Source organism: Fulvivirga marina (genome assembly GCF_016775155.1).
GTDB lineage: Bacteria > Bacteroidota > Bacteroidia > Cytophagales > Cyclobacteriaceae > Fulvivirga > Fulvivirga marina.
The window spans coordinates 1-56,564 of the sequence record NZ_JAEUGD010000001.1 but is presented as its reverse complement, the minus strand read 5'-3'; the positions used below and the strand labels follow the sequence as shown (position 1 = coordinate 56,564).

The following is a 56,564-nucleotide window of genomic DNA, read 5'->3' as shown; positions in this document are numbered from 1 at the left end:
AAGAATATGATCACAATCCTGGAAATCTATATTCCAGTCTGCAATATCCTCTGTAGTATCCAGCATTTCTGCTAAAGAAGCAACCTGCACCGAGTCCGTTACATTGGTTTTAAATACAAGTACATTATCAATCATTGATGTCCCCATCTTAGTCCGATTTTTTCCTGTTACCAATTATTGTTATACGATTACTATAGAGTTTTGATTTTAAATTTGTTTAAAACTTTATGATCTCGTTGCCAGAAAACGAACTTTTCTCTCATACAGCGACCACAAGGCCTGTAACCAAGTTCTACAGCTTCTCTTTCACTAACAAAAAACACCCTGTTCTCCATTTTCATACGCTTACCCGATGCGCAATCCAAGGTACCATAAATTTTTAATTTCCGGTTTCCGGCAAATCGAACTGTTCCTGCCAGTATCAACCTGATTACGGATACTCTATTTAGCATCATGAAATATTATACCCACGGTTACACGCTCTCCCCACTTTACACGACTTACACCATGTCTCATCGCAACCCTATAGTATCCACGATTGCCTTTTACAGGTCTATAGTTGGTAGTAAAAATCAAAACATCACCCCTACGTGGCTGCAACACTTCCACTTTTGACTGCGCTCGGGGTCGTTGTTCGGTCATCACAAACTCCCCTCCTCCAAAGTCTTCATTAGGCTGACTCAGAAATAGCACTACCTGAAACGGAAAGTAAATATCCCCATACAAATCCTGATGCAATGTATTATAGCCACCCTTTTCATACTTCAATATCAGTGGTGTAGGCCTTTGCTGTCCAGCTTGATGGCAATAGCCTAAAAGACCTCCATGGTCCTGCGGGTATTCAGTACCTGTTTGCATCTCCCGAACAAACTTATTGGCTGTAGGTACCAAGAAAGGGTATATTATAGTTCTGAGTTGGTTAACAATGTCAGGCAAAGGATACCTGAAATACCGATAGGTTCCCTCGCCAAAACGGTACTTACTCATATCTATAGTACTACGATAAAGGGGATCACAGGAATATAAGGCCTTTAGATTATTGCACTCTTCAGTGGTAAGCATATTCTCCAAATGAGAAAACCCTTTGTGGCACAGTTCTCCATCAATATGTAACCAGTCCTGAGCATTAACACGCTGCAATAAAGTGAAGGAAGTCTCCATCATACCACATGTTCCTCTCCAAATAGTTGAGCTGACTCCCACCCTATTATTGCCATCTTGCGTTCTTTCCCCCAACGATACTCCCCAATACCTCCTACTCTTTTTATCACCCTATGGCATGGAATGAGATAACCTACCGGATTACGCCCTATACTGGTTCCTACCGCTCTTTGTGCTGTTGGCTGTTTGATTTGATTGGCTATTTCTCCATACGATACAAGTGCCCCTTCTGGGATTTTAAGAAGAGCCTCCCACACTTTTAACTGGAAGTCAGTCCCCTTCAGGTGTAGTCTAACTTTATCAGCACTTTCAAGGTTTTTAGCAAAAAACTTTCTGACCGTCTCATGATCCTTATCCTCACCAACCACAAGCTTTGCCTTTGGCCATAAACTCTTAAGTTCCTCAACAACTTTCTCTTCCTGATCAAAAAAGAGCAAATTGCACACACCTTTCCCTGTAGAAGCTATCAGGTAGTTGCCAAACAGGCTTTCATTGACACTGTACTTAATAAAAAGGTTTCCTCCCTGATTTTTGTATTCTCCAGGTGTCATGCCTTCAATATTTACAAACAGATCGTGCAACCTGCCAGAACCGGAAAGCCCGGTTTGAAAAGTTGTTTCCTCCAGAGATTGCTTTTGAGAAAGTATACTTTTGGCATGCTCCAGACTAAGGTATTGTAAAAATTTCTTGGGAGACACCCCTGCCCATTTTTTAAAAAGTCTTTGAAAGTGATAGGGACTTAAGTGTACGCTCTCAGCAATTTGCTCCAGTGTAGGCTGCTGCTTAAAATTAACTTTAATGTAATTGATTGCCTGGGCTATACGCTGATAATCTGTCATATCTAATATTATTTACAGATACAAATCTAACCGCTGGATCAGCCGGAAAGAACCCGATAATTGCTATTAATTAAAAATCTTTATCACATCAAGCTTAAATGGTGGTTGCAGGACTGACATCATTCCCATCTTGCCCTTCATTATGTAAAAAGAGTGTACGTGTAGGGTATGCAATAGAAACACCTTTCTTTTCAAACTCTTCAAATATTCTATAATTGATAGCCTGCTGTCTATCCATGTATACATTATAGTCTGCACTCAACACATAGTATACTACCTCAAAATCAAGACTAGAATCGCCATACTTCTGAAAATGTGCTCTGTCAAACTCCACATCGGGCTGCTCCTGTATAGTGGACTTCAATAATTCAGGTATTTGTTTTAGCAATTGATATGAAGTCTGATATACCACGCCTATTTTAAATACCACTCTCCTCCTCTCCATTCTTTTATAGTTATGTATCCTGGATTTAGTCAAATCACTATTTGCAAATACCAACTGCTCACCACTAAGACTCTTCAATCGAGTTGTTTTCACCCCAATGTATTCAACTGTTCCAAGCTTATCATCTACAATAAGAAAATCTCCAACTTCAAATGGTCTATCAAAAAATATGACAAAATAATTAAACAAATCTCCCAGGATATTTTGCGCTGCCAATGCAATAGCGATACCTCCTACACCAAGGCCGGCAACAACAGCCGTAACGTCATACCCCATGTTATCAAAAAAGAAGAGCAGACCAACAATCCAGACCATAACATTGATGATAATCATCAACCCTCCAAGCTGCTTTACTTTCTCTTCACCATTCTCCTGTTTTCTAATGTATACCCGAAAAAGCCTGAGTATTGTAGCGGATACAAACCGAATAACCATGTAGGTAATCACCACTGTCATGGCAATAGTAATAACATTATCCAAGCGAACAGAAAGATTGAGGTATTTTAATGATGTATAAACAACTGTCGCATATAAAGCAGGCATCCCAAACATAGTAACTGTATCAATAATATAATCATCAATATCGGTACTTGTCTGTGCTGCCCAATACTGCAACTTCTTAAGCAATGTTCGCTTGAAAATTTTGACTATGATTAATCCTAACAAAATAGACCCGAGAACAATTGCATAATCCTGAAACGTGTTATTCATGTAGGTTTTTTCCCAAAATTCGCTCATTACTTCTGATATATTTATAAAACTTTTGCTTACTCAATAATATAATGCGTTAATGGCTAATTTGTTAAATCGTCTCGATATTTTAGCTGCTTTTCATATTGAGTCGATAAAATTATCGTATAAAAAAGCCCCACATCGGGGCGTAGCTAGTTCGCATCAATGTGGGGATTCCATCAGAATGATGAAGTACCATTCCTGATCCAAATCTGTTCACTCCATAAATAGTCTGGGGTCTACCGGTTTGCCATTTTCATGAACTTCATAGTGTAGGTGGGGCCCTGTAGACTGACCTGAATTACCTACATAGCCTATCACCTGCCCCTTTTTCACCTGATCCCCTACCTGCGATTCCATTTTCTGCAAATGAGTATACTGCGTTTGATAAATTTCTGAATGCCTGATCTGAATATAATTACCCCGATCTTTGACATTGGTAGATATAACCACCTCTCCATCTGCCGTAGCGTACACAGGTGTACCCTTTTTAGCCGTAAGGTCAATACCCGAATGCAGCTTCTCCTCTTTAAGCAAGGGATGCATTCTGATACCAAATTCGGAAGTTACCTTGAGTAGTTCTTCCTTATCCAAAGGAAAACCTGAGGGTCTAGTATCTGTTTCAATCACGGCTACTATAGGCGTAATAGATTCCTCCAGGGGCGCACGTAATTCTGCCCGGGTGTTCATGGCAACCAACCCGGCAGCCATTGGGATAGCACCTAAAAGGGCTATCCTCATCCAATTTTGAGTTTTCTGTTTTTTCATCATTGTAATCCTGTTTTTAAGTGGTGTAGCAAAATGTGTTGTTATTGGAGACTTGATGCTACTTTCAAGTGCGTTTGAAATAAGTAATGACTGATATTTAAGCGGGTCGACACATCGTGAGAGCACCGCCCGGTCCGCCAGATACTCTAAATTGAGACGGACAGATTTTTTATAGATATAAATAATAGGGTTGAACCAAAATAATATAGTAACAAGCTCAAGCATAATGACATCAATAAAGTGTCGCTTTTCAACATGTTCCAATTCATGATATAAGATCTCCTGAGGAACACTATCCCATTTCTTAGGTATGAAAACCCGGTTAAACAATGAGAACGGCTGATCAATATGAGGACTCCTGTATACCTTAAATTTTGCCAATTCGACCTCTTCGCATCCTTTAGCCAACCGCCCTACGCTAACAAATGACCAGATAAACCTTATCAAAAAGAACCCGCACACTATAAAGTAAAGCGTGGAGAGCCAGGGGATTTTGGTTGTGGTGGTCTGCTGCACACTCACTATTCTATTTTGAAGCGTATCAACGGTAATGAGGATCTCAGAAGCATATGACTCAAGAGCGCTCTCATTTTCAGCCCCAACACTGCCTTTTACATCCACAAAATGGCGAGTGAGCGGTACAAGCAGGCAAAAAATAAGTGCCCCAAACAGATACCATCTATTCAGGTTGAAAAAAGTAGTTCTCCGAAGTACCACAAAGTAGTATAGCCAAAAACCCAACAAGCCTGTACTCGCCAATATCAAATAAAATACCATAGCTTATGAGTTTTGCTTTTTTATCTCCTTATCAATCTCAGCTTTAATTGCTTCCAACTCTTCAACCGTCATGTCAGTATTTGAAAAGAAAGTAGCGAAACCTTGCCACGAGTTTCCAAAAAATCTGGTAAGCATACCTTTCAGCTTCGTTTTAAAATAGTCCTCTTTTCTAATCAATGGGTAATACTCATGAACCTTTCCGTAGGTATTATAGGCTATGAATTTTTTTTTCACCATTACCCTAAGCACGGTAGATACGGTAGGATATGCCGGTTTGGGTTCCGGCAAAGCATCAACTATGTCTTTAAGATAGCCTTTACCCATTTGCCAAAGCACTTGCATAATGGGCTCTTCTGCTTTAGTTAGTTCATTCATACTTCAAATCTATAATTATATTTATAGTTATAAACAAATTCTCCATCCTGATCTAAAACAATTGGCCAAAAGGATTTATAAAAACGGCGTGTTCATAAATGGCGGAAATGATTATGACACGCCGCTAAGGTCATTCAACTGTGTAAGACGGCTTCGCATCTCTGAACTTTGAGATGCAAAAGCAGGCTGTTTCCATTCTAAAGCAATGTCTGGAATCATAATGATCATGTCGCTTTTATTCTATTTATATAACGTCCACCCTAATAGATTTGGAGTAAAACAATTATTTCATGAAAATCAGAAGTATTCTTTTATTCACGATCGTGGTGATGAACGGCTCTTTGGCCCAGGTTCAACAACCAAATGCTGTAAAAGATAGGGCTCAAAAAACAAGTGCAATCGCTTCCATAAAACACACAATCCAAGCCGAGTATTTGACGCTGACAATGTCGATAGGTTTCAGACTAAAATATAGAACAGTTGTGTGTTTTAAGGCGAATGTCCAAAAGCAAGATCAAACTGACTAAAGCCGAAAACACAGTGTTGTCGACTTGGGTCGGCAAATACGAACAACTAATAACTAAACTTAAATAACTATAAGGTCATGTATAAAATATTAATGACAGTTACTATTATGCTCTTGGGCCTGATTGCCGGACTCTTTTACTCCTATTCCTGTTCGGTAAATACCGGCTTGGGCCGATTAACAGACTCTGATTACTTAAAGGCCATGCAGTCCATCAACAAGATTATACTAAACCCATGGTTCTTCATCATTTTTATAGGCACACTGTTTCTACTGCCGCTCGCCACCTGGCTCTCCTATGAAAGAGCAGGTACAGATCAGAGATTTTATTTGCTTTTGGCTGCTTCCATAGTATATGCAATTGGAGTGTTTGGAGTAACAGGCATGGGCAATGTCCCTCTTAATGAAGCTCTGGCCAGGTTCAACATCGAAACGGCCAGTCTTCAGGAAATCCATGTTCATAGAAGTGCCTTTGAAGTTCCTTGGAACAAGCTCAACCTCATCAGAACTTGTGCAAATCTACTTTCACTACTATTGGCACTTATGGCAGTAATCAAAAGCTGACTTGCAGTTACACAACGTTTTCTCGTTTCAACTGCCCTTTTAACTACTGGTCTTTTGCCAGTGATGTTGTAAGCTTGCTAAAGAAACTCGACATTATCAAACCTTGAATGATGCCAAATAATTCTACACAAAACAAACCTAGTGCTCAAATAACTTTCCTAACATTAAGCCGTTAGTTTTGCAGTACTAAATTCTCTTCCCCATTGGTGAATAAAGCTAAAAACAAAAAGTATACAGAAGGTAAGATACTCAACTCACTTACGCAGCTTGCACTACCCATTATTTTAGCAAACATTCTTCATACGGCATACCAGCTTATAGACACTTTTTGGCTTGGGCGACTGGGAGCCAATGCTGTTGCAGCTGTTAGCCTCAGCTTTCCCATTCTATTTCTGGTTTTATCATTAGGTGCAGGTTTAACACTTGCAGGTACTGTCATTGTATCACACCATAAAGGAGCTGAAGACCAGCGTCAGGTCAATTTCAGTTCTTCACAAACAGTACTGGTCATCTTCTTTATTTCTATTTTACTAGCCTTGCTAGGATACTTTTCTGCTCCTCCACTCATGAAACTTGTAGGTGCGAGCTCCGAAATATTAGCCGATTCAGTATCTTACTTTCAGGTTTCTTCTCTGGGTTTCGTTTTTCTTTTTATGTTTTTTGTTTTCCAATCGCTCATGCGTGGAATCGGAAATGTTGTGCTCCCAATGTATATAATCCTTGCTACTGTATTTCTGAACCTGATCTTGGATCCCTTATTTATATTCGGGTATGGCCCTATACCTGCCTTTGGTGTGGCTGGAGCTGCCATAGCCAGTATCATTACTCAAGGCTTGTCTGCAGCTACCGGTATTTTTATTCTCTGGAGAGGAAAAAAAGGCATTAAGATCAACTGGTCTGACATGAGTTTTAACCTAGCCTGGACGAAAAAATTGTTTGTAATGGGTATCCCTGCCAGTTTGGAGCAGTCTTCTCGGGCCGCGGGAATGACAGTAATGGTAATGCTCGTAACAAGCTTTGGTAGCGATGTAGTGGCTGCTTACGGAATAGGTGCAAGGATATTGAGCCTGGTAATTGTTCCTGCTCTTGGACTTGCCATAGCCACCACTACACTTGTTGGTCAGAATATTGGTGCCTCTAAAATCAAAAGAGCTGAGAAGATCAGCGATCTCAGCAGTAAAATAGCTTTTTTGGGTCTCACGGCTGTAGGTATGCTTTTGTTTCTATTTGCGGAAGACCTTACCGCATTCTTTGTGCCTAATGATCCGAAGGTAATTAAGGATGGAGCTCTGTTTATCAAAGTTATGGCTCCCAGTTTCGGGCTTTTAGGAGTGCAGCAGGTGCTAAATGGCACCTTTAATGGAGTGGGGTTTACACAAGCTTCTATGCTGATCTCTATTTTTAGCCTTTGGATCATTCGTTTCCCTCTGGCCTTTGTACTCTCCAATAAGACTAGCCTGGAGTTCGAGGGTATTTGGTGGGCCTTTCCTATTTCGAATCTTATTGCTGCAACTGTAGCATTTATTTATTACAAGATGGGCTATTGGAAGGTAAGGACGATTCGTAACAGGCACCAGAGCCCTGTCGGCTAATAGGCTACCGGATCAGCTATAGCGTTCGTCCAGACTAAAGTTTTCCGGATATTTACCATGCTTATCCCGGTAAAAGTCCATAACAATAGCCATGTCTTTTTCAATATCGCCCGAAGGCATAAAACACGCCCCAACACCAGTCACTCTGGTTTTGTAATCCATAAACGCAAGACATACAGGCACTTTAGCCTCTAAAGCGGCATAGTAAAAACCTGTCTTCCATAAAGAAACCCTTGAGCGGGTACCTTCAACAGTTACCAACAGAGAAAGGGGCTCTTTGGCCACTTTAAACAGCCCTGCCATTACCTGGGTCATACTCATTTTAACAGTTTTTCCCTTTTTAGGCGAACGGTCTATCCAGAGAGCACCAAGGTTTTCAATCATCTTTCCGAAGGGAAACCTGTTCAATTCCTTTTTGATAGTAAATCGGGGATTAAGGCCCAACTGATCCAATGCGCTAATGGCGTATACAAAATCCCAATTACTGGTATGCGGAGCCGCCACCATGATGCAATTATAAGCCTCTGGGGGAGTTGGCCGATATAGCTTCCAACCGCGGATTCTGAACAATATTTTAAAAATCCATTTAAGCATAGCGCTAAACTAATTCAAAGTTCTTCAGCTTCTAACCTTTTTCAAAACAATTTTATCAAACAACCTCATCTAAGCCCGTTCATATGTGGCTTTACTTGGTTCATTGTATGGATATAGATTATCTTGCACAAAATTTCGCATGGTAGTAATTCAATTTTATGGATGATAAGTCAGTAAATACCGCTGAACAGTTGAGACAGCAGCTTTACCGGATAGCACCGGAGGTATTTCGGGAAGGGAAGATAGACTGGGAGAAGCTTAAGGCTTCTCTGGGTGAGAAAACAACATATGATAACGAGCGATACACCCTCAATTGGGCTGGCAAAGGCGCTGCCATATCCCAAATTTATGAGCCCACAAAAAAAACTTTAACCCCCGTTAAAGGTGATTCCTTAAATTTTGATTCTTGTAACAACCTCTTCATTGAGGGAGAAAATCTGGAGGTGCTGAAATTGCTCGGTGAGCGCTACACCCAAAAAGTAAAGATGATCTATATTGACCCTCCTTATAATACAGGTAAAGACTCTTTTATTTATAAGGACAAGTTTTATGAATCAAAAAAAGAATATTTAAAACGAACGGCTTCTACAGAAAGGAGCAATACCTTTCAGCAAAATCAGCACATAGCAGTCAATGGAAACGAAAATGGACACTACCATTCCAACTGGCTAAATATGATCTATCCAAGATTATACCTCGGCAGAAACCTGCTTAAAGATGAAGGTGTCATTCTTATTCATATCGATGAAAATGAGATCAATAACCTGGAGCTTGTTTGTAACGAAATATTTGGAGAAGAAAATAAGCTGGGGACTATCATCTGGGATAAAGGCAACCCCAAAGGAGATGCGAAGAGGATCGCCTATCAGCACGAATATATCGTGGTATATGCCAGGAATAAAGCTGATTTTGTAAATAAAAGTAAGCTCAAGAGACCTAAAAAAAATGCTCAGAAAATATTAAATAAAGCGGCTTCATTATATAGTAAGCTTGGAAAATCAGGGGTTCCCGCCGACCTCAAAAATGTGGTGAAAAAGTATGGCATGTCCGAAAAGCTACTGCATGACTACAAAAGGAATATCACGCTGGAAGACATCAACAGAGATTTTTACCAGTGGGTACAGTCTCAGAAAAACTTTAGTGGTGGAGAAAAGGCTTATAACAAAATTGATGAGCATGGAAATGTGTACAGAACAGTTTCCATGGCATGGCCCAACAAAAAGAAAGCTCCGGACGAATACTTTACTCCACTCACCCATCCGATCACCAAAAAGAAATGTCCAATACCAGCGAGGGGCTGGCGATATCCTGAAAAAACGATGAAAAAGCTACTTAACGACAACATGGTAATCTTTGGCCCTGATCATAAAAAGCAACCCGAAAGAAAATATCTGCTTACCGAAAACATGTTTGAAAATGTCCCCTCCATCCTCTTTTTCGGTGGCAGCGATGACAAGTATCTCCGTGAGCTGGATATTCCCTTTGAAAACCCTAAACCTTACGAACTCGCCAAAGAACTCATCTCATATTTCACCACCAATAATCAGGATATCATTCTTGATTTCTTTGCTGGCTCCGGCACCACTGCCCATGCTGTACTGGATCTGAATGCCTACTCTCCTGGCCGGCAGTTTATTTGTGTGCAGCTACCTGAAGTGATCAAAAAAAAATCATCAGGCTTTGATCATATTGCAAGCCTCTCTCTCTCAAGGATTAAAAAATCATATCAGAGAATTGTTGAAAGCCTTCCCGATGACCTAAAAGAAGAGTTTGAGACCAAACAAGGTGTGAAAGTGTTTAAACTGACAGACTGTTAATGCTCCACTATTATCAAGGCAATGCGCTCTACGACTACATCATAACCAACAAGGTAGAACGTTATAATTTTGTAACCGGTAACATGTGGCAACTAGTATACGGTGATCACTGCAGTACCCCTAAATTACTTATAGTGGTTTCAGGAGTAGATGAAAAGGACTGGGGAGATTTTTCAGATCGTGAAATAAAAGCGTTCAGACAACTCAACCAGTTATCCAACTTGCATCAACTGCCCTGTTTCTTATTACAATTCAAAGCTTTTGGCGATACCTTTGATGAAATAAATCTCTGCAAATCGTCCCATCAGCTTAGCTTCACAAAGCTCACACCAAGGCAACTCAAAGATCTCTTTCGTGACCACGGACTCGCGGTAAATGATAAACGGGCGACCAAATACCTGAACGACAAAGTTAGTAGCGCATACCATAAATGGCAGCGCGATACACTTGGCTCAGATATTACTGTTTCGGATATAGACCTTTGGATACACAAAGACAATAAGCTCTTTGCCGTATGCGAGTTAAAACGCTCTAAAGTATCTCTGGAAAAATGGGAGCCTTATGAAGATGATTTTAAGAATTTCAGACTCATCCATAACCTCTCTTACCCCAATTACAAATTTTTCATTATATACAACCTGAGAACACCATCACCTTTTAAAGATGATATCTCTCTCCTTAAAGTTTTTGAAGTTGACTTTTCTCAAAGTCAGCCTATTCGTTACGTAGATACTTATCCGGTAGAGAGGTTGATTAGCCGTTAAGTTTACTCTGCATTAATGTAAGCCTTTCGAGACTTCATAAAAGTAATATCCACCGCTTATTTTATTAACGAACCACAACCAATATTTCAAACCTAATAAAATATGAAAAGGAAAATCAAACTTACAGATTTGAAAGTTAAAAGTTTTGTTACGAGCGAAAAGCAAAAATTGTCGGGGGAGAAACCTTTCCTGCATGCCAGTCATACCCATCAGCTTGTCCTCGTGCTTGCCCTATTGCTGAGCCCCTATTGATACTTTTTCAACCCCGCCTGCATGGTGTACCTAAAGTACCTATATTGAGTAATCTTTAAAGGAATAAGTTCAGATAAACAGTAATCAACAAGGTGAACTAAAAAATAGTATGCCATAACCCTATGAGCCGAATGAACAGCTATTCGGCTCATGATGTATAGACCGCCAAAAAAGTAGGACAAATTCAGGTAAGATGTTTCTGAACCGGATAGAAAAGGATACATCGAGGAACAAAACAAGAACATCCACACAGGTATATTACACCTAATTACAGATTAATAATCATCTACCTCGTAACCAACTGAAAAGCGCCCAAATGGACAGTTAAATGCACTTTTTGCCATTTTGGCATTTCCTTTAAAACCGTTAGAATCCTAAAAACTTGGCAAATCCTTGGCAATGATTTTGATATGTTTTTATCAGTATTCAATCATAAAACTAATAACAAAATCTGACTCCATGGCAACACTTGCATTACGACTAGACACCCGTAATAAAAAAACGAATCTCTTCCCTGTAGTAATCCGTCTTACACACAAGGGAGTACCTAAAAGGATTCCTGTCGGTCTGAGGCTGCGGGAATCCGAATGGGACAACAAAAACAAAAAGATTAAAAACTCCTATAACAATTCAACACGTACGAATAAACAGCTATATAACAAGCTCTCCATAGCCGAGGATGTTCTTACAAAATACAGTTTTCATCTCAAGGATATGACCGTTTACGATCTGGCAGAAGCTATTACAAAAGAAATCGCCATAGATACTGAAAAAAAGTCCCCTGACCCGATACTTGTTGGGCGAACCACGTTGTTAGACTATGGGAGCAAAGTCGAAATGATGTATAAAAAATCCCAACAATATTCTTGGGTGAAAATGTGCAGATATAGTGTTAATAAAATGTTAGAATATCATGGCAACAATCGGTTGCTGATTACTGACATTGATGAAATGTACATTCTTGGATTTGAAGCTGAATGCAAAAGTAAAAATATTCAAACCAGCACCATTGCTATAATCTTGCGTACTATCCGTCGTATATACAACCTCGCGGTTAAAGACAAGTCGACAGAAGTTACCCGTGAGCATTACCCATTCGGTCAGGGGGGGTACAGTATCAAAAAGGGCAGTTCGAAAAAGCGTGCGGTTAATGACAGCTATATGCAGATCATTAAAGACTTATCATATCCCCTGAAATCGAAGCTATGGCACGCCCGTAACTATTTACTTTTCATGTACTATTTACGAGGGATGAACTTTGCCGACCTATCCTATTTAACCCGTGATTGCCTTGAAGCAGGGCGATTGAGATATCAGCGGAGAAAGACAAGGCGAGGTACCAACGTAAAGGAATTTAATTTCAGTATTCCATCTGAAGCCCAGGTAATACTTGAGTACTATTTGCAGCAAAAAAGGGCGGGTAACCTTATATTCCCAGTTCTTGATGAAGTCATTAACCATCCGGACAGCGAAGTAATACATAAGAAGTATTTATACAGGCTTTCTGGCTTCAATAGATCACTGGGGAAAATAGGTAAGGATGCCGGACTCCCTATCAAATTAAGCAGCTATGTAATACGCCATACTTTTGCAATGGCTGGAAAAAATAAAGGAGTATCTAAAGCAATAATAGGTGATATGTTGGGTCATACGGATTATTCCACAACAGAAGCCTACTTTTCTGAATTTGAGCAGGAGGTAATGGACGAAGCTGCCAATGTGATATTTGGGTAGCAGATTTAGTTTACGACTATGACGGCGGATTGAATTTTCAGGAATTAATCCGCCTGTTAATTTTGTGCATATTTAAAACAGATCATTAAGCACCCTCACACCCTTTACTACTAATTATTATCAAAAGAAAAAACTGTTACGGTTAATGTTGGGCCTTAGCAGAAGAGCCTATTTTTCGTGTTTTGCAGTACAGCACTTATTTGAATCCTTATTCCCGAACTTATTGAAGGCAAATATTGCTGATGAAGCAAGGATCATGGTAACACCGGTAGTAAACTATCGGGCTTAATTTCAACCACAAAAATGCAAAAATGGTTAAACCTCCTGATAAGGTGAAAATTAAAGTCAATGATAGAAAACGCGCTCTGATCTTGTATATCTGTACTGTTATAACCAATAACGTGGTTGATCCTATCAGCCAGTATTCCCATGCCGGGGGTATTTGTGAAGCACCTCCGCATATGGTAATCATTGTACCCGCAGCAAACAAGCACAGTGAGCATTTAGGTAATAGGATTAACCCCAGAAGACTAAACACCTGGGATAATCTTACATAAACGGGGACAGAGGGTTGATTTTTCATACTGAATGGTGTTAAGAAAAAACAGTTCTTAAACTTCCTGTAACAGGAATCTGATATTAATAGTGGGGTTGCCGAGTAGTTTTGGAGGCATCACACGTCCGTGTACTGACCTGTTTACAGGTTCTACCTCTATATTCAGACGGTTGCCGAATATAGCTGTAACAGGAAGTTCAAAATCAAAGTCAACGAGTGGGTGTTTCACACATTCATCAACCTTCGCCGGGTCGCCCGGTTGTGCCATTGCACGTGAAGCAATAACCGTCTCTCCGTTTTTTAGCAAAACTTTAAAGCTCCCTGGTATGGAGAGGCGGTTAATGCCTTTTACACGTACATTTACCTTCTGATGGTCTATAATGAATGGTTGATTTACAGATAAATGACCTTTCATAATCTACACCTTTAGAGGTTTTGAATTTTACTTATTTACAGAGCTGTTATTGATGCAATACCACGTCATTTGTCATTAGCAATCGCATATTTACAGTAGGGTTGCCCATCAGTTTTGCAGGGAATTTTTCACCATGGGCATCCTTGTTAAGTGGCTCCACCAGGATTTCCAGTTTGGCACCTGCCACTTCCTCCAGATTAAGTTCGAAATCAAAATTTACAGCTCTATGCTGAACACAATTTTCACATTTCTCGGCTTCATTCGGCTGAAAGAAAGCCCTGCTGCGAAGTATCTTGTCATTCTTCATAAGATGTACCTTAAAACTGCCAGGGATTTTGATCCTGTCAAGGTTTTTGACGCGGATATTGACCCTGTCCGGTTTCAGGCTGAACTTGTCACTAAGTAAAGAGCTTCCTTTCATTGTCGGAAGCGCTTCGAGTGCAAGCCCCTCGAAAGCTGTTTCCTGATAATCTATATCCAGGTCGTTTAATGAATCTACCACATTAACCGTAGTCCTGTTTATTGGCATTGATGTAAATGGGGCAAGTGTAGTAAGAAACTCATCAGTGAAGTAGCTTCTACTAAAGTCCGACCGGATGGTCTTGAGTAGGCCGGATAAATTAGTAGCATTCATCTTCTTTTGCCATGTCCACCAAAGCCTGTCCAGATTGCAGTGGTAAAACCAGAAAATCGGGTCGAATGACGCTACGTACTGGTCAAGCATAGTATCCCCTATCGAAACATGTCCACCGTCATGGCCTGAAATGTTGGTGTTGTTCGGTGCATTATCAAAGGCGCGACCACCATGAAAGTCTTCCCAGTCAGTCCTACCCATAGCTCGGGACAGATCTTCCAGTACTTCATACTGTGCCAGGTTCGACGAAATCTGAGACCATGTGTACCGGGATGTCTTGTCCCCTTTTTTATACTGCGCATTTAAATCAACAGGGTATGTGTAACTATCAAACGGTGCCTGATTCAGAACATCAGGGATCGGTGTGTTGATGTCCCAATATGGCAGTGTTACATCTTCACATCCGTCAACATTACGAAGGGCATTTTCGAAATATAGCAGATAGGCCCGATGCCATGGATTGTAAGGTGGAATGTGGTGCATACACTTTGATTTTGGTAATCCATGCCACCCAGCAACCACAAAATATCCGTTTGGATCATTATGATCCATTGACATAATGGTACTAAATGCCTTTTTAAGCTTCTCCAGCTCCTCAGATGAGAGGCTGGCTACATTCTTGCGGATCCTCCCGGCCACCTTTTCTGCGGACTTGCGCAAGGCCATGCCAGATAAGGCAGATTCGGTAGTTTCTATTGTTCCCTTAGGGCACCCGGTCTGGATCCAGTTTAGAAAAGTTTGCACCCAACTTTGCTGCCATGGGTTGCCTGGAGGCATGTTGCCGGATGCTACCTGTCCGTAAATATTGGTTGCGTTGGATTTCACATATTCATAATTGTCCAATTGTACACCCTGAGGTGCCATATGGTCAATATCAGTCTGGTTAAACATTTTACTGATTTCCCCATACCATGTAGGATTCGTAATGGTTGTTTCGCTCATAGTGATTTATTTTAATAGTCAGGTGATTTATTATTGTTCCAGTGACCAGTTAATGGTCCTGTTATATTCCATAATCTCGGATGTTTTTCTGGCAATTTCCTGCCCCATAATATCTGATAAGAGATAAAAGGCAGCATCTATCCCGGAAGATACTCCTGCAGAACACAAAACATTCCCTTCACTCACATACCGTTGGCCTTTGGCTACAAAAGCATCGATATTCAGGGAATTAACTTTTTCCCTGAGATCTTCAATGGCCTGGTGGTGCGTTGTGATTGTATGCCCCTGTAGTTTTTGTCCCAGCGCAACGACCAATGGAAAAGCGCCGAGGCAAACCGAAACAATCTGATTCTTATCTGAATAGTTTGACTGTATCCATTTGATCATGGGGTCAGTGGCACTGATGTTTTTAATGTATGGCCCACCAGGAATGAAAATGATCTCAGCCTCGGGTATGGCATCATCAAAAGTAAAATCAGGTGTTATAGCTATTCCTCCCGCAGTTTTTACAGGCCCTTTAGCAGATGCAATTACATATTGCTGAAATGGTAGATCATCTGAATGTAAAGATTCCCGGCTTATGTAATTAGCCATGGCAAAAACGTCATGGGGACCTGTAAAATCCAGGGCTTCCACGCCTTCATAAATAATGTGATAAATATTTTCCCCATGTTTGTATCTGTTTTATAAAGCCTCTGTTCCTACAATATTGACCAGTTCCATCATACCCTGGTCTTCATGATCCAGGATATGACAGTGCAAAACAAATTTGCCATCAAAATCCTCATATCGAGATCTGGCAAAAACAGTATCGCCCTGCTGGATCAGGTAAGTATCACGCCAGACCGGGGGATCAAATATTATCTCCTGTCCATCGGCCTTTTTAACTCGGAATATTTCGAAGCTATTGACGTGTATGTGGAAGGGGTGATTCACAAACTGAGAGGTGATTTTCCATTCACTGGCGGAGTTCAGTTTTAAGACCCTCGGAGGATTGTCCATGCTGAACGGTCTTCCATTAACTGTAAAACACGTGGGAGTGCTGTTTACATCGATGTTGAACCATACTTCCTGTGCCAGACCTTCCAGTTCACTTTCCTTAATGGTTTTAAACGGACGGTATGCCGCCAACTCGTCACTGGTGGGTAATTTCATATCCTTACTTTCCGTGGAAATGATCACTATCGCCAGGATTTTCGGAGACTCATATTCGTCAAGCAAACTACTCTCCTTTTGAGTCTCCCTATCAATGAGGAACAGGGTGTCAGTTTTTGATACTTCATTGGCTTTTATTAGTATATCCGACCTGTAACCGGGCTGTAGCTCTACATAACCCTTTGTCTCCACTCTTCCGAGGCTTATTCCATCCAGCGCAATTTCATGTAACTGATGTCCATCGAGCTCAAGCTCTATTTTTTCCCGAACCCCGGCATGTATCAATCTCCAACGCTGCACTTCTCCCGATTTCATGCGAATAATTGGATAGGTTTGTCCATTGATCATGGTGCGCCATCCATGGCTATCAACCCCCTTATCCCAGATACCCGGCCCAAATGATGCATCAAAGTCTTCTACTCCAAATTGGCCGTCAGAGTCCTGGGTATAGGGGATTTGCTGAAATACAAATATCTTTTCGTCGGCTGCCTTTATTTCAGGTATCGTGTCCATTCCTCCCTCGACTATCAATGCGCCTCCCATGCCGGAGGAAACCTGCACTGCAGTGGAGCCGTGTACGTGACCGTGGTACCAAAAGGTACCCTGAGGGTGGTTTTCAGGAATCTGAATGTGATTCTGAAATTCACATGACGGCATAATATGCACCAGGACATTGTCGCTGCTATCTTTTGGGCTTACATGCAGGCCATGAGTGTGCAGGTTCGTAGTATTGAATGACTGAGGGTTCTTCTGTTCGCACGGATCATCGGAAGTATGGTGCATGCCACCGTAAGGATCGCAACTGACATGACCGAGCGGAGGCAGGTCGTTTTTCATTTTGACACGCAGGAGATCTCCTGGTTTGACTTTTAAAGTGGGCGGTACCAAAAGCCCTTCATAATTTCGCAGCCTCACGGTTAGCGTTTGATGGTCTTTGACATTCCATATCTCCTGATCACTATAGGCCACACGGAGTTCTGTATCTAATATTCCGTTTGTAGCGCTTCTTACTGGCGGGTTTTGAAGATCCTGATATACCGGGTTTGTAGTACTCGCTAGTTGTGTGCTCTTCTTATTTTTTTCAAAAGCAGTTTTTTGACCAGCAGACTTTCTCAGGAAGGACAGGATGTTTTCCTTCTCCGCTTTTAATAATGCAGCACCGTCTTTTGGCTTTTCATCCTTGTCACAGGACACAAGCGTCCCAATAAGTAGTACTGATGTTAAGATTATAAGTTTTTTTTTCATGTATGGTTAGTTATAGTTAACAGGTGTAAAATGATGCTACTAATCCGGCTTTTCCTGACCGTTGCTATGAGGAGCGGTACGTATCACCGAACCTGCTATGGCATCGACCTGGTCGATACCGTTTGGCCAGTACGGGATATAATATCCTAGGTAGTCATAGACCCAGCCTTCGGTGACCGTTCCATTGATACCTGTACCCTGATACCTTAAGGTAAAAGGATTACCATAAGTGATGTATCCCCTGAAATTAAGCCTGGCTTCTCCAAAATCGAAGTAACCATTCACCGTGCCTATCGGGCTTTGTTCAAATATCATTTTGCCCTGACCAAAAAGCAGATCGTCTGGTGTGGTGTTTTGGTTGGCATCATTCATGAAGCTTCGGTAAGTCCACGTTTTAACAGTGAGTATTTTATGTACTTCCATCATATCAACTACAGGTTAATAGGTGTTTTATCTCCGACTCAAAGTGTAATATTAGAAAGAGTTTAGTGCCGGATCCTTAATACCCAACCTTGGGTATTTTTGTCAATATCAGCGTGTATTGGTTGTATAGGGTGCTTTTTGAGCAACAATTTTTTGAGCAACAATTTTTTGAGTGCGTTTCCCCTTTAATCTACAATGGAATCAAAGGGGATATTATGAAGTTCGAGGTCACAGGTTAAAATGATAACCCAAAGACAGAAAGCCGCCAGCCTTTAGATCTGAGACAGTTAATTGGGATGTGGATTCATTGACTCCACCTTTACGTACTTGTTGACTTAGGCGGTTAACCTCCCCAATAATTAAACCTGTATCCAACGCCACTCGATGTTTGTTGCCATATGAAAAGCCTCCACCAATCAAAAACCTTGGTCTCATCTTATTAGTGATTGATACCCCAGGCCCAAATGCAAATTGTAAAGAAAGATTTTTGTTCTCTAACCTTTTCCCCCCTCTCAACAAGGCTGCCATTCCCATCTCAATCTTGCTTAGGTCTTCGTTGACCAGTTGATAGGTAATCGTACCATCAACTGCAGTTTCTGTGCTTATAGAATATGCTTCGTCAGATAACGTAGCCCCGTAAAATGCCATTCCCACGGTAAAAAAGGTTTTAGTTTTTCCCGGAAAGAGAATTTCAGAGCTATAAGATTGTAAGTTGTATTTTTTGTCTCGTGGTTCTATTGTGTATCTTAATTTAGCTTGTTCTCCGTTAAGTTGAAAAGGAGCAGACTTGTAAACAGAATTTCTCTTGCCAATCGTGTAGACAGTATTTTCTAACAAGTTGTTTATTTGCTCGGAATCATAAGCGCTTAACGTTTTGTCGATATGATCCACAATAGTTTCATAAATGGTTTTGACTTCATTAAGATGACTTTTTACCGCCTCATCGGACGAGATAATTCCTGCGTATTGTTCTGTAATCCGAGTAATTTCGATCCCTTCGTTGATTATAGCTACCCTTGAATTGGATAGTTCCTTGATGTGGTTTTGCATTGAATCCAATGCCTGGTATATTGTAAAATCAGGTTTACTAACATCTATACCGCTTTCATACAGCCGATAGAGGTGCAATCCGGTCTTAATTTGATTCAAACTTTTCTCACTCTCTGTTATTGAATTTACTAATGTAAGAAGTTTACCTTCAGTGTTTGAGAGTTGTTCGAAAGCCTTTATTTTTCTTAGATCAACATTATTCATTTTTTTAAAAGGCCCATCGGCGGGAGCATATGCCAAGAACGATTGTTTTGTTAGTTCAGCCAAGGGAGCTTCAACGGATGATTTCTTTATACCTTCAACTAAGTCTGGTAAAACGCTTAACAAAGGACTATTAAAAGAAGGTGGATCTATCGCTTTACTATATGACGTGTCTCCGTGATTAACACTTACCTCATATAAATTTAGGTTTATATTTTCCACTACAAACCGATACAGGCTACCCTCTGATAACCCATTCAAAGTACCAGGAACATCTAGTTCCATGTTGGCAAAGTCCAACTTTATTTCTTTTATTTTTTTTGAATTGTCCTGGGCTTTAGCCGAAAAGAAACAAATAGTTAATAGAGCAATTAGAAATGAAGGTTTCATGATTAATTAATTTTTAGGTGATTATTATTTAGATTGATTTGCCGCCAGTACTCAAGTTGCTGTTTAGCCTTTATATTCTTGTTTTTCTTGATAAGAACTACCCTGGATCGTTCCAATCATTCTGCAACTTGAGTACATGGTAAGTACTTAAAACCACATGGCTGTTTGATGATATAAAGGTAATCTGACGGTTCGTCGCATATAAGAGGAGAACTCCTGAAAGTTAAACAGGAAAAACCCTGAGAGTTGTTATAATTATCCTGTTTCTATTGCTAGCCCTAGTCAAAAGTTACTTTGTTGTTTACCTTGACCATATGTTTCACCAAACACTTTAATATCATGAGTAAAGAAAGCAACACAAGTACTGAAAAAATGAAATTTGCACCAATTGACTTGGCTACAGCCAACGAAATAATTAGCACCTACAATGCAATTAAGACTGAAATGGCCATGTCTTTCGGGAAAGTTCCCGATGGACTGTCGGAAAACGATCTCGGCACATTCCACAACGACATTAAGAATTTCAATGGCTTTCTATTTGAAAGAGATGAAATCTTAAAGATGCTCGATTCGGGCGTCTCTCATTTAATGGTTGTACTTGGTGCACACCCTAAAGTAGACAGTCAATATTCACAATTTGGTAAAGGATCATTCACAGTCGTAGTGGCCGGATGCGTTTCCGGCGCACCAATAGGATTAAAATCTGATGAATATATGGCAGTTGAGCCAGCCAGTGAATACCCTCCACGGGCAGTCGTCTCCAAACTTCAATCGGTAGAAGGCTTAAAAAGTAGAGATGGTGCAGTGGAAAAATTAGTGTTTAAGGTTAAAAAATAAATACTAAATTCATGTATCCAAGACATCATAAATAAAATATCCATTTGGAGCATCTTACTACCGGCGGTGGCAGGGTGCTTCTTTTACACCAGGCTTACAGTAAAATCCAGGCTGATACTACTTTTGGTTTTAGCAGCCTGTATTCCCCAATTGGCCCGGGCTTTTTTGGGGCGAATACCTGCTCTCAATATTTTCTACAATATTAATGTAGTAGTGGAGCTTTTTATTTTGTACTTTTTTTTCAGAAAAAGTTACAGTACAAACAGAAAGCAACAAATCTTCAAAATATTAGGTGCAGTTTGTCTGTTGTTGGGAGTAATCTCTATTAGTTATTGGGGCGTTGAAAGCAAGTTCCTTACCGAATGGCTCTGTATTAATAATCTTGTTTATACCTCCTGGATATTGTTGAGTGTATTGGACATTTATGAAAATGATGATCGTTTGCTACATACTCAAAGGTCATACTTACTCTTTCTACTGGGGTTATTTCTTTATACCTCATGTACTATGCTAATCTTTGGGTTGTGGCACTATATTATGGCTAACAGTGACAGTCTACTTAAAAATCTCTGGATTATACATGATGTATTCAACACCATTATGTATCTGGTTTTTCTTATTGGCTTTTACATTGACTATAGAAGGCAGACAAAACCCATACGACCATGAAAGAATTTCCTGTATCGGATATAGTTATAGCCATCACTGCTGGTTCCTTATTATTTTTTCTCCTGTGCGCCTTTATTGTAGCTTTTACACTTGTATTTGTAAGAAAGCGCCAACAACACAAGATTGAAAAACAACAAATTAAAGATCAATTCTCAAAGAACTTGCTGGAGGCACAGCTTGAAATACGTGAACAGACGCTAAAACACATCGGATATGAGTTGCACGACAATCTTGGACAGATAGCCAGTCTAATAAAGATTAACCTGAGTATCATAGACCTGAATGCTAGGGAAAAAGCCGAAGAAAAGCTGGATGAGACGAAAAACTTAATCAGAAAGCTAATATCAGATATTAAGGGTCTCAGTGTTTCATTGAACAGTGACCATGTAGTTAATACCGGATTGTTAGAGGGATTGAAAGACGAAATAGAGCGTATTAAAAGGCTTGGGCTACATAAGGTTATATTCGAGAATGACGCAAAAAAAGTAAGTCTTGATCCCAATAAAACCATTATACTTTTTCGCATGTCCCAGGAAATACTGAATAATACACTCAAACATAGTGACGCAACTTGTATATCCGTTGGGGTTGCTCTATCTGGTAATTTTCTTAAATTAACTTTTAAAGACGACGGTGTTGGTTTTAATATTGATAAAGCTCTCAAAAGTGGAGGATCAGGCCTCATGAACCTGAAGACACGGGCTAAATTGATACGTGCAGACCTTCAGATAACTAGCAGTGTCAACACAGGAACCGAAATAATAATTAACACCCCTCTGGCCAATGAAGCAGACAATTAAGCTTGGTTTAGTAGATGACCACAAACTGTTCCGTGGTGGACTACGCAGTTTGATCGAATCCATTTCTGATATTTATGTTGTGGTCTTTGAAGCTGATAATGGCCTTGATCTCCAGCAAAAACTGAACACTCAAAATCCTCCCGATATTATATTGATGGATGTTAATATGCCGGAAATGAACGGATTTGAGACTGTGGAATGGCTTTCTCGACACTTTCCTGGCATTCGTATTTTGGTTTTGAGTATGATCGAAAAGGAGGAGACAGTAGTAAAAATGCTAAAGCTGGGTGTTAAAGGTTATCTATGCAAAGATGCTGAACCAAGTGAATTTAAAGAAGCCCTGGCTTCGATTTATGCTAAAGGTTATTACTATACCGATTTTGTTACGGGTAAATTGATCCATTCTTTAAAAAATGAAGGCACGCAAAGCAATTTTTGCGACATCAATGATAGAGAAAGAGAGTTCCTCAAACTCGCCTGTTCGGAAATGACATATAACCAGATTGCCGATCAGATGTGCCTCAGCCCTAAGACCGTAGATGGCTATCGCATGTCACTTTTTGAGAAGTTTAATATAAAAAGCAGAGTTGGACTTGTCATGTGGGCAATCAAGAACGGGTTGATTGAATATTGATTCTAGCGTCAACGAACACAACATGTAAGGTCAAAAATACCCAAGGTTGGGTATTAACACGTCGATTCTAGCAAAGTAGATTTAGGCCTTTTGGAAAGTAAATAATAATTAGGCATGTCACTTCTTGATGTTATAAAAGTTGTTTCAGGGATAATAGTTTCTTTGGCTGGGGCTGGCGGGATAGTATTTTTTTTAGTAAAACTATCGGCTAATACACTAGCAGATAACTATAAACAAAAAGTAAAGCACAGCTTTGAAAAAGAATTAGAATCATATAAATCTCAAATTGATATATTGAGAGCGACAGTCCTTAAATATAATGACAGACAATTTGAGCTTTATCTCGACCTATGGCGGAATTTGCAGGAGCTAAAGTTTGCTTGCATTGATCTTTGGAATATTGCTGATAAAATGAAGTTAGTAACCTTTAGAAGGGCGTTGATCAAGTGTGATAGACAAATTGAAACCTCTTCCATTCTTATAGATGTAGATCATTATTCTGAATTGCGTAGAATTATTCAGTCCTTTCAGGACTACAATTTTGGCAAAGAGAGACTAATTGAAAGCCGCTCTTTAACTGGCGTTAGTGGACGTATAACTGCGCCAATGATTCAGGAAATGATTAATCACAACAGATTAGCTATGGAGAGATGCCTGGAATTGATCGAGTCGATTAAAGATGAGATACAACTTACGATAAATGGCAAAAAAGGTTAAGCTATTCATTCAAAACTTTGGCAACTAAACATTTCTTTTGCCGAAACTTTGATTTTCAATCAACTTGACTATCTTTGTTTCATAACGTCGTCGAACAGTGAAGAATATTGATCTTGCAAGAGAATTAAAACAACGCTTCAGAAAACAATCACAGATTTCCTCAAAAGAAGTCACTGAGGTGCTTCATTCTCTATTACCGGACCTTTCCGTTAATACTATAGCCTGGAGACTCAATCAATTAAAAAAGGACAAGCTTCTTTATCAGATTGGAAGAGGTCTATACACCTTTGATTACAAACCTGAATTTTCTCCAGAACTAAGTTTAAAATCCAAAAGACTGTATAATCGAGTAAAGGCACTTTACACTGGCGAAATCGTCATGTGGGACACCCTTCTGTTGAATGAAATTGCCGGTGGTGACATCTCCAAGTATTGGGTCTTTCTTGCTTTGAATAAAGATGAATTGGATGCTTTGTTTGGTGAGATGCTTTCTTTCAGCAAGAAGGTCTATCTACAACCAGACAAGGAAACAACTGCCCGATACCTCATCCCGCAAGATGAAGCCATCATTTTGACAGCATTGATTTCCGAGACACCAACAGAACGATCAGGCGACTACCTATCCCCGAGCATTGAAGGCATATTGGTCAATGCATGGTTTGAGCACGAACAGTATTTGCAGCCTATAGGATTAGATATTCACAAACTCTATGCACAGGCATTTGCCAAGTACAATGTGAATAAAAGCAAACTGTTACGGTATGCAGCCAGACGGGATAAGCGAAAAGAAATAAACGAACTATTAAAAACCATTGAATAATGTCCACAGAAGTTATTGAACAGGACGACATAGTATTGGAGGATAACCAGTTGGTTTGCATCCTGACGGGTGAAGTCAAAAAGATCAAACCACAGGAAAGCAACCTACAATCCATAATCCTGATGCTCAATGAAGAGTACGGTTTCGACCTTTCTGACATGGAGCGGGATTTTGCCATCCAATACACCGATCCAGATACCGGAAAGCCCAAAAAGCAGAAGGTAGAATTAGTGGTCTTTGAAAAAGGTAAACCACATGAGCAGGACTTCATTATCCGCATCTGCGTGGTGCAGGATGACAAGGTTAAAGACACGGATAAGAAAAAAGGTGTAAAACCTACTCTGGAAAATGCTATGGGTGCAGTTGAGAGCTGTGAATTTGGCCTTTGGGCAAATGGCTCAAGCTATCACTACCTGCAAAAGGAAGATGATGCTATGGGCTTTGATTATGAGTTTGTGGATCTTTCTGACTTCCCTGGTGAAGGAGAAACACTGGACGACCTGGACAGAGCTGACCGCTCTTCCAGTAAGAAGCCTGCCAATGACTCCCTGATCAAAGTATTCAAGCGTTCACATGATTACATCTACGGCAATGAAGGCCGAAAGAAAGATGCTTTTTGGCAATTGCTGAACCTCATCTTCTGTAAGCTCTATGATGAGAAACGCAGATTTATGCCATCTGAAGAAAGCTATCGTAGAAAGTTTTGGGTAGGTGTAAAAGAACAGAACACCGAAGAAGGCAGAAAAGCAGTAGCCAAGCGAATTAAAGGTCTGTTTGAAGAACTGAAAGGTGACGAAATATTCTCAGAGGTATTTGACGGTAATGAAGCCATCGGCCTTACTGATAAGGGAATTGCCTTTATTGCCGGCGAACTTTCCAAATACTCCTTCCTGGACGCTTCTGTAGATGTTAAGGGCATGGCTTACGAAACAATTGTAAGCAACACCTTAAAACAGGAAGCAGGTCAGTTTTTCACTCCAAGAAACATCATCAAAGCAATGGTAGAGATGATGAACCCCACCGAAAATGATCGAGTGCTCGATCCTGCATGTGGCTCGGGAGGCTTTTTGGTGATGGTACTTGACCATGTAAGAAAGCAGATTGCCGCTGAGTTATATCCAGATTTAGATGGACCACTACTGGCTGAAAAGTTTAATTCTATGGAAGTGAACGAGCGGGTTAGAGAATACGCAGAACGCAGCATATTCGGCTTTGATTTTGACCCTGACCTGAAAAAGGCAGCTAGAATGAACATGGTAATGGCTGGTGATGGACACGCCAATATCTTCCATGTCAATTCCCTTGCCTACCCTAATTGGGAGCACCCAGCTGAGATAGAAAAAATACATAGTGCTATTGGCACCAGCCTTTCGGAGATGAAAGACATTGAAAACCGATATGGGAATGATGCCCGTGAAAAATTCGACATCATTTTTACCAACCCACCATTTGGCGCAAAAGTGAAAGTAGAACCGGAAATAGCAAGCCAGTATTTTCTCTCCAAGTACAGTGATGCTCCTGAAGTGCTATTCATTGAAGCGTGCTACAACTTCCTGAAGCCAGGTGGTAAAGTGGCCATCGTACTGCCAGACGGAATTTTAGGAAACCCTAACACCCTCCCTGTTCGGGAATGGATTCTGGACAAATTCAAAATCCTTGCTTCTGTTGATCTTGCAGTAGAAGCTTTCTTGCCGCAGGTGGGCGTTCAGGCTTCATTACTCTTTTTACAGCGGAAAACAGAGGTGGAAAGACAGCTTGCTCAGGATAGTGCGGAAGATTATGAGGTGTTTATGGCCATTGCTGAAAAGCTGGGGAAAGACCGTAGAGGAAATCCAATCTACATGCGTGATGATGACGGTGCTGAGATTCTTTTTGACACTGAAACTAAATATGTGGTACACAAAAGAGACGGATCATTAGAGGTTAAAACTCGAAGAGAAAAATTAAAACAGCTGGATGATGATCTACCTAAAATCTGTCTAGAATACGCACAATTTCTTAAATCAATTTTATGAAGTCTGTTAAGGTAAAGAAAAATTGGTTAGTTAATTCCGGAGTAAGGTTTGATGCCTCATATCATTTAAGCGATGGTGTTAAGACAAAATGGATTATTGATAACTTTTGCCCATATCCAAAAACTACTATCGAAAAAGAATCGAAGGAATTATACAAAGGAAACATCCATAAACGTGTGTATGTGGACTCACCTACTAATGGTAATCAATTCTATTCGGCTTCAGATTTATTTAAGCAAGATTTAGATTCCGGTAAATTTGTCTCAAAGAAGTATTCGCCACACTTAAAAGAATTAGAATTAAAGAAGGATTGGATTCTTATCACGCGATCTGGAACACTTGGAAAAGTAGTCTGCACTACAAGTGATCATGAAGGGAAAACAGGAACTGATGATTTAGTAAGAATTAACCCTAAAGAAAATAAAATCAAGCGAGGTGTTCTGTATGCCTTACTTTCTTCAAAATTTGGCTATGGTTTATTGACTCAATCGAGCTATGGAGGTGTTGTAAAGCATATTGAGCCTGATCATGTTGGAAGTATTGAAATCCCTATTTTTCCTGATAAAAATCAATTTGAGATTGATCAATTGGTTAAAGATTCATTGAATTCGCGTGTTGAGGCTAACAAGCTCTTAAAAACTGCACATGCTTACTTTGATGAAATCCTTTCATTAAATACCCCACTTCCTAAGACTTACCAAAAGTTCTCTTCTGAACTTAGTCTATTTCATAATCGTCTTGATGCTTCTTTCAATATCTATAAGAAAGAACTAGACGCTGTTGTCAAAAATTGTGGATACTCATTTACCAAATTCGAGAATCATATTGAAAGTATTTTTATTCCTAATAGAGGAAAAAGGGTTTATGTGAAGCATGGCCTAAAATATTTATCTACCACTGACTTATTTTCCATCAACCCTTTGAGAATCAATAAATACCTTTCTTTCAAAATGAATGGAATAGAAACTCTTCAGGTCAAAAAAAATTGGATCTTGATTGCTAGGTCTGGTCAAGAAATTTTGGGTTCCACCTTCCTTGTAGGAGACTCAATCAACAAGTTGGGTGTAAATGAGCATGCCTTGAGAGTCATTGTTGATGAATCAGAAGCTCACTATATCTATGGCTTCCTCTCTTCAAGTTTTGGAAAGAGCTATTTGCGAGCAGGAATTTTTGGATCAGCTATCCTCACTATTAATGATGATTATATTAAAGAATTGCTAATTCCTGAATTAGATAATGGTAAAAAAGCAAAAGTGAAAGCTCTAGTCTCTAAAGCTACTGAATTACTTGACCAGGCAATAATTAATGAAAACAAAGCAATCGAATTAGTAGAAAACGAAATTGAATCATGGCAAAAATCATAGTACCACCATATTTCGATTCGGTTGTAAATGCCGGAGAAAAGCGTTTGCTGGATTACTTGCAGGTTAACCTGCCAGACAGCTTTTATCTCGTGCCGAATGTTGAGCTGGCCTCCACCAATCCACGAAACAACCGAACACAGTATTGGGAGTATGATTTGTTGATTGTTGCCCCACATGCGATATACAACATTGAGAACAAGGACTGGAAAGGAAGAATTGAAGGAGACGACAACTATTGGTATGTAAATGATCGCCAGCGTCAGAACCCTTTAAAAACCGGAAGGCAAAAAACGGCAGTGCTGGCCTCCAAACTAAGGGAACACGAACCTTCCTGGGCAAGGGCATGGATTCAAAACATGGTTACCCTATCCTATCCTAATACCTATGCTCCTTCGCTATGGCAGGAGTCGGCTAAGCTCACCTTTCAGCTCAATGAGCAGTTGATCAATTACCTGACAGATCCGGAACAGATTGGGAAATCGGAAGATGACATTGCAGACATCTACAAAGACATTGTAAAGTACCTTGACGGCAGCCAGAGCAAAAAAGCACCGGACGAAAAACGGGAAGTTGAGGGTTATGAAATTATAGAAATACTTCAGCAGGAACCCAACTTCACTGAATACCTGGTAAAACCAAAAGGAGTTACCTCCTCTATCCGCAAAAGAGTTAAAGAGTATTCTCTTCAGGTGGCAGGTCTTTCACAACCTGAACTGCTCAAACGTGAGGAGGCTATTAAGAATCAGTACAAAGCGCTTCACAAGATCAAAGCCAAGCCTTTCATACTGAACGTAGAGTTCAAAATTGATGAAGAAAACCATCAGTTCTATGAAATATCAGACTTCTTGGATGAGAACTCTCTGAGAGCAGAAGCCCGATCCAAAACCTTCACCTTTCAGGAAAAGCTAGGTATTGTCCGCAACATTATGGCCGCCTTGAAAGAAGCTCATAAGGAAAGCATCTTTCATCGGGACATTAACCCTGACAACATTTACATGAGCAGCGGTTATGCCTATTTGGGCAATTTCGGGAAGTCCTACTTCACCGATCACAACCAACAAGGATATACGGTAATGGCTACCATTAACGAATCCAATGCCACGCCTTACCATCCATTGGAATTGACCGTAGGTGATGCCTCACGTTCCTCAGACATTTACTCCCTGGGTGTACTCATCTATTGGTTGTTTACAGGAGAAGAACCTTTCAAGACTCCTTATGATCTTGATAAAATGGGTGGAAAGCTACCAACGGATAAATTGCCTACTACACTCAATAAAGCACTGCCAAAATGGTTGGATGAGCTTTCGCTCAAGACCGTTCTCACAGATGATCTCAAACGATTAGACAGCATAGAACAGGTTGAAAAATTCATCGAAGATGCGCTCAAGGAAAACGACAGTGAAGTCCCGTCCAAACGGACAACAAGAACTACAACAGCTCAATCTACTGACATCTATGAGTTAAAAGTCGGAGACAAGATTGGAGATTATGTCATTCATCAGATTCTTGGTAAAGGTGGCTATTCCAGAGTATTTAAAGTAAAACACCAGCTTCAAGGGAAATACTATGCGTTGAAGCTCTTCCATGAAAGCGTAAACGCCAATTCGGTCATTGACGAATACAATGCCTTGGTTGGATTAGAGCATCACAACATTGTCAAATTCGTTTGGAATGGTGAAACGCCTAACGGACAGTTTTATACCCTAATGGAGTTTCTGGAAGGTGAGAACCTTAGCACCTATTCAAGAACAGATGCCAAGCTTCCGATTTACAGGGTATATCAAATAGCTAAGGACATTCTCAGTGCTTTGGTATCCATGCAGAGCCTTGATAAACCTATTCTGCACAGGGACATAAAACCGCAAAATATCATTTGGGATAACGAGAAACGCTTTGTGCTCATTGACTTCAATGTGGCCTCCTTCGTAGATGACAATCAGGATTTTGTTGGTACAAACCCTTACTTGGCTCCTGATCTTATTGCAGATGGTTATAAAGTGAATTGGGATAAGTCAGCAGATACGTTTGCCTTGGGCATCACGCTCTATGAACTGATCTGCAAAGAATACCCCTGGACACCTAAGAAAATGCCTGTTCTCAGTATTGATCCTGTCAGTCCAAAGGAATTTGAACCAAGAATTTCGGATGCATTTGCAGAGTTTTTAAGTAAGGCTATAAACCCTCGCTCAGCAAAGCGATTTTCTAATGCACAGGAAATGCTGGATGCATTACTGTCGATTGGTGAAGATGGCATTTTACAAGAAACAAAAACGGCCACTCCTACTGTAGAGGCGAAAGATGAAGAGGGCAATTTCATCAAGTACATCAACTCATTATACAGCCAGTCCAAAGGAGGAAATTTCGGAACACGTGCTAGTGAAACTATCAGTGAGTACGACCGGCTAACTTATACACCTTCCAAACTCGATAAAAAACTACTGCCCGACATACTTGATGGTAAATACAAGCTACTGATCATTACAGGAAACGCAGGAGATGGTAAAACAGCTTTCATTAAAAGAATTGAGCATGATGACTCAGTAAAAGACCTCAACACCCATGAACATAAAAACGGTGCTAGGTTTAAAATCAATGGTGTCCAGTTTGAGAGCAATTATGACGGCTCTCAGGATGAAGATCAACGAGCCAATAATGAAGTATTAGAGAGCTTCTTCGAGCCATTCTCAGGGCTGTCCAATTACAATGAATCTAAGGAAGGACGAATCATTGCTATCAACGAAGGGCGTCTGGTTGAGTTCTTAAAGACTACAAGCAAACACAAAACACTTCATGATACCATAGAAAACTACTTCTACAACGAAGGACACCACGAGCTACCTTCTGGCCTTATGATCATCAATCTCAATTTGAGATCAGTAGCCGCTCAGGACAACCAGGAACCAAGCCTTTTCAGAAGTCAGGTAAAAGCTCTGACTCAAAAAGACCTTTGGGCAAAATGTGAAACCTGCCAATTGGCAAATAAATGTTTCATCAAATACAATGTTGATTCCTTTAATGATTCAGCTTCAGGCGAAGAAGTTATAACCCGAATGGAGTGGTTGTTAAGAACGGCCAGCCTCAAACGGGAACTGCATATCACCATGCGTGATTTGCGTTCATTCATTGCTTTTACGCTAACCCGAGATCATGAATGTGCGGATATTGAACAGTTGGTAGCAACCAGTGAAAATCAGCCAGAAAGCTATTGGCAGTACTATTACTTCAATATCACTAACCCATCGGTGGATGATTCAGGCAATCAGGATCGCCTGATCAAACAACTGCGTGAAACGGATATTGGTGAAGTAGCTATTCCCGACAAAGACAGAGACCTCTTCTTTGGTCAGCATGAAACCAATGAGTATCTGGAATTTTCGGATCGTGAGTTTACGCTGATTGATGAGTTTAACAACAACAAGATATGGGTGCCAGCTCATGAGCAAGACGGAGCACTGATCAAAAGAATACGGGTAATTCAAAAGGTATTTATCAGGCATCAATACTTTGAAGGTAAGTCAGAATTACTATCTGTTGAGAATGGTTATGTTCCTGCAACCACAGAAACTGAGGAAGCTAAATTTCCATCATATCTCTTACGGTTGCCTTATCACTCGGTATTCAAATTTGTGAAAGTCCTGACCGAGGGTGATGAAGGCACAAATACCAAAGCCAGCATTTCGAGAGCTATTTCATTGAATGAAGGCTGTGATAATCCGGGTATTGACAAAGACCATTTGGTTCTTGCATCTACGGACATTAGAGACCCTTACAGTAAATCTTTCAGATTATTTGACCTTAATGATTTTGAGCTATTTGTTAATAGAACGGATCATTTGGTGAAATACCTGGAATATGAACCAGACAGTTTGACTTTCCGGCATAAAACCGAAAAACACATCAAACTGACCATTTCTCTTGACCTATATGAGATGTTGTATTTCATACAGCAAGGGTTTAGTCCTTCCCTCAACGATCTGAGAGGAAAGTTCATTGAACTGATCATATTCAAGAACCTGCTGGAAAACCTAAGCTATCATGAAGTGGTAGTAGCAACTCCCGACAATTTGGAGTTTTACAGAATAAGTAAAGACGAGCAAAGCCGTCTTTACATAGAACCTATGGAAGTATTATAACTATGGCCATAAAACTAAATAAAGACGAAAGCCTATTCCGCAATGAATTGATATTCACAGCTGATGCAAAAGCCGTAAATATTGATAATACTTTGGTGAATTTATTCATGCTGCTAAAGCACAATGGAATAAGACCAAAGCAAAGGGCAAGAGCTGGCAGCAATTCATTCATTGATTTAGAAACCCTCAAGAGGGTATTTTCTAAACTGGAAGAAGAAGGTTCTATAAAAGGCTTTAATGATAATCCGGACGCTGCGGAATTGTGGATGCGTAGCAATTTGGTCAACATGGTTTACAGGGGTAATCTCGATAAAGAGAAAATTTCCTCTTTGAGACCGATTCACCTTGAAAGCTACAGGGTGAGAAATGCCGCCAATACCAGAGACTATAATACAGCAGATCAGGTTTATTTAATGCTTGGTGCCAATCCTACAGTTCGTGAAGATCTGAAAAGCTTTCTAATGGAGGGATGGGATCAAACCACAAGCAAAATAAATTCAGGAAACCATCTGGATGTAGATAGTTTGGGCTTGTTGCACATCATCAAAAATGTTAAGCCCGGATTTCTGGAAAGTAGCTCAAGCCTGAATCAGATTCAACCGCTACTCCTTGAACAAGCGGAACTCTTTTGTGATGACGTTCGGAGACTTTTGGTTTACAAACGTCTAATTCCAAGAAACGTGCTGATAGATTACCTCAAGACAATTACATCTTTTCACCTTTCCATCTATATCCAAAAGCTGATCCACACCTTACCGAAAATGGTTGAAAAAGGCAATGATACAGTAAGGGCAGACTGGAATATAGTAGTAGATGCCACAGATGACTTTGAAAGTAAGATAGCTCGGATTTCTGCTGAGGATGCTGATACTTTAAGTAATAATGTCTATGACTATATCAAAGCCACATTCCAGATCAATGCTGCCTTGAGGAGGTTAAAATTAGACAAAACCAATTCAGACAATCTTCGGAGGGCTATGGAGCTATTAAAAGAAAAACCACAGGATTTCGAAATATACTTTGAAACCCAATGGGACAACCTATATAGCACCCTGGATGAAGAAGACAAAGACCTTATAAGTGATATGGTCAAATATGAAGACACCTACTTTGACCGATATATTGAATTGATACTAAAAGCCAGAGGTAATTATCAATTCCGTTACCACATGCAGCTCTTTGACAACTTATCTCAAAAGAATAACGAAAGAGGCTTTTTAGCTCAGGGACGTGGTAGAAAGCACCCAAGAAGGTATGTTTTGGGAACACGCTTATTAGAAACGCTTGTCCAAATATTAGTACTTGAATCAGATGGCTCCAACTTTCAAACAAGAACCTTATCTATTGAAGAGCTGATTCAAAATATTCGTGATCGCTATGGAATAATTATAAATGGATTAGCAGAAGATCGGTTCAAAGATGCAGACCTCAATACACACCTTGCTTTTAAAGAGAATGTTGAGGCTTTCAAATTAAAGCTCAGACAGATAGGATTTTACAATGACCTAAGTGATGCCTACATCCTGCAAAGGATTAGACCCCGCTATGAATTAAATGTTCAGTAGAATGCAAATGACGACTCAAATAAATACATATTATCAACGAATCATTGACCTGATACTGGATTTGTATCATGATGATCTAAGCAAATCCATTCCAGGCCATTGCATGAAGATCACCGGATTAGGGCTTACTGAGCTTGAGTTTCTTTGGGAGCTGATTCAGGAGAAATACAGCAATATTAACACCTTCATTGTAACTGATGACTCAGCAACTGACGAGAGGTTCATAACTGCTACCAAGCTCATTGAACTGCGAAATAAGCAAGATGCACCGCTATTAGTTTTGATTCCGTCAAACAGCAGAACATCTGCTGAAGACTCTTACGGTAATGCCACCTTCAAAGAAATCTCATTAGAAGGTATTGAACAGAGGTTAAAGGAACAGTTAATAAATGATATACCTGCTGAATATGCAGCAATCCTCAAAAATGAAATTCTGGGCTATTTAAACCTCAACCAAATCGATACGGCCAATGTGATCGATTATCTTCTTTCTTTGGAAGAACATGGTTACTCAAAAGAATCTATAGGCAACCACCTTTACCTGCTTGATCTAATACCAGATTCTGAACTGCTTGACAACAGTGACAAGATTAGATCAAGGCTGAATTTCAATGCTGAAAGCATTGAACTGCTTAGTTCTTTTTTCAAACCATTGTATGACCGGATAGCAGAACTTCCTTTGGAGCCAAACTCCCTTCAAAAGGAATTGGTAGATTTTATAAAGGCTGAAAATAGTGCCAGAAGTGCCTCTGAGATATGCTATCTCATACATAGTAAATACTCCAATCTGAACTTTGCTAATTGGCAAATCCCTGATCTTGATTTTTCTCATATCAAACTTTATGCAGGAGAGATCAAATCCCCAGATTTCTCTGTAGAGGAAGGGAAACTGGTGCTTAAAGCCAGGGAAAATTCAACCTCTAAGGTAAGGGTACGAATCACCATGAGTCAAAACCCCAAAGACATTCCCGGACTTGCTTACTTCAAAATCATATTGATGGCCGTAAATGGTGGTTCAGGTGAGGAAATACAAATACTCAGAAAAGTAAAAAACTCAGCATCCAACAGACTTTATAGAGATGTGACTGTAGACCTCAATCCAAATGTGATGGAGGAAGGTTCGTACTTCCTTAAAGTTTGGGCAGAAGACGAGCATGGTAATATTCTCAACAATAATGATGACTTCAAAGAGCCTCGGATTCAATCTGCCTGGGAGGAAGCTAAGGCCAAAGACGATAGTATCTTAAAAAGCTCCTTTGACTACAAGTTGACTTGTGATACAGATGATTTTGATTATGTGGTTGAGGAAAATCCCGAGCGTGAGGAGAACCAGCGGAAAGATAAATTGAATAATGTCTTGCAGGCATTCTTCAAATTCCGAATTGAAAAATTGAAATCAGGAATGGAACCAGAGGTTCCGGTTCCGTCAGAAACATCTAATATCTGGATTACGGACCCAACCAAACATACCTCAACTTTCCACATCAATTACTCCGATAGGCATAATTACCAAGTAAACCTATCCTCCAAACTAAGGTTGATTGAAGATACCCTTTTAAAAAATGCTGATCATTTCGGGTATGTGAAGACAATACTCAGAAGTAACTCATCTGCATTAGGCTTTGAGAAAATAAGCTTTTCAATCAGTGAAGTATCTTCGATTGTTCCTAAAGAAATTCTCTCACTTCGTTCGGAGATCTTCAAAAGGATTCAACATTCAAATGAGGCTGAAAACGGAGTACTTGAAACAGCAGATATTTTCAATTTCGCTGATTCAATACGTACATATATTGAAAAGATCAGTGATTGGACAGCTCACCTTCAGAAGCAAATATTAGAGGAAGATATTGAGGAGGATGAAAAATCCAACATTCAGGATTTACTGGTGGAGGTTCAAATGCTGGATTTAGTAAAGGTTAAAACCAAATTACCTGATGGCAAACCCGCTGAGGCATTTTTACTTTCCCCTTTGCACCCTCTTCGTTTGGCGTGGTGGGTTCAGTTAGTTGACGTATTTAACGAGTGGGAAAAAAGCACTCATGATTATGCTGGCTATAAAGACGCTTGGTTTAAAGGGCTATCAAACCTTTTTGAAGGCCATTTATCACCTGAAAACAATCCTTTAGTACTTGTAGAACCGGGCACATTTAAGGCATTCCATTATTCTGGTGAACTGGCTTACGGATGGGGTCTCTATCTAAACGTACTCACTGAGGAGTCTAAAAATGGAATGACTTCTGTCTCCAGACAGATGAAACATTACTTCCGACAGTTATTCAATATCACCAAAGAAAACTATGTTGAAACGGAAGTAAGCCAAAATCTGGTTGTTAGGCATGTTAAAAACTATCTGGTTCAGCACCCATATACCGATAAACTAATCATTAACCTATTTAATGCAGGTGATGCGGGTGTATTTGCAGATTCCCTGGTTGAGTTAGAGAAAGAAATTAGCTTTCAAAACATCAAATACGAGGTGCGAATTTTCAAAGGTGATGACAAGATTATTGAGCACGGTGAAGCTCTGAGAACCTTAATAAACCCTGAATCAAACATATCAGAAGAAGCTGAAGCATTTTCACAACCATCCGCAAACAGGCTTTTTCCAAAAATGAGGTTTTCTATCAATAGCATAACAGATTACCTTAAATCACCGGCACAATTTTCAGCACATTTAAGTTTCCTTATTAGCCCATTCCCAATAACAGTTGAGCTGATTAAACCTTACAGGCAAGACCGAAACTTCTATCTGAATGGATTATTAGTTTCCCCTACAATCGCTGTAAATGACTCGGGTAATGAAATCAAATGGAACAGATATATTGAAGGAAATCAAATACTTCCTGATTACTCAGGGTCGGGTACAATAGGAGTTAATTTATTTGATCACCTTCAAACATTCATTGCAGGCGCATTAGCGTCAAAATTTACTGAATCTATTCCGTCCACTCAATTGCGGCTAAATGACAAGGATAAGGTTCTGTTAACCCACCTACATGACTATTCAGATTGGGTTATCACATTTGATAAGAACCTTGGCCCACAGGTCTTTGACCAACCTTCTAAGGACGGCAAGATACCTTTCCTACTTGATTATGTGCCTGGTGAAGAAGTAACCGGAATTTCATCGTACCTGACAACCAGACCTACGTCCGAAATTCTTGGGCTTTTAGGTCCACACTTTGAAGAGTTCAATATTGACATCCATGATCCTAAAGATGAAAAGAAGGTCAAGATACTTCTGGAAGATTTAAGAGCTGTGTCTAGCTCTTTGGTTCTGCAACTTAATTCTTCAAAGAACAAAGCTTTTGAGGTAATTGGCTCAGCTTTCACCAAGAGAGTTTTGGAGAAAAAAGGATTGCTCGAAGAGTCATTTCTTATCCCAATTGACCTTCACCATAATCTTTTTGAAAACCTGCCTACAGAAAGTAAAAGCCGGGCAGACAACCTACTTGTGTCAATTAATCCTGACAACAGAGAAATTCAAATCGCCATCATTGAGATCAAATGCAGAAAAAGCATTGGAGCTGCTGAAACAGATGATTTAAAGGCGAAAATGCGGGAGCAGATTGAGAATACTATTCTTGCATTGAGGCTGCATTTTGATCCGGAATATCACCTATCGTTTGACAGACTAGATCGAGAGATTAAAAACAAGGAATTTAAATCTCTATTGAGCTTTTACATTGAAAGGGCTTACAGGTACGAGTACCTGAGTGAAAATGCCTATGCCAGTTATCATGCTTTTCTACAAACCCTCGACGCTGGATTCAAGCTGTCTTTTAAACAATTAGGACTTGTTTTTAATTTCTCTGCGGATAAGAAACACCATAAAGAAACGGTTGACCATGAACTTACATTTTTCACCTTCGGTGGAAATCTAATCGAGCAGATTCTTGACCCTGACTCTGATTTGAATACAAAAAGACTGGAAGATCAGGAATTAGATAATGAGTTAGGTGAAGCAGTAGGAGTCAACAATAAGCTTAGACCATTTATCCAAAAACTAAAATCCAAAGAACCAAAAGATCAAAAGGTTGAAACACCAACTAAACCAGATGATGATAAACCAGATGATGAAGATGGAGGAATTGAACTACCAGTAAATGACTCGCCTGATAATACTCCGGTTGGCCCATCCACTTCAATAGATAATCAGAGTGATATAGAAGATTCTGAATCAATTGATAAAGATATTCAATCCAATGCCACACCTCCGGATTATGACATTCTAATTGGCAAAAACTCCGAAAGTGACCAATACGGTCTTTTAGGTGAAAGTCTTCATGGCAAAAAGATCGCAATGGATTTGAGCGAAACCAATACTATAAGTCTTTTTGGTGTCCAGGGTGGAGGTAAAAGTTATACCATCGGCACTATTTCAGAAATGGTATTGAAGCAATTCAACAAGATAAACAAGCTCCCCTCTCCATTAGCAGGTGTAATTTTTCATTACAGTGAAAGCATGGATTATGAACCAGAGTTCACATCAATGAAACAGCCAAATGACAAGGATGCAGAGCTAAGAAAGCTGAAAGAAAGATACGGTGCTAATCCTGATAGAATCGAAGATGTCATTATCCTTACTCCAAAGGATAAAATAGATGAAAGACGTGCAGAATATCCTTCAATAGAGGTAAATCCAATAGCATTCAATTCTAAAGAATTGAACGTTCAGGATTGGATGTTTCTGCTTGGTGCGATTGGTAATGATTCAACATACATAAAGCAGCTGAAAGCTATCATGAAGGATTTACGAAGGGATCTATCTCTTGATGGCATTACTCAAAGTGTAGAAGAATCTGAATTACTGTCTAATACCCAGAAAGCATTGGCAAGACAGAAATTGAGCTTTGCCCGAGAGTACATAGATGACAAATTCACCCTGCGTGATATACTAAAGCCCGGAAGATTGATCATTGTAGATCTGCGTGATGAGTTTATTGTAAAAGATGAAGCATTAGGTCTATTTGTAATCATGCTGAACATCTTCTCAGCTGTAAAAAAGGTTAATGGTGCCCACTTTAATAAATTCATTGTATTTGATGAGGCTCACAAATACATGGATAATAAGGACTTGACAGGCAATATCGTTACAGCAATTCGCGAAATGCGACATAAGGGTGTCAGTATTATGATAGCCAGTCAAGACCCTCCAAGTTTACCAAATGAAATTATTGAACTCAGTTCAATTGTACTGCTCCATAAGTTCAACAGTCCACAATGGTTAAAGCATATTCAAAAGTCTGTAACCCAACTTTCCTCTTTATCCCCGGCAGATATGAGTTCTCTCGCTCCTGGTGAAGGATTCTTATGGGCAACAAAAGCAACAGACAAAGGAATCTCATCGAAACCTTTGAAGATTTCCACTCGACCAAGAGTAACAAAACATGGTGGAGCAACCATACAAGCAACAGGTGAAAAATGAAAAGTTGGTCATTCTCTCATATTGGAAAAAGAAAAGTCAATGAGGATGTGGTAATAGCTCAAGCCTTTGAAAACAACACTTCTTTGATCGCTGTAGTAGATGGAATGGGCGGGTATGATTATGGCGACATGGCAGCCTCAGTAGTCGCAGAGAATATAACGACCTATTTGTCAACTGTAACGGAACCTAATCCATATCACATACAAAAGGCCGTAAATAAAGCTAACCTTGCTCTTCGTCAAAAGCGTGAGGCCTTATCATTAAAGATGGGGGCGACAATAGGGGGCGTTATAATAATAGGTGGAAATTCAGCTATTTGCTTTTGGGTGGGGGATGTAAAGATCTTTCATTTTCGAAATCGTCGTTTGGTGTTCGAATCGCATCCCCATACACTTGTTAATCAACTCGTTTCTCAGGAACCCCCCATATCAGTTTCCAGCCTCTCAAGATATCGTCACATTGTAACAAGATCAGTACATGGAGATTTGGAATATTCCCAAGCCGAGATTTATAATATCGCAAGGGTTCAGAGATCAGATTTATTTATTGTGTGTTCTGATGGAGTTCATGACTTAATTGATGGACTGTACCTTGAGAAGCAATTAAGCATAACAATCGATTTGAACGAGCTTCTATCACAAATAGAATGTAAACTTTTAAATGAAGCGAAAGATAATTATTCCCTTGTTACGGCTTCCTTTAACCGAGATAATTTACATAATAAAAACTAAAATATGTGGTTCAAAAAAGACTTGCCAGATAACCTAAAGAGACATGAATTGGAAGCACTACAGGCGCATATTGGGCATTCGCATTCTGACATGAATTTGGTAGGGCAATATGAAAATGCTGTTGACATTTTAATTAATGAAATTATTCAAAGGGGGGATGCAGTTGATTTAGTGGCTCATCCTTTATTATACTTGATGAGACATACAATAGAATTAGCTTTGAAGGAAAATATTCGCTATTTGAATAAATATAGTGCATTGGGATTGGGAAAAATCAAAACACATTCAATTGATGTTTTATTTAATGAATTTGAAAGACATTACAACAAAGTTGCAACTGATTTAGGGTTCAAGAACGAACTTGAAACCGATTACAGAAAATACTCACAACAACTAAAAGAACTAATAAAAAAATTAGGTACTGATTGGAGTTCTTTCCGATATGTGAAATCCTTTAAAGGGAATCAATTGTTTAAACACTCGGAAACTCTTAATGTATTTGAATTGAAGCAAAAGTTTGATGCATCGATGATTTTTCTCACTCATACAGCAGATGCGATTTCTCCCTTTACGGATTTTGCTGATTATATAAAAATTGACAGTTCTATTGTGTCAAAAAGTTTCGGTCGAGTTTTGTTATGTTTGGATGAATCTCAAAAAGAATGGCTGATTCGTCGAATGAATGAGAAGTATGAGGTAGTCAAGGATGACGAAATATGGTTCGATAAAGATGACAAGCAAAATCTTCATTTAAAAATTGCATATAAAAAATGTTATCTAATACCTCTTAAGGAATAGATGATGTGAGAGCAAACATTATATCGTAAGGCCTAGTTGATGACAGTCAGTCGGGAGTTTTCCATATTTCGACAGGAACCTATAAGATGTGTATGATAACCGAGAGAAATATGCATTCAAGAATGAGAAAGCTATTATTAGGAAGGTTCGTTCATTTATATGATATTTAAGCAGGATCATAGAACTTCACTACCTAATGACTAGTTATTCAATTAATTTTCACTCCACTATCTCTCGGGGAAAAATCAATGCCGAATTAGCCAATACATGCTGGCTCACACAAATCAAATGGAATGATTATGGATTTTATACAAGTTTTTCTCTTTATTTTATTAATAATGAAAAAGCTATTGTAGATATTGGACGTGTTCGTATTATGCATGTAGATATGGGAACTGAGGACGGTAAGGAGAATGATGCTTTAAAGTTGATACCTGAAACTTTTGAAACTCTTGGTGAAAACTTTTGCTCATTAGGCAATCAAAACTATTACGAAAATTTATCTCTTTTGCCTGATTACACCAAATTTAAGATATTAAGTTCACTCAAAGATTGTGCATACAACAGTTCTCTTTTTAATAGGTTTTATTTGGCTAAAGTAATGCAGGAATCATTAATGCGTGACGCCGATGAGCAAAAGATTAGGATACTTTTTCCAAGTATTATTAAGGGAGACGCTGTTCTTACACCATTTCACTTTCAATTTTCCTTAAATAAGCAGAATCAAAAAATTGATATAAAGGTTGAGCCTCATTCTACCCCTCCATCAAACATCCATGTATTGATTGGTAGAAATGGAGTAGGTAAGACAAGACTCATTTCCGGAATAATGGATGAGTTAACTAAAATTGGGAACCCTATTAGCGAATCTGGAACATTGAAATTTATTAATACCGATGCTAGTAAGTCCAGTGAAAAATTTGTTAACCTGGTTATAGTGGTTTTTAGTGCCTTTGATCATTTTACGCCACCCCCATTAAATAATAATGAGCCCGGCTCTATCAGTGCGCACTATATTGGATTAAAATCACCTGACGGAAAGGCATTTAAATCTCCAGAACATATTGCAAAAGAGTTTAAATGTTCTGTTGATGCCATATCAGGCAGTAATGCAAAGCAAATGTTATGGCAGAAAACAATAGAAATTTTAAATTCAGATCCTATTTTTCGAGACTTAGATTTCTGCTCAAAAAACCTCTCCGAAAGTTCGGACAAATTGAAGGTTTTTAAAGTCTTCGACATGTTAAGTTCAGGACATAGAATAGTGTTACTGACTATTACCAGATTAGTTGAATTGGTAGATGAGAAAACGCTTGTTTTAATAGATGAACCCGAGAATCATTTGCACCCCCCTCTATTGTCCTCATTTATAAGATCGCTATCTGACCTTCTCATTAGAAGAAATGGCGTAGCGCTAGTCGCCACTCATTCACCAGTGGTACTCCAAGAGGTGCCGGGTTACTGTACAACAAAGATTGACCGCGTTGGGAGTATATACAATTTTAATAGACCTAAAATAGAGACTTATGCAGAGAACATCGATGTTTTAACAAGGGAAATATTCGGACTAGAAGTAGAGAATAGTGGATTTTATAAAGTTATTAAAGAGAGGATCGAGGCTAATAGTAATTATACCTATAGAGATTTTTTAGATGAATTTAATTCAAACGTAGGCGCGGAAGGAAGGGCATTAGCAAAATCTCTAATTGCATTGAGAAAATCTTAGAGTATGCATTCACTTATTATTCCTGATAAAAAGTATAGTGATGTTTTTAATGCCTGTATTTCAAAGGAAGGCAGATTAGTAAAAAGTAAGTTTTTAAAAGGGTTTACAAAGTTAAACATGGTCGTAAACGCCTATGACGACTATATGTTAGCTAAAAAGGGACATGAAATAGACGGTTGCAAAGATGACGAATTCCCCCCTCTAAGCCTTGTTGATCTCAAGTGGCTCTACGACAGACGACTATCGAGGATTGCTCCGGGTAGAAATTACTATGATGAATTTTTATTGCGGTCTAAAAACAAGGGATGTTGCTTTTGTTCATATGGAGAGCCTGTAGAGTTGGATCATTTTCTTCCTAAAAGCAGGTATGCCCAGTTTGCAATTCACCCTAACAACCTAGTCCCGGTTTGCAGTAATTGCAATAGGTTAAAAGGTGCCTATTGGCCAAAGTCAGGTAAGGAAAACCTCATACACCCCTTTTTTGAAAATTACGATACAGCGGTATGGTTACACACTCGCCTTGAGTACCCTGGCGATACCCCCGTGGCTATTTTTTATGTAAAGAGCGACCAATTGGATGTTGATTCTGTTACTCGAATCGAGCGTCACTGTATCCAAATAAAGCTCTTTGAAAGGTATACTACCCAAGCAAATCGTGAACTCAATGCTAGGTGTTATAAATTTAAAGAAACCTATAAACAAAGAGGAAAAAAAGGATTAAAAGAGGATATATTAGAAGAAGTTGAATCAAGGGAAAGATTTCATTTAAACTCTTGGCAAAGTGCCTTATACAGATGTCTCGCTATTGATGACCGATTTCTAACCGCCAATTGGGAATTATGAATTATAAAACAATAATGTCTATTACAACCGAGGCCATTTTAAATTTCTAATGTAGTCTAGCGTAATAGTTAGTTCATTTAATTACCAATTACCGCACCACCTCATCAGTAAAAAGTAATTCAAGCCACCAATCTCCCCGTCCTCTGAAAACCCCGATAAAGCTGCGCAATAGTCCTCCCACCCAAATCCTGGAAATGCGGACGATCCTTGAAGGATCTCCAGCGCCCACCCCATTCGAGACCTTCTTTTTCGCCAAGCCTTCCTATATGCTCCCAGCGAGGGTTTTCCCATAAAGGTTTACCACCCGCAAACTCTACCACATCCACGGCCTTATGATAGTTGTGGCTACTCTTGCCACAAATGGCATTAGTGACAATTTTGCCAGGCTTTGTTCTACCCTGGGCGTACAGCTCATCCTGCTCCCCGCAAGAGCGGTTAGCAGAGGTCACCCGAAGCTCAATCCCTTCTTTGGCTGCACGCGATAAGAAACGTTCTACCTTCTTTCGAAAACCAGGATCAAGCCTTTGCAAAAGAAATTTGGTCTTATAGTCAAAATGCTTATAGATTTTCTCTCTGGAGAGCCAGGCTACCAGGGCAAGCGTAAAGCACGCTGCCCCGGCTCCGTAAATGTATTTACGCTTAACCTGCATGGCTTTCTATTGCTTTATCCTGCCCACAGGTGCATTTTGAATTTTTACCAGCCTTGTACAGGTCGATACTTACCCTTATGATGGAAAGCACCAGGAATGTACCTGAAAGGATGGCTATAGTTAGTTCAGTCTTATTAGCTGTTTTCATTTTGCTTTATGTTTTAAGATTTGTAATTCATCCTGAAGCGCTTTATTATGACCTTCCATTTCAATGAGTTTAAGCTTCTGATATTGAATGACCTCCTGCAAGGCCCCTATGGTTTCTTCGGCTTCCTTCACCCTTTTTTCAAGGGTTTGTGACCATTGCACCCAATTGCTTACCAGGTTGTCGCCCGAGTGAGATCCTGCGATCTTTTCCTTCTCCAGCTTTATACGCTTTTCCACCTGGCTTTTGATTATACCCTCAACAATCTTGATGCAACCGGTTATAATGACAATGATGATCCCTGCCAGTTCAATGTAATTCATATTAAATCTGTTCTATGATGAAATTAGAAAGCGTGATACTACCCGGCTGCTCGACGCTGCTCTGGCCTGTTATCCGGATCACCTTATCTTCAGGACCTCCAGGATTGTCCGGGTCTTGTAATATCGGGTTGATTGCCCTGACATCTCCCTCTCGGTTATTGATCAGAAGGGTTGCCCAGCCTTTAGCCTGAAAAAGAGAGGATTTATAAAGAAAAGCCTCCATCACAAAGTCCCCTGCAGCAGCGGGCGCATTGGTGTTGGAAATAACCTCTTCATCACCAATATAAAGTCTTAGTGTCTTGTTATTAAAGCGGCTAAATGAGCCACTGGTATATATTCTGATGCCCTCATTGATCTGAAGACTGGCTAAACTCAGGGTATAAGGCTGGCTCAGCTCCACTTCACTGTTACCTGAACCCGGGGGAACGCCATGGCTCACATGATCTCTGAAAAGAACCTTTGTTCCCCCGGATATGATGACATCACTTTGATAACCACCGCTCATACCTGTTATCTTAAAATAGCCGTTGTCCCAATCACTCCCGCACAAACCATTAAAATGAATTTGTGCCGCCTATGCCTTTTTATCTCTTTTTTCTGGGCTTTGATGAAACTAAGCTGTCCGTCAATAATGGATTCCTGATGGGCATGTACCAGGCTCATATTGTTGTTCATTAATTCAAGTTTGGTATATGCCTCCTGTTTGGTCTTAAAAGCAAATTCCAGAATAGCCAGGTTCTGCTCCAGCATGCGATTAACCGAATCGGTGAAAAAGCCATATTCAATGAGCTTCACAAGCTCCCTGGCCTGAGGCTTGGAAAAGCAATAAAGCGTGTCTTGGTCAGTGGTCAGTATCCTCGGTTCTAAGCTGAAGTTCTGAGAAAAAGCCGACCAGCTCATCATGACCGAAATTATCAATAGCATTAATCCTTTCATTTCTGTTGTTTTTGAGTATTTGAATGTTGTTTTTGGTGATTTGTGCTGCCTTGTACAAGCTGTCCGCAGTAGTGTTAAGCCTGGTGACCTCTTTGTCAAGATTCTGGTTGATCTGAATAAGCGAATCTATTTCATGTTGAAGAACCTGATGGTAGTTTTCCAGGTTTTCAAAGTCAGTAGTTTCTTTCGGCCTGCATAACCAGGCCGAAAGCGTAACTATTACCAGCAACTCTGCCAGTATGACTATTTTAAACCAGTTCACGGATTTGGAAGCTCGTCTTTAACTTTATCACCCGCTGGTGTTAGCCATGAAAGTATGGTATCAATGATCAGCTTATGAAATACCAGGGCAAAGATGAAAGAGCGAAACAGCAGCTCTATCCCTGAGCGATCGTAACCCCTGAGATAAAAAATGATGATGCCGTAAATAAGCCCTAGGGCAGCGACCCTGTAACGCGTCCGGACGACCAATCCCGTCAGCTTTTTGATCCAGGATGTTACCTTTTCAGTATTGATCCAATAGGCGATGAAAATAAAAGTCAAAATGTAAGCCCAATCCAATTCAATCACATATTGGATCAATTGGCCTCCCAGCGATGTTGAAATTTCAGTGTTCATAATTGTTGTTGTTATTGGTTATAAGAAAAATTGATTTATCGAACAGGGAAAAGGACATTGCCCAGCTCGCGGACATCAGACCTTTTGAAGGTGCCGCTCTTTTCCATTTTCTGATAGAGTTTAAGGCCTTTCTGCCTTGTCCTTTCATCCAGGCTTCCTGTACGGTGCTTGTCCATAATGCCAAGCATGGTGTACCTTACCAACAGCTCCAGATCCTGATGGGTAAGCTGGTACATTGCCTTATCCATTTTCATCTTATCCAGTTTTACCCCTTCCTGTCCGGCGGATTCCAGCCACTTACGAGTCAGCCACTTGCTCATCACCTGTTTGCCCACCGAAGTATGTCGCCATACCAGGTATGCAGCTCCCCCGGTTATTGCCGCACCGGCAATCATATTGATCGCTTTCATTTCAATTGTTTTAGGTTTTGAATGATCGTTTCCAGCCTCACTTTGATCTCCTCAGATTGATGGTTTTTGATCACGTTTTTCATGATGTTGGCCACCACCACGATACATACCCCGGCAGTAACCAGGCCAACGGCCAGGGTGATCATGGTTTGTGTAGTCATAGTGATATTGACATCCGTTCTCATGCCTTCCTCGCCCACCAGGCGATCGAGGTAATTCTTTATGTTCTTGTTTTGTGCCATGCTCGTTTACTTAATTATTTGTTCATAGACAGGTTTTTCCATCCTGTATTTGTTGTAAGTTTCCTCGTTCAGCTCCCGGGTTTTCAGGTAGCGCAACAGTCGTTCCTCGGTAGTTTTATCAAACTTCCCGTTCACTGTTCCTACACCGCCAAAATTGCGCATCAGCCATACCTGCAAGCGTTCTACCCGTTTGCCTTCACTGCCCAGGCGCAAAGGGAAACCATCACCTTTTGGAAATTCGGGTTTTGCAGGAACGATGGTTTGTTTTGGAGTAATGGGTTTGGAAGGGCGGCTTTGTACCGACTGCATAAGAGAAGCGGCAAGCTGCCGGGCAACCACTTTCTTTTTCTCCCGGTCCTGGTAGTACATATACAGACCAATGCCTGTTAGTCCTGTGGCTACACCTGCCATGATCCAAATTTGCTTACCGGTCATCATTTCAGGTTTTGAATGTCCGTGGCACTAAAGCTGTCCCTGCCAAAATACTTTTTAGCATTTGTAGCCGTAATCCTTCCGAACTGGCCGTCCACGCCATCGCGGTTTTTGCCTGTTCTACCCAGTACAGCCCCCTTTTTCTTCAATGCCCTCTGAAGGATCTCCACATCCGGGTGACAGGTTCCAAGAGCCAAGGGATAGGTATTGCTGGTACACCTGAAGCCGGAAGATGCCTGCTTACTTTGACCTGATGTTGTAGTAGCATACCCATCATCGGCTTTTTCCCTTTTCTTCTTCCTGTAATACCAAAGGCCAGTGCCCAAGGCTGCGGCTACCAGTACCCCGCCACCGATCCAGAGCAGGTTGTTATCTATTTTGAAATTCTCGTTTTTCATGGTTGTTAGTCTTAAAGTGGTGTTATTACTTGTTAGGGCCTCCTGTAGGCAGGTTTGCTGTTGACGATTTCCAAAACCTTTTTGATCTCTGAAGAAGACAGGCGGTCATAAAAAACATCGATGAGGTTTCCATCATTATAAGCACGACTGACCTGAGAAACCTGCACTTTGTCCTTCAACTTCCTCAGAACAGCGTATATTTGGTTCTCATCATCATTGAAGATTCCCCAGGCATCCTGTATTTCTTTCGCATACCGTTTTGCTGCATCCTGGGTAAGCACTATGATCTTACCCCCAACATCCTTCTGCACTTTGTCTTTGTAATGAATGTCGAAAGCCTCACTGGCTGAAAGGCCTGCTGAACCAGGGTTGGTTTCCTTTTGCAGCTCTTCCAAAATCCGTGAGGCCAGCTTGTCCTGTTGTTTCCGTTTCCAGGTCAGTAATAAGCTTGCGGCCAACAATGTTGCTGCCGTTATACCGGAAATTTTTAGTGTATCTTTATCTATCCTCATTTCAGTAGCTTGATTAACCTCCCCTGGGGTGTGGCGAGCATCGCCACGTCAACCGCATCGGTTTTTTTTGCCGTATTGAACAATATGTAAAGAATGGCAGCCAGCACACCGGCAAGCGTAACTGGAATGGCAATAGACAGGGTTTTCGTCAGCCCTTTGCCGAAGCCCAGAATGTTGCTGCCAATACCGGAAATATCCGCTACCGCCCGGGTAGCGGCAGAGGACACATCCAGCTTGTTTTTGGTCAGCCATTTATTGAAGTCCGCATTGGTGGTGCATGAGCCGGAACCGTTGGCCTGCCAGGTGACAAGCCAGATGGTCCGGGCATTGTCTGTACCTACTTCTCTTTTGAGCTTGTCATAATACCCACGCCACAAATCACATGGACTGTCAGGCTCAGGGATTACAAAGGTTTTGTTGCCGATTTTAATTGTTGTTGCCATACTGCTCTATTTGCTGAACCTTTTCAGTGATGTCCGATTTGGATAAACCCATCTCTTCGAACATCATCTTTACCTTTCTCTTCATTCCGGCTTCTTTTTCCAAAGCCTGTTGGCGGTCATAGTTGATATACATTTGCCTGCCAAGCCAGAAGCCTACGGCCAGTGCTGCTATAGTTTTCATAAGCCAGGGGTCTTTATTTGATTTTTTGAAGCCTTCTGAAGCCCAGTACCCTAGAGGCCTGGTATGGGGCAATACAAACCTTGTTATTCTGATTCCCTCCAAGACAATAGATGTACCGTTTGTCTTCGGAATAGCCGATAAACAGAGCTACATGCCCTTTCCAACTTGAGGGACTCTCACGCCAGAAGATCACAACATCTCCAATTTGCGGTTCAGTATGGATCACCTGCCCCAGGTGCAGCCAGGAACGGGCATTGGCCTTTTTCGACCTTTGCAGCCCCGCCTTCATGGCACACCAGTTCATGAAGATGGAACACCATGCGGTCTCATCTGAAATGATGCCTCTGAAACCCGTTTCCCAGGAATAGTTAATAATCGTAGGATTGTGAAGCTTTCCGGGTTGCTCCTGCACCCCGTACTGGCTTAATGCGATGTTGATGAGTTGATTGTTCATTGTTGTTGTTATTGGATATTGATGAGTTCTGTTTTTGAGCGTTTTTGCTTAACCAGGCAGGGGTGGTATCAGGGCATAGCTGTCCAGTTGCCGGTAGGAAACCAGCAGGGTCACCGTTTGCCCTGGTTGTAAATGAAACTGCCAGGATGAATGCCCATTAAGGCTAAAGCCCTTCATGGGCATCGTAATAATGTTCTGGAAATGGCGGGTACTGCGATACTTCTCCAAAGAAAAGGTAAAAGCCTCTTCTTTTCCCGATACCGTCCTGTTTCGGGCCGTTAATAATGGAATGCGCTGGTGTGCTTCCATTATAAATCTTACCTGTTCGATTACGGCTGGTGCATAACGGAAATGCCTGTTTTTCTCGGCATAGTCTGCATCTATGGTAACCGAAGCCTTGTTGGAAACCGTAGCATTACCCAAATCCTGAGCGGTGGTCAATAATGCCCCTGTCGTATCAAAAGCCAGTGCATTAACTGCCTGCAGACGCTCTGACTCCTGACTAAAGGAGCCATCGTCTTGCAGCGTTTTCAAAGAAGTCCCGTCAGTTAGCGATAGCTTTTCATTGGCCGGATTATAGGCCATGGCCAGAATATGACTACCGACATCCTTCGTTGAACGGATTTGATAACTGGTAGCATCAATGCCTACCAGATTGGGCGAAGTGCCTGAAGCTGCCCAAATACATCCTTCTGCCGCATCAAAAACCAGGTGACTGGTATCCTCCGGAATACCTTCTACAGTGGCTACCCTGGAATGATCTTTATTGTAGACACCAAGTCGGGTGCTTTCTGAATACGCAACAAATACATCTCCATTGTCAGGGTTTACACCCAGCCCAACAGGAGGCTCACCCGATTCAAGACTGCGAATTACCTGATGCGTGTTCCCATCAATAACCAGTACTTTCCTGCTGACCAGGCAGGCGACATAAAGGTTATTGTTAGCTCTATTGAAAGCTATGGCTACAGGCCTTTGGGCATCCAGAGTAATGGAGTCATCCAGCACATTGTCAGTAGTGATGACGCTGATGGTATCGGAGACTGACCCTGCTACATAGACCTTACCATAATCAGGGGTTGCCGGGTTATCGTTAACGGCCAGTGCCACAGGGGAGACCATACCGGGATAGGCAGCCCCTAATACAATGGTATCTATCCGTTTCCCTCTTGCTGAAAGAATTGATATGCTGTCTGACAGTTGATTGGCAACATAGGCCAGATTGTTGGCCGCATTAAAAACAATATCCTGCGGATGTATGCCGGTAGGGGTCGTAGCTTCAACACCTTCCAGACCAGGGTTATCACCCTGCCCCCAAAGGGTAACTTCCTGTTGCCGGTCAGTGATGTTGGTCAGGGTTAACTGTGTGGCGCGTATATCATCCCTCAGGTTATAAGCTTTCTTTTTAAGATTACGTTGATCATTAAATGTGGCCAACATTTGGGCGCCAGCCAGTTCTATCTGACCAAGCCTCTTTTTATTCCGGCAATCCGATATATCGATTACCCCTTGCCGGGTTCCGTACTTTTGGAGGTCTTTGGCATATTGCCTTTTGCGTTGCTCCGGTGTGCATATCGTATTATAGGCATCTTCTTTACCGGGTATGCCTGCCTGGTTTTTGGTAACAGGTTGTTTTTCCTCGTCTTTTTTCAATGCCAGGGAGCAAAGCATGCCAGCCATAACGGAGGCTGTCAGGATGAGTCCTTTCTTAAGGTTTCTGTTCATGAGCTTCGATTTTTTTAGCATGTTGATTGATAAAGTCCATGATGTCCCGTGTCCGGGTGACATGGGCTTGTCCTACGGTTTCAGGGTGCAGCCCGAAAACTTTAGTAGCCGCATAGACAGCCTCGATCCTGGGAAAACCCATATCCAGGTATATTTGCAGAGCAGCGAGATCAGCCGGTTTTTCTTCCCTGGTAGGGATCACAAAATGTTGCCGTTCATGTAGCAGTATGAAAAAGCGAATAGGTACAGTGAATTGCCTGAACAGTTTTTGGGAAACCTGAATACGTCCTGTGGCCCGATGTGTCCGGGCTGGTGTTACCAGTCGCTTACCGGAATCGTCCAGGATCTCAGGCAGGTATTGGATCAAAAACTCGCTGTCCTTATTGTGGTGAAATCCGGTGGGGGTATAACCTGCCTTCTGCGAAAACTTCTGCGCAAAGTCGATGAATCGGTGTACTTCCGGCTGTGCCCACACCTGGATGGGCAGCATCTTATGGACATCAAAGTCAGTGACTCTGAAACCAGTATCATCGCCCGTACGCTTGTTGTACAATTCAACTTCCATGGCTTTGGGAGACAGTGGCATGGGAATATCTATTTCCCTGTAAGCCTTGTTCTCCTTATTGAAAGCTACCATTCTCCTTAAATAATGGGTGTTGGGCGTAGTAGGATCGTATGCACGGATACCTAATACTACAGGACTATGGACGGCAATACCCAGCCTGATGGTAAAACGCTTGTTGTTGGAAGGTATGGGAATGATCATAAGGTTGGTGGTAAGGTTTTGTTTTTCTTAATCTGCGTATAGGCCAGGACTAAAATGCCCGCAACGATGACACCCCCAACAATCAGCATGGTATTGTCTTTTGGAGGTTTATCATTGTTATTACTGTCATCATATTCAGTCCCTCCAACCGATACCTGATAGTCCGAAGGTGCTTCGCTGCCCTTTTTAAAAAGGCCTGCTACATTGTTAATGGTATTACCCAATCCCGGGGAGCTGAGCAGGTCGAGCAATCCACGGCCTGATTTGCCTTCAGCCTGTCGCTGCGCTTTTTTTTCCTGACGGCGTGCCTTGGCTTTCTTTCCGAAGAATAGAAAGTTGTCATAACCATCTTCGGGATCACGCATCATTAAATATTCTGTTTCTCCTGTTATCATTGATTGGCTGTTTAAAGGGTATATAAAATCCTGAGTGTGGAGCCTCCGGCCTGGTAAGGAATGGCCTGATAGCCCTTGCCTACAAAAGGGTAACTTTTGGCCTCACCAGCTGCAAGGGTCACCCCATTGACCAGAACAGGTTGACTGCCCACATTCTTTACTGAGGCAAAAAGAAATCCGGTGGGCAGCTCGCCATCTGCTGTCACTTCCTTTTCTATGGTTTGTGCGAGTATGCCCATATCATTGCATTTTTCTTTTTCTCCTGACTATGGCTACGAGGGCTATGACACCCACTGCTGCACCGATAAGGATATACTGCGTTTGCCTATTGTTAACCGGCGAATTGTCATCTAACTCAGGCGGAGCGTCCAAATCTGTTTCCGGTGAAAGCATGCTGAGCTGTTGCTCTTTGTTTTTCGGAGGCATTGCCCGAACCTGTTCCGGTGGTTGTCCGGCTTTCGATGCACCGGAGAGCGACTTGATCCCAAGTTTTACCGTTGTCTTTGGTGGTGCTTTATCCCCAGTTCTAGGTTTACTATGCTTCTTTTTAAGCAGCTTTTTCTTGAGCATCAGGCTGGGCGCACCCATGCGGACAATGCTTTTGAAAAGCCCTCGCTTCTTGATTTTCTTGCGGAACTTCTTCAGGAAATGATCATAAAGAACATCATCTCTGTAGAAATCATCATAACCTCCGTATATGCGTGGCTCTATAACTGTCATGCTGCGGCAGGTTTAATAGCCGTTACCGGCCTGTTCTTAGGATTCATTTGTGTCCATACAAATCCTCCTACCAGCAATACACCCACTACGATCAACATGGTGTTGCTTCCCATCCCTGCCTGTTGCGGTCTGGGTGTGGATGCTGTCATTTGGGAGTTTGATGTCGGAGCGGACTGCTGAGCTGGCGGGGCCTGAGACACCTGAGCAGGCATCATAGACTGTTTCATCAAAAGCGTTTCCATACGTGTGCGCTCCGTATCTGCCCGCCGCTCGTCATTCTTTAGCCTTCTGCGCTCAAACCGAATTTCCCGCTTTTCCTTCTTTCGCTTTTTACATTTTTTACCGCACAGGAAATAGTCAAAATCTATATCGGATTGTCCTGTAAGTCCGTAGTTGTTCTTTTGTAATTGCATCATTCAGGTTTAATGTTTCAAATAGCCCCGGCAGCCAGGCTGCGAGGTTTCATTGTTCTTAAAAAGTACCAGCCGAATAGCAGGCCTGTTGCCACTAAACCGATCACCTTGAGGGTTGCCATTTGGTTAGCGTGCCTGCGGGCTTCTGCCTGCATGGCTGCGGCTTGTTGTTCCTGTTGCGCCTTATAGGCAAACAGGGTATTCATGGTCTGCGCCCCGGCCTGCTTCTTCATCATTTTCTTTTGCTGCGCATTACCGAAAAGGTTGGCTACTGAACCAATTGCCCCGGCAATAGCGCTAATGGGGTCAGTGCCAACAGTCACACCGCCACCACCTGCTGTCCCGAAGTTGTCAAAGCCATCAAAACCGTCTGGGACAACCTGCCGGGCGATGAGGCGGGCCAGATCGTAAGCAAAGGCCTTGTTGTTTGATGCCATGGCTGCGATAACGGCATCGGTAAGGCTTTTGTAATTAGCGGGTTCGCTGACCATGTAACCGTACTTTTTCAGCAACCCCTTCACTTGTAAAGGCTCGTTGGCCAGCACAATCCCTAAAAGGGAAAAGACGGTTTCTGGTAGAATACGGCTATGCTCTGCTTGTGGTCTGACGATCTTAACCATGTCCGGCTTTTAAAGAAACGCCTACCAGTACACCAGCTGTGAGCGCTAATCCGAAGATAAGCAGTAGCTCCCGCCTGTTGATCCCATCATTTTTATTCTCTTTGTCCGTTCGTGATTCAGGAATATCGTTGCTCTTTGCCGATAATTTGGTCCTTAACTCCGCCCACACGGTTTGCAGCTCATCGGCCAGGGTTTTGTCTGTAGGGTTAGCGTTGGACTGACTGAGCAATTGACGATAAAACTTTTCCAGCTCATCGGCTGACATATCACGGATCTTGTCTGACAGAGAGTCCTTTGTTTCCGGTGTATCATAATTGCTATGGACACACCCACAATAGCTGTCCTCTGAGGTGCTGCTGCAATAACTGCAATAATGGTCTTCTGATGTCCCGGCAATTCCCAGGAGGAGTTTCCTGTCCGGGTGGTAACGGAGCAGTTTGCGCACTGCGGGTCTGCCATGCTCACGGATCACCTGCCTGACCACCCCTGCAAGGTGTTCGGGACGCTTTGGCACGGCATAGCCATAATTCCTGATCAGCCTGAGAACCCCTGGGGTGTTGCCCCGGACAATATAATCAATGCGCCCAATGGGCCGGACGGTTGTTTTCTGTTGCATAATTTAACTGGTTGATCATAAAATAAGCAGCCAAAGCGGTAGCTCTGGCTGCATAACTACCCGAAAGGGGCGGATGGTGAAGGTTAGCGTTTACGCTTTACCGGTCTTTTGAGCTTTGGTTTTGGCTTCACACGGGCTTTAAGCGGTCGTCTGCGTACCACCTTTTTGACCTTTCTAACCGGCTTTCTTGCCTTAGGCTTTTGACGGATCAGGTCTATTTGTGGCAGCCCCGTCGTTCTCGGTGTGCGGCTAAGTTCTGCCACATTATTCCCCTGTAGCAGGTTACCTAGGTTGGCACGGGCCTTAATGGTAAAGGTGAATACTACTGTCACGCCAGGTTTTACGACAACACGCATGGAGTCCTGTCCGGTAACATCCATTTCGAAGTGCGCGTCATCGATCAGGGTTTGGGCAAAGTTCTGTGGTGATGTGGCATTTCTGGGCTGGTAAACCCTGATGGTGTTAGAACCCGTAGCCGTTCTCCTTGAAATTTTCAGAATGTTATCAAACTGTAAGGGGTTCGACACACTCATCTTCATCCCTGCCAGCTTGAAGGGGAAAGACTTGCTTTCCTCTCTTACCTCCTTGTGGGAGCTTTCTCCTACTGTTACTGTAAGTCCGGTGGGTTGGTCGGCTTCTTCGTTAGCGCCAAAGATCACCGCCTCAGATTCGTCTGAGCCGGTATTGGTTACCACGATCGTCAGCGTCCTGTCATTCGGGTCGATACGGCCAACCGTGGTTGGGGCAGGTTCATAGCTGTCGTAGTCATCTTCATACCCATCAATGTACTCTACTTCCTCTTCCTCGTAGTCATCATCATAGGCATCTTCACCGTAGCCTTCAAGGCCACTGTCGAAATCATCATCCAAATCGTCGTCTGAATAGTAATCATCATACATGTCTTCGGCCTCATCTTCGTAAGCCGATAGTTCATCATCGTAATCTCTCATGTGTTGTTGTTGTTATTGGTCACTTTGAGTTAAAAAATGGGATTGTCCTTTTACCTGGACTTGCCGGAAGCATCTTTCTGCTTTTGCTTTTCTTTATGTTTCTCCCAGGCAGGGGCTATGGCAAATGTGCCCAGTGCTATGCCTCCTATAAAGGCTCCGGCAACAATGCCAATGGTAATCCAATCAGTGTCTTTCATTTTATCGTCTTTTAAGGTTCGTTGAGTAGGTCTTGAAACCATTGTAGTGACAGCTAAATTGGAAAGGGTACGGGGGGATTCCTTGGTCATTTTTTGTGCCATGGAACATTTTTTTTGTTAAAAATATGATATGCAGATATTTATAATATAATTAGCGGTGGAATTAAAAATTTCGAAGCGTGGGGCCAGCCGTAGCAGATGGCGTGAAGGGTTTCATAATATACCTTAATCTAAATTAAAATATATTTAAATATTAAAAATGACTTAATTAAGTATATAAAGAAAGGATTAATAAAATATATTGAGGAATTGGTATCAAAACTTGTCGCCGATCGGGACACCGAAGCATCCGTAAAAAAGCAAGTGAGAAATATCTTTGATAAAGTAATAAGTCGTGCCTAAAAAAAGATATCTCAAGAGGAACTTACCCAAAAAATTCAGGAATTAACTCTAACCCTAAAGAGGCCGCCAACAAAACATTAGATGCATTACTTAACGCTAAAAAAGAAGTGCAGGCTTAAAAAAAGCAGCTTCGTAAATGTGAAGAGGAACTGGAAAAGAAAGGTACATTAGTGAAAACGTATGAGGCAATATTGAAATCGTTTAATAGTGTCCTTAAAGGAATAAAAAAAAGGTAGCCGATAACAGCTACCTTTAATTGTATTAAAATTTACATACTTCACCTATTTAGGCTTGTATGTAGTCCAACCTCAGCATATAACGTTTTATACGCTGTTTTTTTCAGTACTTTCACTGAGCAAATTCAATTCCTTTATTAGTGGTACCATTGATTTAGTATACTTTACTTTATACTTTGTCAGCTTTCGCAACTTATTGGAGTAAACAATAACCACTACAATCATTACCACCAAAAGGGTAACTATTACACCATACCAGAATTGCATTTGTCCATCCTTTCGAGCTATATCCTTCTTATACTTCTCTGATTCATTCATTTGAGCAATTTCCAGCTCCGCCTTATCTACGTCCTCCTGAATATACCGGGATTCTATGAGCTTCTTTTGCTCCTCCAGTAATTTGTTCCTTTTATCTTTGGTCAGGCTATACTTCTGAGTAGGCACTGTCAGACCAGAGGTGACTGCAGATGTATTTGTACTTAGGTTTTGCAAGGCATCCAAAGCCTTAGATACTTCCTTAGAGAGTAATTCACTATCAGTGCCGGAAAGTGCTATCACCTGATCATAATGGCTCAGCGCGGCTTGGTAATCGGCTTTGAGAACAGCCAATTCGCCCAGATAATTGAAATTAGGGCGTTTATCAGCACCATCCAAAGCAATCTTTAATTGTAGCGCTTCATTTAACCATTTTTCCGCTTTGTTGAGATCGCCGGCCTTCATGTAGCATTCGCCTATATTACCATGTA

Annotated in this window: 63 protein-coding genes (1 of these 63 running past the window's edge); 23 read left to right on the top strand and 40 right to left on the bottom strand. The window is 41.1% G+C overall.

Annotated elements, in window-relative coordinates; all coding sequences use genetic code 11:
• The 7 genes from JMN32_RS00315 to JMN32_RS00285 form a co-directional block, all read right to left on the bottom strand.
• Positions 1–135, bottom strand: the 5' portion of a protein-coding gene (locus JMN32_RS00315; RefSeq protein ID WP_202854275.1) for a hypothetical protein. 87 nt of this gene lie to the left of the window's left edge; the window shows 135 of its 222 coding nt (coding positions 1–135); it begins with the start codon at positions 133–135; the stop codon falls past the left edge of the window.
• A gap of 56 nt (positions 136–191) precedes the next feature.
• The gene (locus JMN32_RS27445) at positions 192–452 is read right to left on the bottom strand and encodes an Ada metal-binding domain-containing protein (RefSeq protein ID WP_262896687.1); all 261 of its coding nucleotides are present in this window, start codon (positions 450–452) and stop codon (positions 192–194) included.
• A complete protein-coding gene (locus JMN32_RS00305) occupies positions 442–1,164 on the bottom strand; it encodes a 2OG-Fe(II) oxygenase (protein WP_238354287.1) in 723 nt (240 codons plus the stop codon). Before JMN32_RS00305 ends, JMN32_RS27445 begins: the two co-directional genes overlap by 11 nt.
• Entirely contained in the window at positions 1,161–2,000 is an 840-nt protein-coding gene (locus tag JMN32_RS00300) for a methylated-DNA--[protein]-cysteine S-methyltransferase (protein WP_202854273.1), read from the bottom strand. Before JMN32_RS00300 ends, JMN32_RS00305 begins: the two co-directional genes overlap by 4 nt.
• 94 nt (positions 2,001–2,094) lie before the next feature.
• Complete coding sequence (locus JMN32_RS00295; protein ID WP_202854272.1) at positions 2,095–3,183, bottom strand: mechanosensitive ion channel family protein; 1,089 nt, start codon at positions 3,181–3,183, stop codon at positions 2,095–2,097.
• Positions 3,184–3,393: 210 nt separating this feature from the next.
• Complete coding sequence (locus JMN32_RS00290; protein ID WP_202854271.1) at positions 3,394–4,722, bottom strand: M23/M56 family metallopeptidase; 1,329 nt, start codon at positions 4,720–4,722, stop codon at positions 3,394–3,396.
• A gap of 3 nt (positions 4,723–4,725) precedes the next feature.
• Positions 4,726–5,097 carry a BlaI/MecI/CopY family transcriptional regulator gene (locus tag JMN32_RS00285; RefSeq protein WP_202854270.1) on the bottom strand — a complete coding sequence of 124 codons (372 nt, stop codon included), beginning with the start codon at positions 5,095–5,097 and terminating at the stop codon, positions 4,726–4,728.
• Positions 5,098–5,387: 290 nt separating this feature from the next.
• On the opposite strand from JMN32_RS00285, the gene JMN32_RS00280 reads away from it, so the two are divergent.
• From JMN32_RS00280 to JMN32_RS00270, 3 genes are all read left to right on the top strand, one after another.
• A complete protein-coding gene (locus tag JMN32_RS00280; RefSeq protein WP_202854269.1) occupies positions 5,388–5,624 on the top strand; it encodes a hypothetical protein in 237 nt (78 codons plus the stop codon).
• A 77-nt stretch (positions 5,625–5,701) separates the two neighbouring features.
• Entirely contained in the window at positions 5,702–6,187 is a 486-nt protein-coding gene (locus JMN32_RS00275; RefSeq protein WP_202854268.1) for an anthrone oxygenase family protein, read from the top strand.
• A 206-nt stretch (positions 6,188–6,393) separates the two neighbouring features.
• A complete protein-coding gene (locus JMN32_RS00270) occupies positions 6,394–7,779 on the top strand; it encodes an MATE family efflux transporter (protein ID WP_202854267.1) in 1,386 nt (461 codons plus the stop codon).
• Between the two features lie 12 nt (positions 7,780–7,791).
• Here JMN32_RS00270 and JMN32_RS00265 read toward each other — a convergent pair whose 3' ends face one another.
• Entirely contained in the window at positions 7,792–8,373 is a 582-nt protein-coding gene (locus tag JMN32_RS00265) for a 1-acyl-sn-glycerol-3-phosphate acyltransferase (protein ID WP_202854266.1), read from the bottom strand.
• 158 nt (positions 8,374–8,531) lie between these two features.
• Here JMN32_RS00265 and JMN32_RS00260 point away from each other — a divergent pair, with 158 nt between their 5' ends.
• The 5 genes from JMN32_RS00260 to JMN32_RS00240 all read left to right on the top strand — a co-directional run bounded on the left by JMN32_RS00260 (position 8,532) and on the right by JMN32_RS00240 (position 13,497).
• Positions 8,532–10,190: a site-specific DNA-methyltransferase gene (locus JMN32_RS00260; protein WP_202854265.1), complete on the top strand. Its 1,659-nt coding sequence runs from the start codon at positions 8,532–8,534 to the stop codon at positions 10,188–10,190.
• Positions 10,190–10,954, top strand: coding sequence for a hypothetical protein (locus tag JMN32_RS00255; RefSeq protein WP_202854264.1), 765 nt, complete (start codon positions 10,190–10,192; stop codon positions 10,952–10,954). The genes JMN32_RS00260 and JMN32_RS00255 overlap by 1 nt, the downstream gene beginning before the upstream one ends.
• 102 nt (positions 10,955–11,056) lie before the next feature.
• Entirely contained in the window at positions 11,057–11,206 is a 150-nt protein-coding gene (locus JMN32_RS27665; protein WP_202854263.1) for a pinensin family lanthipeptide, read from the top strand.
• 459 nt (positions 11,207–11,665) lie between these two features.
• Positions 11,666–12,940: a tyrosine-type recombinase/integrase gene (locus tag JMN32_RS00245; RefSeq protein ID WP_202854262.1), complete on the top strand. Its 1,275-nt coding sequence runs from the start codon at positions 11,666–11,668 to the stop codon at positions 12,938–12,940.
• 311 nt (positions 12,941–13,251) lie between these two features.
• Positions 13,252–13,497 (top strand): hypothetical protein, encoded by a 246-nt coding sequence (locus JMN32_RS00240; protein WP_202854261.1) that lies wholly within the window; start codon positions 13,252–13,254, stop codon positions 13,495–13,497.
• 54 nt (positions 13,498–13,551) lie between these two features.
• Here JMN32_RS00240 and JMN32_RS00235 read toward each other — a convergent pair whose 3' ends face one another.
• The 6 genes from JMN32_RS00235 to JMN32_RS00210 form a co-directional block, all read right to left on the bottom strand.
• Positions 13,552–13,911, bottom strand: coding sequence for a hypothetical protein (locus JMN32_RS00235; protein WP_202854260.1), 360 nt, complete (start codon positions 13,909–13,911; stop codon positions 13,552–13,554).
• A 46-nt stretch (positions 13,912–13,957) separates the two neighbouring features.
• A complete protein-coding gene (locus tag JMN32_RS00230; RefSeq protein WP_202854259.1) occupies positions 13,958–15,487 on the bottom strand; it encodes a tyrosinase family protein in 1,530 nt (509 codons plus the stop codon).
• Positions 15,488–15,517: 30 nt separating this feature from the next.
• Positions 15,518–16,135 carry a DJ-1/PfpI family protein gene (locus JMN32_RS00225; protein WP_317191745.1) on the bottom strand — a complete coding sequence of 206 codons (618 nt, stop codon included), beginning with the start codon at positions 16,133–16,135 and terminating at the stop codon, positions 15,518–15,520.
• A 36-nt stretch (positions 16,136–16,171) separates the two neighbouring features.
• Positions 16,172–17,887, bottom strand: a complete 1,716-nt coding sequence (locus JMN32_RS00220) for a multicopper oxidase family protein (RefSeq protein ID WP_202854257.1) — start codon at positions 17,885–17,887, stop codon at positions 16,172–16,174.
• A gap of 39 nt (positions 17,888–17,926) precedes the next feature.
• Entirely contained in the window at positions 17,927–18,313 is a 387-nt protein-coding gene (locus tag JMN32_RS00215) for a hypothetical protein (RefSeq protein WP_202854256.1), read from the bottom strand.
• A 225-nt stretch (positions 18,314–18,538) separates the two neighbouring features.
• Positions 18,539–19,951: a hypothetical protein gene (locus JMN32_RS00210; RefSeq protein WP_202854255.1), complete on the bottom strand. Its 1,413-nt coding sequence runs from the start codon at positions 19,949–19,951 to the stop codon at positions 18,539–18,541.
• Between the two features lie 372 nt (positions 19,952–20,323).
• On the opposite strand from JMN32_RS00210, the gene JMN32_RS00205 reads away from it, so the two are divergent.
• From JMN32_RS00205 to JMN32_RS00135, 15 genes are all read left to right on the top strand, one after another.
• Positions 20,324–20,788 carry a hypothetical protein gene (locus JMN32_RS00205; protein WP_202854254.1) on the top strand — a complete coding sequence of 155 codons (465 nt, stop codon included), beginning with the start codon at positions 20,324–20,326 and terminating at the stop codon, positions 20,786–20,788.
• 66 nt (positions 20,789–20,854) lie between these two features.
• Entirely contained in the window at positions 20,855–21,457 is a 603-nt protein-coding gene (locus tag JMN32_RS00200; protein ID WP_202854253.1) for a hypothetical protein, read from the top strand.
• Positions 21,454–22,257: a sensor histidine kinase gene (locus JMN32_RS00195; protein ID WP_202854252.1), complete on the top strand. Its 804-nt coding sequence runs from the start codon at positions 21,454–21,456 to the stop codon at positions 22,255–22,257. The genes JMN32_RS00200 and JMN32_RS00195 overlap by 4 nt, the downstream gene beginning before the upstream one ends.
• Positions 22,241–22,891, top strand: coding sequence for a response regulator (locus JMN32_RS00190; RefSeq protein ID WP_202854251.1), 651 nt, complete (start codon positions 22,241–22,243; stop codon positions 22,889–22,891). The genes JMN32_RS00195 and JMN32_RS00190 overlap by 17 nt, the downstream gene beginning before the upstream one ends.
• A 114-nt stretch (positions 22,892–23,005) precedes the next feature.
• On the top strand, positions 23,006–23,608 hold the full coding sequence (locus JMN32_RS00185) for a hypothetical protein (RefSeq protein ID WP_202854250.1): 603 nt from the start codon (positions 23,006–23,008) through the stop codon (positions 23,606–23,608).
• Between the two features lie 97 nt (positions 23,609–23,705).
• Entirely contained in the window at positions 23,706–24,428 is a 723-nt protein-coding gene (locus JMN32_RS00180) for a DUF6577 family protein (protein WP_202854249.1), read from the top strand.
• Entirely contained in the window at positions 24,428–26,443 is a 2,016-nt protein-coding gene (mads2, locus tag JMN32_RS00175) for a methylation-associated defense system DNA methyltransferase MAD2 (protein ID WP_202854248.1), read from the top strand. The genes JMN32_RS00180 and mads2 overlap by 1 nt, the downstream gene beginning before the upstream one ends.
• Positions 26,440–27,807: a methylation-associated defense system restriction endonuclease subunit S MAD5 gene (gene mads5, locus JMN32_RS00170; RefSeq protein WP_202854247.1), complete on the top strand. Its 1,368-nt coding sequence runs from the start codon at positions 26,440–26,442 to the stop codon at positions 27,805–27,807. Before mads2 ends, mads5 begins: the two co-directional genes overlap by 4 nt.
• Positions 27,792–31,943: a methylation-associated defense system protein kinase MAD6 gene (gene mads6 / locus JMN32_RS00165; protein ID WP_202854246.1), complete on the top strand. Its 4,152-nt coding sequence runs from the start codon at positions 27,792–27,794 to the stop codon at positions 31,941–31,943. The genes mads5 and mads6 overlap by 16 nt, the downstream gene beginning before the upstream one ends.
• Positions 31,944–31,945: 2 nt before the next feature.
• On the top strand, positions 31,946–33,508 hold the full coding sequence (gene mads7, locus JMN32_RS00160; protein ID WP_202854245.1) for a methylation-associated defense system protein MAD7: 1,563 nt from the start codon (positions 31,946–31,948) through the stop codon (positions 33,506–33,508).
• A gap of 1 nt (position 33,509) precedes the next feature.
• Positions 33,510–38,936: a methylation-associated defense system ATP-binding protein MAD8 gene (mads8, locus tag JMN32_RS00155; RefSeq protein ID WP_202854244.1), complete on the top strand. Its 5,427-nt coding sequence runs from the start codon at positions 33,510–33,512 to the stop codon at positions 38,934–38,936.
• Positions 38,933–39,667 carry a PP2C family protein-serine/threonine phosphatase gene (locus JMN32_RS00150; RefSeq protein ID WP_202854243.1) on the top strand — a complete coding sequence of 245 codons (735 nt, stop codon included), beginning with the start codon at positions 38,933–38,935 and terminating at the stop codon, positions 39,665–39,667. The genes mads8 and JMN32_RS00150 overlap by 4 nt, the downstream gene beginning before the upstream one ends.
• 3 nt (positions 39,668–39,670) lie before the next feature.
• Positions 39,671–40,465 (top strand): hypothetical protein, encoded by a 795-nt coding sequence (locus tag JMN32_RS00145; protein ID WP_202854242.1) that lies wholly within the window; start codon positions 39,671–39,673, stop codon positions 40,463–40,465.
• A 196-nt stretch (positions 40,466–40,661) separates the two neighbouring features.
• Entirely contained in the window at positions 40,662–42,191 is a 1,530-nt protein-coding gene (locus JMN32_RS00140) for an AAA family ATPase (protein WP_202854241.1), read from the top strand.
• 3 nt (positions 42,192–42,194) lie between these two features.
• On the top strand, positions 42,195–43,034 hold the full coding sequence (locus JMN32_RS00135) for an HNH endonuclease family protein (RefSeq protein WP_202854240.1): 840 nt from the start codon (positions 42,195–42,197) through the stop codon (positions 43,032–43,034).
• A 119-nt stretch (positions 43,035–43,153) separates the two neighbouring features.
• Here the strand turns inward: JMN32_RS00135 and JMN32_RS00130 are convergent, their stop codons facing one another.
• From JMN32_RS00130 to JMN32_RS00005, 26 genes are all read right to left on the bottom strand, one after another.
• Positions 43,154–43,684 carry a M15 family metallopeptidase gene (locus tag JMN32_RS00130; RefSeq protein WP_202854239.1) on the bottom strand — a complete coding sequence of 177 codons (531 nt, stop codon included), beginning with the start codon at positions 43,682–43,684 and terminating at the stop codon, positions 43,154–43,156.
• The gene (locus tag JMN32_RS00125) at positions 43,674–43,832 is read right to left on the bottom strand and encodes a hypothetical protein (protein ID WP_202854238.1); all 159 of its coding nucleotides are present in this window, start codon (positions 43,830–43,832) and stop codon (positions 43,674–43,676) included. The genes JMN32_RS00130 and JMN32_RS00125 overlap by 11 nt, the downstream gene beginning before the upstream one ends.
• Entirely contained in the window at positions 43,829–44,152 is a 324-nt protein-coding gene (locus tag JMN32_RS00120) for a hypothetical protein (protein ID WP_202854237.1), read from the bottom strand. Before JMN32_RS00120 ends, JMN32_RS00125 begins: the two co-directional genes overlap by 4 nt.
• A gap of 1 nt (position 44,153) precedes the next feature.
• A complete protein-coding gene (locus JMN32_RS00115; RefSeq protein WP_202854236.1) occupies positions 44,154–44,657 on the bottom strand; it encodes a hypothetical protein in 504 nt (167 codons plus the stop codon).
• A gap of 5 nt (positions 44,658–44,662) precedes the next feature.
• Positions 44,663–45,055 (bottom strand): hypothetical protein, encoded by a 393-nt coding sequence (locus tag JMN32_RS00110; protein WP_202854235.1) that lies wholly within the window; start codon positions 45,053–45,055, stop codon positions 44,663–44,665.
• Complete coding sequence (locus JMN32_RS00105; protein WP_202854234.1) at positions 44,994–45,350, bottom strand: hypothetical protein; 357 nt, start codon at positions 45,348–45,350, stop codon at positions 44,994–44,996. The genes JMN32_RS00110 and JMN32_RS00105 overlap by 62 nt, the downstream gene beginning before the upstream one ends.
• Positions 45,347–45,706, bottom strand: coding sequence for a hypothetical protein (locus JMN32_RS00100; RefSeq protein WP_202854233.1), 360 nt, complete (start codon positions 45,704–45,706; stop codon positions 45,347–45,349). The genes JMN32_RS00105 and JMN32_RS00100 overlap by 4 nt, the downstream gene beginning before the upstream one ends.
• A gap of 35 nt (positions 45,707–45,741) precedes the next feature.
• Positions 45,742–46,116 carry a hypothetical protein gene (locus JMN32_RS00095; RefSeq protein ID WP_202854232.1) on the bottom strand — a complete coding sequence of 125 codons (375 nt, stop codon included), beginning with the start codon at positions 46,114–46,116 and terminating at the stop codon, positions 45,742–45,744.
• Complete coding sequence (locus JMN32_RS00090) at positions 46,113–46,358, bottom strand: hypothetical protein (RefSeq protein WP_202854231.1); 246 nt, start codon at positions 46,356–46,358, stop codon at positions 46,113–46,115. The genes JMN32_RS00095 and JMN32_RS00090 overlap by 4 nt, the downstream gene beginning before the upstream one ends.
• A 6-nt stretch (positions 46,359–46,364) precedes the next feature.
• Complete coding sequence (locus JMN32_RS00085; RefSeq protein ID WP_202854230.1) at positions 46,365–46,796, bottom strand: hypothetical protein; 432 nt, start codon at positions 46,794–46,796, stop codon at positions 46,365–46,367.
• Positions 46,793–47,188 carry a peptidoglycan-binding domain-containing protein gene (locus JMN32_RS00080; RefSeq protein WP_202854229.1) on the bottom strand — a complete coding sequence of 132 codons (396 nt, stop codon included), beginning with the start codon at positions 47,186–47,188 and terminating at the stop codon, positions 46,793–46,795. The genes JMN32_RS00085 and JMN32_RS00080 overlap by 4 nt, the downstream gene beginning before the upstream one ends.
• A 32-nt stretch (positions 47,189–47,220) precedes the next feature.
• Positions 47,221–47,700, bottom strand: a complete 480-nt coding sequence (locus tag JMN32_RS00075) for a hypothetical protein (RefSeq protein WP_202854228.1) — start codon at positions 47,698–47,700, stop codon at positions 47,221–47,223.
• The gene (locus JMN32_RS00070) at positions 47,697–48,143 is read right to left on the bottom strand and encodes a hypothetical protein (RefSeq protein WP_202854227.1); all 447 of its coding nucleotides are present in this window, start codon (positions 48,141–48,143) and stop codon (positions 47,697–47,699) included. Before JMN32_RS00070 ends, JMN32_RS00075 begins: the two co-directional genes overlap by 4 nt.
• On the bottom strand, positions 48,127–48,324 hold the full coding sequence (locus JMN32_RS00065; RefSeq protein ID WP_202854226.1) for a hypothetical protein: 198 nt from the start codon (positions 48,322–48,324) through the stop codon (positions 48,127–48,129). The genes JMN32_RS00070 and JMN32_RS00065 overlap by 17 nt, the downstream gene beginning before the upstream one ends.
• A gap of 13 nt (positions 48,325–48,337) precedes the next feature.
• Positions 48,338–48,778 (bottom strand): TIGR02594 family protein, encoded by a 441-nt coding sequence (locus JMN32_RS00060; RefSeq protein ID WP_202854225.1) that lies wholly within the window; start codon positions 48,776–48,778, stop codon positions 48,338–48,340.
• A 48-nt stretch (positions 48,779–48,826) separates the two neighbouring features.
• Positions 48,827–50,503 (bottom strand): YncE family protein, encoded by a 1,677-nt coding sequence (locus JMN32_RS00055; RefSeq protein ID WP_202854224.1) that lies wholly within the window; start codon positions 50,501–50,503, stop codon positions 48,827–48,829.
• A complete protein-coding gene (locus JMN32_RS00050; protein WP_202854223.1) occupies positions 50,487–51,269 on the bottom strand; it encodes a hypothetical protein in 783 nt (260 codons plus the stop codon). The genes JMN32_RS00055 and JMN32_RS00050 overlap by 17 nt, the downstream gene beginning before the upstream one ends.
• Positions 51,266–51,664: a hypothetical protein gene (locus JMN32_RS00045; protein WP_202854222.1), complete on the bottom strand. Its 399-nt coding sequence runs from the start codon at positions 51,662–51,664 to the stop codon at positions 51,266–51,268. Before JMN32_RS00045 ends, JMN32_RS00050 begins: the two co-directional genes overlap by 4 nt.
• A gap of 11 nt (positions 51,665–51,675) precedes the next feature.
• Complete coding sequence (locus tag JMN32_RS00040; RefSeq protein ID WP_202854221.1) at positions 51,676–51,903, bottom strand: hypothetical protein; 228 nt, start codon at positions 51,901–51,903, stop codon at positions 51,676–51,678.
• A 1-nt stretch (position 51,904) separates the two neighbouring features.
• Positions 51,905–52,384 carry a hypothetical protein gene (locus JMN32_RS00035; protein WP_202854220.1) on the bottom strand — a complete coding sequence of 160 codons (480 nt, stop codon included), beginning with the start codon at positions 52,382–52,384 and terminating at the stop codon, positions 51,905–51,907.
• Complete coding sequence (locus tag JMN32_RS00030) at positions 52,381–52,800, bottom strand: hypothetical protein (RefSeq protein ID WP_202854219.1); 420 nt, start codon at positions 52,798–52,800, stop codon at positions 52,381–52,383. Before JMN32_RS00030 ends, JMN32_RS00035 begins: the two co-directional genes overlap by 4 nt.
• A gap of 14 nt (positions 52,801–52,814) precedes the next feature.
• Positions 52,815–53,417, bottom strand: coding sequence for a hypothetical protein (locus JMN32_RS00025; RefSeq protein WP_202854218.1), 603 nt, complete (start codon positions 53,415–53,417; stop codon positions 52,815–52,817).
• Complete coding sequence (locus tag JMN32_RS00020) at positions 53,410–54,033, bottom strand: hypothetical protein (RefSeq protein WP_202854217.1); 624 nt, start codon at positions 54,031–54,033, stop codon at positions 53,410–53,412. Before JMN32_RS00020 ends, JMN32_RS00025 begins: the two co-directional genes overlap by 8 nt.
• 83 nt (positions 54,034–54,116) lie before the next feature.
• Entirely contained in the window at positions 54,117–54,983 is an 867-nt protein-coding gene (locus JMN32_RS00015; RefSeq protein ID WP_202854216.1) for a hypothetical protein, read from the bottom strand.
• Positions 54,984–55,033: 50 nt separating this feature from the next.
• Positions 55,034–55,282 (bottom strand): hypothetical protein, encoded by a 249-nt coding sequence (locus JMN32_RS00010; RefSeq protein ID WP_202854215.1) that lies wholly within the window; start codon positions 55,280–55,282, stop codon positions 55,034–55,036.
• Between the two features lie 623 nt (positions 55,283–55,905).
• The coding region (locus JMN32_RS00005; RefSeq protein WP_202854214.1) for a tetratricopeptide repeat protein at positions 55,906–56,564 on the bottom strand (659 nt) is incomplete at its 5' end.

What these genes read in the sequence shown, in the direction of transcription:
- JMN32_RS27445 (WP_262896687.1), bottom strand. Translation starts at nt 452, where the DNA reads ATGCTAAATAGAGTATCCGTAATCAGGTTGATACTGGCAGGAACAGTT.
- JMN32_RS00305 (WP_238354287.1), bottom strand. Translation starts at nt 1,164, where the DNA reads ATGATGGAGACTTCCTTCACTTTATTGCAGCGTGTTAATGCTCAGGAC.
- JMN32_RS00300 (WP_202854273.1), bottom strand. Translation starts at nt 2,000, where the DNA reads ATGACAGATTATCAGCGTATAGCCCAGGCAATCAATTACATTAAAGTT.
- JMN32_RS00295 (WP_202854272.1), bottom strand. Translation starts at nt 3,183, where the DNA reads ATGAGCGAATTTTGGGAAAAAACCTACATGAATAACACGTTTCAGGAT.
- JMN32_RS00290 (WP_202854271.1), bottom strand. Translation starts at nt 4,722, where the DNA reads ATGGTATTTTATTTGATATTGGCGAGTACAGGCTTGTTGGGTTTTTGG.
- JMN32_RS00285 (WP_202854270.1), bottom strand. Translation starts at nt 5,097, where the DNA reads ATGAATGAACTAACTAAAGCAGAAGAGCCCATTATGCAAGTGCTTTGG.
- JMN32_RS00280 (WP_202854269.1), top strand. Translation starts at nt 5,388, where the DNA reads ATGAAAATCAGAAGTATTCTTTTATTCACGATCGTGGTGATGAACGGC.
- JMN32_RS00275 (WP_202854268.1), top strand. Translation starts at nt 5,702, where the DNA reads ATGTATAAAATATTAATGACAGTTACTATTATGCTCTTGGGCCTGATT.
- JMN32_RS00265 (WP_202854266.1), bottom strand. Translation starts at nt 8,373, where the DNA reads ATGCTTAAATGGATTTTTAAAATATTGTTCAGAATCCGCGGTTGGAAG.
- JMN32_RS00260 (WP_202854265.1), top strand. Translation starts at nt 8,532, where the DNA reads ATGGATGATAAGTCAGTAAATACCGCTGAACAGTTGAGACAGCAGCTT.
- JMN32_RS00255 (WP_202854264.1), top strand. Translation starts at nt 10,190, where the DNA reads ATGCTCCACTATTATCAAGGCAATGCGCTCTACGACTACATCATAACC.
- JMN32_RS27665 (WP_202854263.1), top strand. Translation starts at nt 11,057, where the DNA reads ATGAAAAGGAAAATCAAACTTACAGATTTGAAAGTTAAAAGTTTTGTT.
- JMN32_RS00245 (WP_202854262.1), top strand. Translation starts at nt 11,666, where the DNA reads ATGGCAACACTTGCATTACGACTAGACACCCGTAATAAAAAAACGAAT.
- JMN32_RS00240 (WP_202854261.1), top strand. Translation starts at nt 13,252, where the DNA reads ATGGTTAAACCTCCTGATAAGGTGAAAATTAAAGTCAATGATAGAAAA.
- JMN32_RS00235 (WP_202854260.1), bottom strand. Translation starts at nt 13,911, where the DNA reads ATGAAAGGTCATTTATCTGTAAATCAACCATTCATTATAGACCATCAG.
- JMN32_RS00230 (WP_202854259.1), bottom strand. Translation starts at nt 15,487, where the DNA reads ATGAGCGAAACAACCATTACGAATCCTACATGGTATGGGGAAATCAGT.
- JMN32_RS00220 (WP_202854257.1), bottom strand. Translation starts at nt 17,887, where the DNA reads ATGAAAAAAAAACTTATAATCTTAACATCAGTACTACTTATTGGGACG.
- JMN32_RS00215 (WP_202854256.1), bottom strand. Translation starts at nt 18,313, where the DNA reads ATGATGGAAGTACATAAAATACTCACTGTTAAAACGTGGACTTACCGA.
- JMN32_RS00210 (WP_202854255.1), bottom strand. Translation starts at nt 19,951, where the DNA reads ATGAAACCTTCATTTCTAATTGCTCTATTAACTATTTGTTTCTTTTCG.
- JMN32_RS00205 (WP_202854254.1), top strand. Translation starts at nt 20,324, where the DNA reads ATGAAATTTGCACCAATTGACTTGGCTACAGCCAACGAAATAATTAGC.
- JMN32_RS00195 (WP_202854252.1), top strand. Translation starts at nt 21,454, where the DNA reads ATGAAAGAATTTCCTGTATCGGATATAGTTATAGCCATCACTGCTGGT.
- JMN32_RS00190 (WP_202854251.1), top strand. Translation starts at nt 22,241, where the DNA reads ATGAAGCAGACAATTAAGCTTGGTTTAGTAGATGACCACAAACTGTTC.
- JMN32_RS00185 (WP_202854250.1), top strand. Translation starts at nt 23,006, where the DNA reads ATGTCACTTCTTGATGTTATAAAAGTTGTTTCAGGGATAATAGTTTCT.
- mads2 (WP_202854248.1), top strand. Translation starts at nt 24,428, where the DNA reads ATGTCCACAGAAGTTATTGAACAGGACGACATAGTATTGGAGGATAAC.
- mads5 (WP_202854247.1), top strand. Translation starts at nt 26,440, where the DNA reads ATGAAGTCTGTTAAGGTAAAGAAAAATTGGTTAGTTAATTCCGGAGTA.
- mads6 (WP_202854246.1), top strand. Translation starts at nt 27,792, where the DNA reads ATGGCAAAAATCATAGTACCACCATATTTCGATTCGGTTGTAAATGCC.
- mads7 (WP_202854245.1), top strand. Translation starts at nt 31,946, where the DNA reads ATGGCCATAAAACTAAATAAAGACGAAAGCCTATTCCGCAATGAATTG.
- mads8 (WP_202854244.1), top strand. Translation starts at nt 33,510, where the DNA reads ATGCAAATGACGACTCAAATAAATACATATTATCAACGAATCATTGAC.
- JMN32_RS00150 (WP_202854243.1), top strand. Translation starts at nt 38,933, where the DNA reads ATGAAAAGTTGGTCATTCTCTCATATTGGAAAAAGAAAAGTCAATGAG.
- JMN32_RS00145 (WP_202854242.1), top strand. Translation starts at nt 39,671, where the DNA reads ATGTGGTTCAAAAAAGACTTGCCAGATAACCTAAAGAGACATGAATTG.
- JMN32_RS00140 (WP_202854241.1), top strand. Translation starts at nt 40,662, where the DNA reads ATGACTAGTTATTCAATTAATTTTCACTCCACTATCTCTCGGGGAAAA.
- JMN32_RS00135 (WP_202854240.1), top strand. Translation starts at nt 42,195, where the DNA reads ATGCATTCACTTATTATTCCTGATAAAAAGTATAGTGATGTTTTTAAT.
- JMN32_RS00130 (WP_202854239.1), bottom strand. Translation starts at nt 43,684, where the DNA reads ATGCAGGTTAAGCGTAAATACATTTACGGAGCCGGGGCAGCGTGCTTT.
- JMN32_RS00125 (WP_202854238.1), bottom strand. Translation starts at nt 43,832, where the DNA reads ATGAAAACAGCTAATAAGACTGAACTAACTATAGCCATCCTTTCAGGT.
- JMN32_RS00120 (WP_202854237.1), bottom strand. Translation starts at nt 44,152, where the DNA reads ATGAATTACATTGAACTGGCAGGGATCATCATTGTCATTATAACCGGT.
- JMN32_RS00115 (WP_202854236.1), bottom strand. Translation starts at nt 44,657, where the DNA reads ATGAGCGGTGGTTATCAAAGTGATGTCATCATATCCGGGGGAACAAAG.
- JMN32_RS00110 (WP_202854235.1), bottom strand. Translation starts at nt 45,055, where the DNA reads ATGATGAGCTGGTCGGCTTTTTCTCAGAACTTCAGCTTAGAACCGAGG.
- JMN32_RS00100 (WP_202854233.1), bottom strand. Translation starts at nt 45,706, where the DNA reads ATGAACACTGAAATTTCAACATCGCTGGGAGGCCAATTGATCCAATAT.
- JMN32_RS00095 (WP_202854232.1), bottom strand. Translation starts at nt 46,116, where the DNA reads ATGAAAGCGATCAATATGATTGCCGGTGCGGCAATAACCGGGGGAGCT.
- JMN32_RS00090 (WP_202854231.1), bottom strand. Translation starts at nt 46,358, where the DNA reads ATGGCACAAAACAAGAACATAAAGAATTACCTCGATCGCCTGGTGGGC.
- JMN32_RS00085 (WP_202854230.1), bottom strand. Translation starts at nt 46,796, where the DNA reads ATGATGACCGGTAAGCAAATTTGGATCATGGCAGGTGTAGCCACAGGA.
- JMN32_RS00080 (WP_202854229.1), bottom strand. Translation starts at nt 47,188, where the DNA reads ATGAAAAACGAGAATTTCAAAATAGATAACAACCTGCTCTGGATCGGT.
- JMN32_RS00075 (WP_202854228.1), bottom strand. Translation starts at nt 47,700, where the DNA reads ATGAGGATAGATAAAGATACACTAAAAATTTCCGGTATAACGGCAGCA.
- JMN32_RS00070 (WP_202854227.1), bottom strand. Translation starts at nt 48,143, where the DNA reads ATGGCAACAACAATTAAAATCGGCAACAAAACCTTTGTAATCCCTGAG.
- JMN32_RS00065 (WP_202854226.1), bottom strand. Translation starts at nt 48,324, where the DNA reads ATGAAAACTATAGCAGCACTGGCCGTAGGCTTCTGGCTTGGCAGGCAA.
- JMN32_RS00060 (WP_202854225.1), bottom strand. Translation starts at nt 48,778, where the DNA reads ATGAACAATCAACTCATCAACATCGCATTAAGCCAGTACGGGGTGCAG.
- JMN32_RS00055 (WP_202854224.1), bottom strand. Translation starts at nt 50,503, where the DNA reads ATGAACAGAAACCTTAAGAAAGGACTCATCCTGACAGCCTCCGTTATG.
- JMN32_RS00050 (WP_202854223.1), bottom strand. Translation starts at nt 51,269, where the DNA reads ATGATCATTCCCATACCTTCCAACAACAAGCGTTTTACCATCAGGCTG.
- JMN32_RS00045 (WP_202854222.1), bottom strand. Translation starts at nt 51,664, where the DNA reads ATGATAACAGGAGAAACAGAATATTTAATGATGCGTGATCCCGAAGAT.
- JMN32_RS00040 (WP_202854221.1), bottom strand. Translation starts at nt 51,903, where the DNA reads ATGGGCATACTCGCACAAACCATAGAAAAGGAAGTGACAGCAGATGGC.
- JMN32_RS00035 (WP_202854220.1), bottom strand. Translation starts at nt 52,384, where the DNA reads ATGACAGTTATAGAGCCACGCATATACGGAGGTTATGATGATTTCTAC.
- JMN32_RS00030 (WP_202854219.1), bottom strand. Translation starts at nt 52,800, where the DNA reads ATGATGCAATTACAAAAGAACAACTACGGACTTACAGGACAATCCGAT.
- JMN32_RS00025 (WP_202854218.1), bottom strand. Translation starts at nt 53,417, where the DNA reads ATGGTTAAGATCGTCAGACCACAAGCAGAGCATAGCCGTATTCTACCA.
- JMN32_RS00020 (WP_202854217.1), bottom strand. Translation starts at nt 54,033, where the DNA reads ATGCAACAGAAAACAACCGTCCGGCCCATTGGGCGCATTGATTATATT.
- JMN32_RS00015 (WP_202854216.1), bottom strand. Translation starts at nt 54,983, where the DNA reads ATGAGAGATTACGATGATGAACTATCGGCTTACGAAGATGAGGCCGAA.
- JMN32_RS00010 (WP_202854215.1), bottom strand. Translation starts at nt 55,282, where the DNA reads ATGGCACAAAAAATGACCAAGGAATCCCCCCGTACCCTTTCCAATTTA.